The 57,671-nt window shown below is 38.1% G+C and carries 45 protein-coding genes and 1 tRNA gene (1 of these 46 running past the window's edge); 33 read left to right on the top strand and 13 right to left on the bottom strand.

Annotated features, from left to right (window positions below):
• The 3 genes in view from ATS74_RS03515 to tldD are tightly spaced (each overlapping or abutting the next) and all read left to right on the top strand, a layout consistent with a single transcriptional unit that may run on beyond the window.
• Positions 1 to 1,486, top strand: the 3' portion of a protein-coding gene (locus ATS74_RS03515) for a YhdP family protein (protein WP_058547572.1). Its footprint begins 2,372 nt before the window's first position; the window shows 1,486 of its 3,858 coding nt (coding positions 2,373–3,858); its start codon lies off the left edge, out of view; the stop codon is at positions 1,484 to 1,486.
• On the top strand, positions 1,483 to 2,310 hold the full coding sequence (locus ATS74_RS03510; RefSeq protein WP_058547571.1) for a carbon-nitrogen hydrolase family protein: 828 nt from the start codon (positions 1,483 to 1,485) through the stop codon (positions 2,308 to 2,310). Before ATS74_RS03515 ends, ATS74_RS03510 begins: the two co-directional genes overlap by 4 nt.
• Positions 2,307 to 3,746 carry a metalloprotease TldD gene (tldD, locus tag ATS74_RS03505; RefSeq protein ID WP_058547570.1) on the top strand — a complete coding sequence of 480 codons (1,440 nt, stop codon included), beginning with the start codon at positions 2,307 to 2,309 and terminating at the stop codon, positions 3,744 to 3,746. The genes ATS74_RS03510 and tldD overlap by 4 nt, the downstream gene beginning before the upstream one ends.
• A gap of 50 nt (positions 3,747 to 3,796) precedes the next feature.
• Here the strand turns inward: tldD and ATS74_RS03500 are convergent, their stop codons facing one another.
• From ATS74_RS03500 to gorA, 3 genes are all read right to left on the bottom strand, one after another.
• Positions 3,797 to 4,633: a mechanosensitive ion channel family protein gene (locus ATS74_RS03500; protein WP_058547569.1), complete on the bottom strand. Its 837-nt coding sequence runs from the start codon at positions 4,631 to 4,633 to the stop codon at positions 3,797 to 3,799.
• Positions 4,634 to 4,754: 121 nt separating this feature from the next.
• Positions 4,755 to 5,354, bottom strand: coding sequence for a hypothetical protein (locus ATS74_RS03495; protein WP_058547568.1), 600 nt, complete (start codon positions 5,352 to 5,354; stop codon positions 4,755 to 4,757).
• 264 nt (positions 5,355 to 5,618) lie between these two features.
• On the bottom strand, positions 5,619 to 6,980 hold the full coding sequence (gene gorA, locus ATS74_RS03490; RefSeq protein WP_058547567.1) for a glutathione-disulfide reductase: 1,362 nt from the start codon (positions 6,978 to 6,980) through the stop codon (positions 5,619 to 5,621).
• Between the two features lie 225 nt (positions 6,981 to 7,205).
• Here gorA and prlC point away from each other — a divergent pair, with 225 nt between their 5' ends.
• The 12 genes from prlC (at position 7,206) to ATS74_RS03430 (ending at position 19,765) form a co-directional block, all read left to right on the top strand.
• The gene (prlC, locus tag ATS74_RS03485; RefSeq protein WP_058547566.1) at positions 7,206 to 9,257 is read left to right on the top strand and encodes an oligopeptidase A; all 2,052 of its coding nucleotides are present in this window, start codon (positions 7,206 to 7,208) and stop codon (positions 9,255 to 9,257) included.
• A 136-nt stretch (positions 9,258 to 9,393) separates the two neighbouring features.
• Entirely contained in the window at positions 9,394 to 10,572 is a 1,179-nt protein-coding gene (locus tag ATS74_RS03480; protein ID WP_058547565.1) for a response regulator transcription factor, read from the top strand.
• Positions 10,573 to 10,622: 50 nt separating this feature from the next.
• Positions 10,623 to 11,378 (top strand): class I SAM-dependent methyltransferase, encoded by a 756-nt coding sequence (locus ATS74_RS03475; protein ID WP_058547564.1) that lies wholly within the window; start codon positions 10,623 to 10,625, stop codon positions 11,376 to 11,378.
• Positions 11,379 to 11,481: 103 nt separating this feature from the next.
• Positions 11,482 to 12,207: a tRNA (cytosine(32)/uridine(32)-2'-O)-methyltransferase TrmJ gene (trmJ, locus tag ATS74_RS03470; RefSeq protein ID WP_058547563.1), complete on the top strand. Its 726-nt coding sequence runs from the start codon at positions 11,482 to 11,484 to the stop codon at positions 12,205 to 12,207.
• Positions 12,208 to 12,439: 232 nt separating this feature from the next.
• The gene (gene iscR / locus ATS74_RS03465) at positions 12,440 to 12,931 is read left to right on the top strand and encodes a Fe-S cluster assembly transcriptional regulator IscR (RefSeq protein WP_058547562.1); all 492 of its coding nucleotides are present in this window, start codon (positions 12,440 to 12,442) and stop codon (positions 12,929 to 12,931) included.
• Between the two features lie 24 nt (positions 12,932 to 12,955).
• Complete coding sequence (locus tag ATS74_RS03460) at positions 12,956 to 14,173, top strand: IscS subfamily cysteine desulfurase (RefSeq protein ID WP_058547561.1); 1,218 nt, start codon at positions 12,956 to 12,958, stop codon at positions 14,171 to 14,173.
• A 42-nt stretch (positions 14,174 to 14,215) separates the two neighbouring features.
• A complete protein-coding gene (gene iscU, locus ATS74_RS03455; RefSeq protein WP_058547560.1) occupies positions 14,216 to 14,599 on the top strand; it encodes a Fe-S cluster assembly scaffold IscU in 384 nt (127 codons plus the stop codon).
• A 9-nt stretch (positions 14,600 to 14,608) separates the two neighbouring features.
• Positions 14,609 to 14,932, top strand: a complete 324-nt coding sequence (iscA, locus tag ATS74_RS03450) for an iron-sulfur cluster assembly protein IscA (RefSeq protein WP_006791976.1) — start codon at positions 14,609 to 14,611, stop codon at positions 14,930 to 14,932.
• A gap of 81 nt (positions 14,933 to 15,013) precedes the next feature.
• On the top strand, positions 15,014 to 15,541 hold the full coding sequence (gene hscB / locus ATS74_RS03445; RefSeq protein WP_058547559.1) for a co-chaperone HscB: 528 nt from the start codon (positions 15,014 to 15,016) through the stop codon (positions 15,539 to 15,541).
• A gap of 41 nt (positions 15,542 to 15,582) precedes the next feature.
• The gene (gene hscA, locus ATS74_RS03440; RefSeq protein WP_058547558.1) at positions 15,583 to 17,445 is read left to right on the top strand and encodes a Fe-S protein assembly chaperone HscA; all 1,863 of its coding nucleotides are present in this window, start codon (positions 15,583 to 15,585) and stop codon (positions 17,443 to 17,445) included.
• 11 nt (positions 17,446 to 17,456) lie between these two features.
• The gene (gene fdx, locus ATS74_RS03435; protein WP_058547557.1) at positions 17,457 to 17,795 is read left to right on the top strand and encodes an ISC system 2Fe-2S type ferredoxin; all 339 of its coding nucleotides are present in this window, start codon (positions 17,457 to 17,459) and stop codon (positions 17,793 to 17,795) included.
• Positions 17,796 to 18,337: 542 nt separating this feature from the next.
• Entirely contained in the window at positions 18,338 to 19,765 is a 1,428-nt protein-coding gene (locus tag ATS74_RS03430) for an NAD-dependent succinate-semialdehyde dehydrogenase (RefSeq protein ID WP_058547556.1), read from the top strand.
• 225 nt (positions 19,766 to 19,990) lie between these two features.
• On the opposite strand, the gene ATS74_RS03425 is transcribed toward ATS74_RS03430, so the two are convergent.
• The 7 genes from ATS74_RS03425 to ATS74_RS03395 form a co-directional block, all read right to left on the bottom strand.
• Positions 19,991 to 21,652 (bottom strand): HD-GYP domain-containing protein, encoded by a 1,662-nt coding sequence (locus tag ATS74_RS03425; RefSeq protein WP_058547555.1) that lies wholly within the window; start codon positions 21,650 to 21,652, stop codon positions 19,991 to 19,993.
• Complete coding sequence (locus ATS74_RS03420; protein ID WP_235591990.1) at positions 21,624 to 23,792, bottom strand: CHASE2 domain-containing protein; 2,169 nt, start codon at positions 23,790 to 23,792, stop codon at positions 21,624 to 21,626. The genes ATS74_RS03425 and ATS74_RS03420 overlap by 29 nt, the downstream gene beginning before the upstream one ends.
• A 59-nt stretch (positions 23,793 to 23,851) precedes the next feature.
• Positions 23,852 to 24,697 carry an MBL fold metallo-hydrolase gene (locus tag ATS74_RS03415; protein WP_173827029.1) on the bottom strand — a complete coding sequence of 282 codons (846 nt, stop codon included), beginning with the start codon at positions 24,695 to 24,697 and terminating at the stop codon, positions 23,852 to 23,854.
• 2 nt (positions 24,698 to 24,699) lie between these two features.
• Positions 24,700 to 31,143 (bottom strand): beta strand repeat-containing protein, encoded by a 6,444-nt coding sequence (locus ATS74_RS03410; RefSeq protein WP_058547554.1) that lies wholly within the window; start codon positions 31,141 to 31,143, stop codon positions 24,700 to 24,702.
• 38 nt (positions 31,144 to 31,181) lie between these two features.
• Positions 31,182 to 32,306 (bottom strand): FecR family protein, encoded by a 1,125-nt coding sequence (locus tag ATS74_RS03405; protein ID WP_058547553.1) that lies wholly within the window; start codon positions 32,304 to 32,306, stop codon positions 31,182 to 31,184.
• A 12-nt stretch (positions 32,307 to 32,318) separates the two neighbouring features.
• Positions 32,319 to 33,644: a surface lipoprotein assembly modifier gene (locus ATS74_RS03400; RefSeq protein WP_058547552.1), complete on the bottom strand. Its 1,326-nt coding sequence runs from the start codon at positions 33,642 to 33,644 to the stop codon at positions 32,319 to 32,321.
• Positions 33,645 to 33,868: 224 nt separating this feature from the next.
• Positions 33,869 to 33,944: transfer RNA gene (locus tag ATS74_RS03395), tRNA-His, on the bottom strand.
• A gap of 272 nt (positions 33,945 to 34,216) precedes the next feature.
• On the opposite strand from ATS74_RS03395, the gene ATS74_RS03390 reads away from it, so the two are divergent.
• From ATS74_RS03390 to ATS74_RS03310, 17 genes are all read left to right on the top strand, one after another.
• Positions 34,217 to 35,035 carry a mechanosensitive ion channel family protein gene (locus ATS74_RS03390; protein WP_058547551.1) on the top strand — a complete coding sequence of 273 codons (819 nt, stop codon included), beginning with the start codon at positions 34,217 to 34,219 and terminating at the stop codon, positions 35,033 to 35,035.
• A 27-nt stretch (positions 35,036 to 35,062) separates the two neighbouring features.
• The gene (locus tag ATS74_RS03385) at positions 35,063 to 35,845 is read left to right on the top strand and encodes a DUF481 domain-containing protein (RefSeq protein ID WP_058547550.1); all 783 of its coding nucleotides are present in this window, start codon (positions 35,063 to 35,065) and stop codon (positions 35,843 to 35,845) included.
• Positions 35,846 to 35,967: 122 nt separating this feature from the next.
• Entirely contained in the window at positions 35,968 to 38,646 is a 2,679-nt protein-coding gene (locus ATS74_RS03380; RefSeq protein ID WP_058547549.1) for an SLBB domain-containing protein, read from the top strand.
• A 142-nt stretch (positions 38,647 to 38,788) separates the two neighbouring features.
• Entirely contained in the window at positions 38,789 to 39,727 is a 939-nt protein-coding gene (locus ATS74_RS03375) for a Wzz/FepE/Etk N-terminal domain-containing protein (RefSeq protein WP_058547548.1), read from the top strand.
• Between the two features lie 30 nt (positions 39,728 to 39,757).
• Complete coding sequence (gene rfbB / locus ATS74_RS03370; RefSeq protein ID WP_058547547.1) at positions 39,758 to 40,831, top strand: dTDP-glucose 4,6-dehydratase; 1,074 nt, start codon at positions 39,758 to 39,760, stop codon at positions 40,829 to 40,831.
• Positions 40,832 to 40,843: 12 nt separating this feature from the next.
• Positions 40,844 to 41,716 (top strand): glucose-1-phosphate thymidylyltransferase RfbA, encoded by an 873-nt coding sequence (rfbA, locus tag ATS74_RS03365; protein ID WP_058547546.1) that lies wholly within the window; start codon positions 40,844 to 40,846, stop codon positions 41,714 to 41,716.
• Positions 41,716 to 42,591, top strand: coding sequence for a dTDP-4-dehydrorhamnose reductase (rfbD, locus tag ATS74_RS03360; RefSeq protein WP_058547545.1), 876 nt, complete (start codon positions 41,716 to 41,718; stop codon positions 42,589 to 42,591). Before rfbA ends, rfbD begins: the two co-directional genes overlap by 1 nt.
• A gap of 13 nt (positions 42,592 to 42,604) precedes the next feature.
• Entirely contained in the window at positions 42,605 to 43,135 is a 531-nt protein-coding gene (gene rfbC / locus ATS74_RS03355) for a dTDP-4-dehydrorhamnose 3,5-epimerase (RefSeq protein ID WP_058547544.1), read from the top strand.
• Positions 43,136 to 43,314: 179 nt separating this feature from the next.
• Positions 43,315 to 44,742 carry an oligosaccharide flippase family protein gene (locus ATS74_RS03350; protein ID WP_058547543.1) on the top strand — a complete coding sequence of 476 codons (1,428 nt, stop codon included), beginning with the start codon at positions 43,315 to 43,317 and terminating at the stop codon, positions 44,740 to 44,742.
• 61 nt (positions 44,743 to 44,803) lie between these two features.
• Positions 44,804 to 45,658, top strand: coding sequence for a hypothetical protein (locus ATS74_RS19825; RefSeq protein ID WP_152996103.1), 855 nt, complete (start codon positions 44,804 to 44,806; stop codon positions 45,656 to 45,658).
• A gap of 60 nt (positions 45,659 to 45,718) precedes the next feature.
• Positions 45,719 to 46,873, top strand: coding sequence for a glycosyltransferase family 4 protein (locus ATS74_RS03340; RefSeq protein ID WP_058547542.1), 1,155 nt, complete (start codon positions 45,719 to 45,721; stop codon positions 46,871 to 46,873).
• 129 nt (positions 46,874 to 47,002) lie between these two features.
• Entirely contained in the window at positions 47,003 to 48,220 is a 1,218-nt protein-coding gene (locus ATS74_RS03335; RefSeq protein ID WP_058547541.1) for a hypothetical protein, read from the top strand.
• A gap of 54 nt (positions 48,221 to 48,274) precedes the next feature.
• Positions 48,275 to 49,126, top strand: a complete 852-nt coding sequence (locus ATS74_RS03330; protein WP_058547540.1) for a glycosyltransferase family 2 protein — start codon at positions 48,275 to 48,277, stop codon at positions 49,124 to 49,126.
• A gap of 48 nt (positions 49,127 to 49,174) precedes the next feature.
• On the top strand, positions 49,175 to 49,930 hold the full coding sequence (locus ATS74_RS03325) for a glycosyltransferase family 2 protein (protein WP_058547539.1): 756 nt from the start codon (positions 49,175 to 49,177) through the stop codon (positions 49,928 to 49,930).
• 9 nt (positions 49,931 to 49,939) lie between these two features.
• Positions 49,940 to 50,866: a UDP-glucose 4-epimerase family protein gene (locus ATS74_RS03320; RefSeq protein ID WP_058547538.1), complete on the top strand. Its 927-nt coding sequence runs from the start codon at positions 49,940 to 49,942 to the stop codon at positions 50,864 to 50,866.
• An 8-nt stretch (positions 50,867 to 50,874) separates the two neighbouring features.
• Entirely contained in the window at positions 50,875 to 51,423 is a 549-nt protein-coding gene (locus tag ATS74_RS03315; RefSeq protein WP_058547537.1) for a sugar transferase, read from the top strand.
• A 163-nt stretch (positions 51,424 to 51,586) separates the two neighbouring features.
• Positions 51,587 to 53,521 (top strand): polysaccharide biosynthesis protein, encoded by a 1,935-nt coding sequence (locus ATS74_RS03310; protein WP_058547536.1) that lies wholly within the window; start codon positions 51,587 to 51,589, stop codon positions 53,519 to 53,521.
• 79 nt (positions 53,522 to 53,600) lie between these two features.
• On the opposite strand, the gene ATS74_RS19625 is transcribed toward ATS74_RS03310, so the two are convergent.
• The 3 genes from ATS74_RS19625 to ATS74_RS03295 form a co-directional block, all read right to left on the bottom strand.
• Positions 53,601 to 54,053 carry an REP-associated tyrosine transposase gene (locus tag ATS74_RS19625; RefSeq protein WP_082660554.1) on the bottom strand — a complete coding sequence of 151 codons (453 nt, stop codon included), beginning with the start codon at positions 54,051 to 54,053 and terminating at the stop codon, positions 53,601 to 53,603.
• Positions 54,054 to 54,621: 568 nt separating this feature from the next.
• On the bottom strand, positions 54,622 to 55,074 hold the full coding sequence (locus ATS74_RS19620; protein ID WP_082660557.1) for an REP-associated tyrosine transposase: 453 nt from the start codon (positions 55,072 to 55,074) through the stop codon (positions 54,622 to 54,624).
• 363 nt (positions 55,075 to 55,437) lie between these two features.
• On the bottom strand, positions 55,438 to 56,811 hold the full coding sequence (locus ATS74_RS03295) for an MBL fold metallo-hydrolase RNA specificity domain-containing protein (RefSeq protein ID WP_058547535.1): 1,374 nt from the start codon (positions 56,809 to 56,811) through the stop codon (positions 55,438 to 55,440).
• A gap of 328 nt (positions 56,812 to 57,139) precedes the next feature.
• Here ATS74_RS03295 and rfaH point away from each other — a divergent pair, with 328 nt between their 5' ends.
• Positions 57,140 to 57,622, top strand: coding sequence for a transcription/translation regulatory transformer protein RfaH (rfaH, locus tag ATS74_RS03290; RefSeq protein ID WP_058547534.1), 483 nt, complete (start codon positions 57,140 to 57,142; stop codon positions 57,620 to 57,622).
• Positions 57,623 to 57,671 lie beyond the last annotated feature (49 nt).

Below are 57,671 nucleotides of genomic sequence, written 5' to 3'. Positions count from 1 at the left end.
AACAAGTACCTTACCCGCGCCTTATAACAAAACTAGTCAGCAAGTTTGGCCGCTTGATGGGGTAGTGCAAGGTGATGATATTTCCAACCTGATCACTGCCAATGCTAACCAACAGCTATTTTTTAATGCTATTTTAGAAAGTGGGAAGCCACAGTTTAGCAATGTTAACATTGTACTAGGTAAGCAAGATTTAGGGCTTAACCAAAAAGATTTAAGTGTAAATATAAACCTCGAAAAAACTAAATTATCTCCTTGGATAGAATTAATAGATCAAATTATACATGCCGCACAGTCTAAGCCTGATACGCAATCACAAGGCATTGTGCCGCCACTTAGCGAAGTCGTTGCAAATATAAACACGCTTGATGCAAGTAATATTATTTTTAACGATTTTGAAATGCGTTTAGCGCCGGCGCAAAGCGACTTATTTTTGAAATTAAATGCAAAGGAGTTGCGTGCAGGAGTACACATTCCTACATCACAACCTAGCCAACCAATTAGAATTAACGCTGATTACTTAAGGCTTAACTTTGCTGAAAAAGTAGAGCAAGCGCTTGAAGTCACAGACGTACTCCCAAAAGAAGATTTAAATTGGCTTACTAAAGTGCCCGCAATTGAGTTTGAATGCAGTGATTGTAAAATATCGAGTTACCAGCTTGATAAAGTGAGCGCGTCGCTTGTTGGCGATGGTAAGCGTTTATCAATTTCAGAGCTCGTGGTGGATAAAGGCGATCATATACTTCGTACTAGTGGTCAGTGGCAAAACGGGTTAACACAGCTCAGTGGAGAGCTTAAAAGTGATGATATAGGTGCGCTGTTTGATGAGTTTGATATAACCACAGCCATTAAAGATTCTAAAGCAGATCTTAATTATGATCTTACTTGGCAAGCAGCCCCCTATGATTTTGATGTTAAAAGCCTAAGTGGCGAGGTAGATTGGGATTTAGGAGAAGGGCACTTAACTGAAATTAGTGATGGTGGCGCTCGCGTATTTTCATTGCTTAGCCTTGATTCGTTAGTGCGTAAGCTAAAGCTTGATTTTAGAGATGTATTTTCAAAAGGTTTTTTTTACAATAGCATGCAAGGCACTATGCAATTAGAAGACGGCATTGCTTATACAAAAGATACTAAAATGGATGGTGTACCCGCCGATTTAACTATTAAAGGCTATGCAAATTTAAACACCCTCGATATAGATTATGACCTAGCAGTAGCACCGCAAGTTACCTCAAGTATTCCTGTAATAGTGGCTTGGATGGTAAACCCTGTGACGGGGCTTGCAGCACTGGCTCTTGATAAAGTAATTCATTCAGCCAGAGTGATCTCAGAGATCAATTTTAAGGTGACAGGTAAAATGAACGATCCGGTGGTACAAGAACTTGATAGGAAAAGCCGTGAAGTTACTTTGCCACAAGCGGCCCAAAACCAACCTCAAGCATCTACAGAGCTACGCCTAAAAGACGCAGAACTATCGGCAACGCAATGATTGAGCACTCACCATGTATAGTTGCGCTACAAATGTGCTCTGGTTTAAATGCAGATGATAACATGCGTGATTTGGTCAGTAGTCTTAACACACTGCCCACAGCACGCCCTATGTTGGTGTGTTTACCTGAAGCTTTTTTAGTTTTTAGTAAAAGTGGTCACGATACCTTAGCCGTTGCTAAAAAAGCCGAGCATTACAAACAGCAGCTAAGTGCACTTTGTAAAGAGCATAATATTTGGTTGAGCGCAGGCACAATGCCACAGCTTTATAATGAGCATAAATATTTTGCTGCCTCACATTTATTTAATAGCCTAGGTGAGTGCGTTGCAACGTATAATAAAATTCACTTGTTTGATGTAAACGTTGCAGATCAAACGGGTAGTTACCGCGAATCAGATTTTACTCAAGCAGGTAATGAAGTCGTCGTTGTAGACTCCCCCTTTGGTAAAATTGGCTTAACAGTATGTTATGATCTGCGTTTCAGTGGGTTATTTAATGAACTTGCTCGCCAAGGCGCTGAGATTATTTTAGTACCCAGTGCCTTTACAGTTCCTACAGGGCTGGCACACTGGCAGCCGTTATTAACGGCGCGTGCAATAGAAACACAATGTTATGTAATTGCCGCTGCGCAATACGGAACACATCAAAATGGCCGACAAACCTATGGCCACAGCATTATTATTTCACCGTGGGGCGAGCAACTTTCAGTGCTGCCAAGCGGAGTTGGGTTTATAAGCGGTCACGCAGATTTAAACCAGTTAAATAAAATTAGAAGAGATATGCCTGTGCAATCTCATCAACGATTTAGAGAGCATTTATTATGAATTCGGTTGAACAGCATTTATTACACGACAGCCAGCTAAATCGAGAAGAACTCGAAAAAACGCTTGGCTATATTCATCAGCATAAAGTGGATTACGCCGATTTATACTTCCAATCAAGCCATCACGAATCGTGGGTGCTTGAAGACGGTTTAGTTAAAGAAGGCTCATACAATGTTGAACGTGGTGTAGGTGTACGTGCAGTAAGCGGCGAAAAAACAGGTTTTTCTTACTCTGATGCAATAAACCTAGAAGCGTTAAATAAGGCGGCTACTGCGGCTCGTAGCATCGCAGATGCTGGCGAAGATAAAGCAATAAAAGTATTTAGTGATGTAAAAGCAAAAGAGCAATTTGCGCCGCATCAACCAATTTCAAGCATGAGCGATAACGACAAAGTAAGCTTATTACGTGAGCTTGAAAACTACATTCGTGAACTCGCACCTGATGCAGAGCAAGTAATTAGCTCAATGTCGGCAGTGTACGAAGAGGTATTGATTGCTGCAAGCGACGGTACATTCGCCACCGATATTCGTCCTCTTATTCGTTTAAACTGCTCAGTACTGCTTGAAAAAGACGGCCGTCGTGAACGCGGTGGCGCAGGCGGTGGCGCGCGTTTAGATTACGGTTATTTTAAAGAATTAGTTGATGGTAAACCGCGTTGGATGGAATTTGCAGAAGAAGCGGTACGTCAAGCTAAAGTAAACCTTGAGGCCATTGATGCACCAGCAGGTACTATGGAAGTTGTACTTGGCAATGGGTGGCCTGGCGTGCTTTTACACGAAGCAGTAGGGCATGGCCTTGAAGGCGACTTTAACCGTAAAGGCGCATCAGCATTTAGCGGCAAAGTAGGGCAAAAAGTAGCGTCAGAGTTATGTACCGTTGTTGATGATGGCACAATGGTAGACCGCCGAGGTTCACTAAATGTAGATGATGAAGGTACACCGGCTGCGTACAATGTACTTATCGAAAATGGTATTTTAAAAGGCTACATGCAAGATAAGCTAAACGCACGTTTAATGGGTGTAAACCCAACCGGTAACGCACGTCGTGAGTCTTATGCGCATTTACCAATGCCACGTATGACTAACACCTACATGTTGGGTGGAGAGCACAGCCAAGCCGATATTATAAGCTCAGTTAAAAAAGGCGTTTTTGCACCAAACTTTGGTGGCGGACAGGTAGATATTACCTCTGGTAAGTTTGTGTTTAGCGCATCAGAAGCGTATTTAATCGAAAATGGTAAAATTACCCAGCCAATTAAAGGCGCAACGCTAATTGGTAACGGCCCAGAGGTTATGCAGCAAATCTCTATGGTGGGTAACGACCTTGCGCTTGATAAAGGCGTTGGTGTATGTGGTAAAGATGGCCAAAGCGTACCAGTAGGCGTGGGTCAGCCAAGTCTTAAAATTGATGAGCTTACTGTTGGCGGTACAGCTTAAATATTGCCAAGCGCGAAATGAATTCGCGCTTTTTTTGACGAAGGTAAAGTTTAGGCTTTTCCTTCATCCTCTTTATTCTTTTTAGCCTCTTCGTACCATAATGCAAAAAAACACTCTGTTAATTTGTGCTCTATTTCAAGCGCTTTATCGGTTGGGCAAAATAGCGTAAAGCTTGCTTTAAATTCACCTAATTCAGTGGTGCCAAAATGTATAACAGGCTCTGGTCCTGATATTTTTGCATCTAACTTTCGTTCAATCATTGAGTTATAGCGACTGGCTACTTCTTCAAATTCTTCGCAGTATTGTTTTGCTTTTTCAGTGAGAGTGTCGTGAATAGGGTAGGGATTAAAGCTCTCTCTGCGCACAATAGTAAAGTGATGGGTTGCAAAGCGTTTTACAAAGTTTAAGTTTTTAATAGAGCTGGTAATAAGCTTATTGTTTGGAATATAAATAGTCTTTCTTGAAAACTGATATGTATGTATATCAATTTCATGCATAGTGGTTTTTATCCAATCGGTTTCGGCTACTTCACCAAAATAATCACCTACTTGTATCCAATCTCCCACTCTAAATGGGCGCGTTGTTACAAGATAAAAAAAGCCGATAACACACTGAATAAACTCACGTGTTGCAAGCACAATAGCAACTGCAAAGGCTGCAATTGAAAGAGCAAAATTTTGAATTTCAGTCGACCACACAAATAATAGCGATAGCACCATTACAAAGTTAATAAAGTGCTTAATATTGTGTGATATATACCTGATGTCTTTTTCTTTTTTTTCAGCACGGTTTTTTGCTAGCTTATCTACAAGTACTTTTAAAACAAAAGCAACAACAAGTAAAAGCAGCGAAATAAGAAATGGATGAGACAAAATATCTTTAAGCATAAATTCCAAAACACGAGTAAATCTAAACACTAGTATATTGATTTATTAAATCAATTAGCAAACTTAACTTCAATGAGATGAAGTCGGTTGAGATTACAGCTTCACCAATAGGATGAGGATACTAGTTATTAAGTTGCTTGCGACACAAAAGTACAAGCTCAAAAGCTGAAATTAAAATTAAAGTATAACCAAGTGTTTCTATCCCTTCTTCTACAATGTTTTTAACTACACGTACGTAGCTATCACCCATTATAGAGTGCCAAAATGCCCCTTTGCCCATCATACGAGAAAAAGCTAAAAGCGTAACTAAACCAGATAAGCAAATTCCATAACTTGGAGTTTGCGAATAGGCTTGGATAGAGCTAAAAATAGTCCCTCTTTTTGTTATTAAGTAAACGAATATACAAGCCAGTATTGAATAAACGATAGCTTGCCAAGCGCCATCAAAAACATACATATCAAGGTATGTATCAAATTCTCTCACGAACATCATTGCAGTTAGAGTCGCTAGTAATACGCAAGCTATCTTAAGTTGCGAGTTAATACGTGAGGCATAAAAAAACAGAATAGAACTTAGAAGCGTTAAAATATCTTGCATGTGTTCAGTAAGTGTTTCTTCGCTATAAAGTGCATTTTGCTGTAATTCGAAGCCTTCAAGCTGAATTAATGAAGCCACGCCAGCTAAGCATAATAAGTAAATAAAAGATCGCAGTAAAAACATGATAAAACCAAATTGGTGACAATACGCGAGATTTTAATTACAAAAAGGACTGAAAGCCAAAACATTATGGAAACTTTTTTTATATTTTTCGGTCTAATATTTTTGGTGTTAAATTAATGGGTTAGATGTATATTTAATGTGTTTGTGATGTTTTGTTTGTAATAGTTTTAGTATGATTGTTGTGCATTAAAGTATAAATATACTGAGCATAAAAAAGCCCTTACTAAATAAATAGTAAAGGCTATTGTAGTTTCAAGTCGATGCTTAGCGCATAGTAACAAATTCTTCTGAGCCTGTTGGGTGTAAAGCCACAACAGCATCAAAATCAGCTTTAGTCGCGCCCATTTTCATGGCCACTGCAAAACCTTGAATCATTTCATCAACTGCAAAACCAATTCCGTGCAGGCCAACTACTTTTTCCTCTGGACCAGCACACACTAGTTTCATTTTACAAGGCTGGCGGTGTTTAGTTACTGCAGTGTACATCGCCGTAAAACCAGATTGATAAATTTTAACGTTTTCTTCGCCATACTGAGAAATAGCTTCTTGTTCAGTTAGGCCAATAGTACCAATTGGTGGATGGCTAAATACAACTGTTGGAACTAAGTTGTAATCCATTTTTAAATCATCAGGGAGTTCTTTATTAAATAAACGCTCTGATAAAGTACGCCCCGCTTTAACAGCTACAGGCGTAAGCTCAATACCGTTTTCGATGATATCGCCAACAGCATAAACGTTTTTAGCAGTGGTATTTTGAAACTCATCGACTTTAACAAAACCATCGCTGTTAACTTCAACGCCAGCAGCCGCTACATTAATTGCGTCTGTTGTTGGCTGGCGGCCAATTGCCCAAATTACTTGGTCAACATTTTGGCTTTTACCATTATCTAAATGAAGCGTTACAGAGCCATCATCTTCTTTAACTAATTTATGAGGTACAGATTCAGTATGAAGAGTAGGGCCTTCAGCAGCCATAACATCAACAAGTGTTTCAACTATATAAGGGTCAAAGTTACGAAGTGGAGAGTGCTTACGAACAAACAAGTGAGTCTCTGTACCTAGGCCATGTAAAACCCCAGCAAGCTCAACCGCAATGTAACCAGCACCAATTACAGCAACGCGCTTAGGCTGCTCTTTTAGCTCAAAAAAGCCATTAGAATCAATACCGTGTTCAGCACCTTCAATATTAGGGATACTTGGGCGCCCACCTACAGCAATTAAAATATGATCAGCGGTGTAATGCTCGCCGTTTACTTCAACCGTTTTGTTGTCTACAAATTTAGCAAACCCTTTAATTACAGTAACGCCGTTACTTGCAAGGCCACTATCGTAACCTTTATGAATTCGGCCAATGTAGGCTTCACGGCTTTCTACTAATTTGCTCCAATCAAAGCCTTTAACTTCAACATTAAAACCATAGTCAGGTGCATATAAATTAATTGCTTCAGCAACTTGAGCACCGTGCCACATAACTTTCTTAGGCACACAACCTACATTTACACAGGTGCCGCCCATGTGTTTTGCTTCAATAAGTGCAACTTTAGCGCCACGCATTGCTGCACGGTTTGCTGAGGCTATGCCGCCACTACCGCCACCAATTGCTATGTAATCAAAATGCTGAGCCATGTTTAATCCTCAAAAATATATTTAACTATAATGTGCCGATGATAGCATATGCTAAGTGCAAGTCACCTAAGGCGATGCTGTAAAAAACCGATAAATACAACAAACGAAATAGTTTATTATGGCGATCAGTTTTATCGTAAGCTATAACAGACCCATCAATCGAGGCTTGTATTTCATCGTTTTGCCCCAACTTCAAATTCATAGTCAATTAAATTGAGAGAATTCATGAGCGAACTACAAATTAACCCACTCATTGGCCTTGAAGGCTTACCACCATTTTCAAAAATAAAGCCAGAGTATGTAGTACCAGCACTAAAGCACGGTATTGAACAAAGTCGTAAAGCTATTGATGATGTTTTAGCTAAAGGCTCGTACACGTGGGATGATTTAGTATTACCGCTAGAAGAAGCCGATGATAAGTTATCGCGCATGTTTTCGCCGGTTTCGCATTTAAATTCTGTTATGAATAATGACGAGTTACGTCAAGCATACGAGCAGTGTTTACCGCTTATATCAGAGTATTCAACATTTGTAGGGCAGCACCAAGGTTTATATGAGGCCTATAATGCGCTTTATAATAGCGACGAATTTAAAACGCTAACGACTGCTCAGCAAAAAACAATTACTAATGCACTTCGTGACTTTAAGCTCTCGGGTATTGCACTTGGAGCTGACGATCAAAAGCGCTACGGCGAAATAAGCGTACGCTTATCTGAGCTGGCTTCTAAATTTGGTAATAATGTTATGGATGCAACACTTGCATGGCAAAAACACATTACTGACGAAAGCCAGTTAGCAGGCTTACCAGAGTCAGCTTTAGCGCTTGCAAGCGAAACGGCAAAAAGTAAAGATTTAGACGGTTGGGTATTCACGCTCGACTTTCCATCGTACTTGCCAATAATGACTTACGCAGATGATCGTGAATTACGCAGAGAAACATACACCGCATTTTGTACACGCGCATCAGATCAAGGTCCTAATGCCGGGGAATACGATAACTCAGCAATTATGAGTGAGGAGCTTGCGCTTCGTCACGAGCTTGCACAGTTATTAGGATTTAGCAGTTATGCCAAAAAATCCCTTGCAACTAAAATGGCTGAATCTCCTGAGCAAGTGTTCTCCTTTTTAGAAGACCTAGCAGCTAAATCGAAGCCACAAGCAGAGCAAGAAGTCGCAGAGCTAAAAGCCTATGCTGAGCAAAAGCATGGTATATCTGAGCTTCAAGCATGGGATTTTGGCTACTATAGTGAAAAATTAAAGCAAGAAAAATACGCTATTTCAGATGAAGTACTACGTCCGTATTTCCCTGCAAATAAAGTACTTAGCGGGTTATTTGAAACCGTTAACCGCTTATTTGGAATTACCGTAAAAGAAGTTAACGACTTTGATAGTTACCACAGCGACGTTCGTTTTTTCGAAATTTATGATAGTAGTAACGAATTACGTGGTCGTTTTTACTTAGATTTATATGCACGAGACCGCAAACGTGGTGGGGCGTGGATGGACGACTGCATGGGGCGTAAAGTACGCGCTAATGGCGAGCTACAAACACCTGTTGCATATTTAGTGTGTAACTTTAATAAAGCCGTAGGTGACAAACCTGCGCTATTTACACATGATGAAGTAACTACTTTGTTCCATGAATTTGGTCATGGTATTCACCATATGTTGACCCAAGTTGATGCTGCGCCTGTAGCCGGTATTAATGGTGTTGCATGGGATGCGGTAGAGCTGCCAAGCCAATTTTTAGAAAACTGGTGTTATGACGAAGAAGCACTTAGCTTTATTTCAGGGCATTACGAGACGGGCGAGGCGCTACCTAAAGAGTTACTAGATAAGCTATTAGCAGCTAAAAATTATAACTCAGGCATGCAAATGCTACGTCAAATTGAGTTTTCGTTATTCGACTTTAAAATCCATAACGATTACAAAGCGGGTGAGCAGTGCCAAATTCAAGCGGTATTAGATGATGTGCGTAGCCGTACCTCAGTAGTTAAACCGCCAGAGTTTAATCGTTTTCAGCATGGTTTTAGCCACATATTCGCAGGTGGTTACAGCGCGGGTTACTACTCATATAAATGGGCAGAAGTACTTTCAGCGGATGCATTTTCTAAATTTGAAGAAGAGGGCATTTTTAACGCTGAAACAGGTCAAGCCTTTATGCAAAACATTTTAGAAAAAGGCGGTAGTGAAGAACCTATGGAACTGTTCAAAAAGTTTCGTGGTCGTGAGCCAAGTGTTGACGCATTACTTCGTCACAGTGGTATAGCTGCTTAAGGCAACTTTATACCCTATTATTACTAAAGCGCCTTATGGCGCTTTTTTATTGTTTTTAGGTTTTTAACTAATAATTTTTAGTAATTTTACCTTCTCGTACTATGCTTTTAACACACCTTTTAAAATGGACTAAGGCATGGCAAAGTTGGTACTAGCAATTGATGATGATAAGTATGTTCATCATATAATTGAAGAATCTTTAGCGGGGTTTTGTAAAATAATTCATGCTAAAGATGGCGATGAAGGATTACGGCTAACTAATAAGTACAACCCTGACATTATATTACTCGATATAGAAATGCCGGGCCTTTCTGGCTACGATGTGTGTAAAACACTCAAACAAAATGAGAATACTAAAGATATTCCCGTCATGTTTCTTTCTTCAAAAGTTGAGCTAAGTGACCGCGTTAAAGGTTACAGTGTGGGTGCATCAGACTACATCATTAAACCCTTTAATGCCGAAGAACTAATAGCGCGTATTAAAGTGTTATACGAATACCGGCAGCAATGTGTAAGGCTAAAGCTCGATATTGAAAAAGCCAATAAAACTGCCGAAATGGCAATGACTGAATCTGGCGATATGGGGCGTATAATGCGTTACGTTGGGCAAAGTTATCATGCTAATAACTTTCAAACGTTGAGTGAGTATTTTTTAGCATTTTTCACGCCATTAAACTTAGATGTAGTTGTCGTTTTTTGGTACAAAAGCAAAGGTATTTTTTACAGTCAACAAAGTGGTGTATGTCCGCTTGAGCAGGAATTACTCGAGCAGCACCGACACTCAAAGCGATTTGTAGATATTGGCAGCAGTACAATAATTAATTATCCAAAAGTCTCTTTACTTATAAAAAATATGCCAATAGAAAACAGCGCGTTATATGGACGATTCAAAGATTTATTTCCGCATATTTTAGAGGTTACAAACGAAAAGGTCGTTACTATGGAAAGAAGCGAAAGTAGCTATGAGCAGGCAGCTCAAATAAGCACAGCACTGCAAGACATTGTTAAACAGCTCAATAGTCAAAATATAGCGCAAAACTCTACAACTAAAGTGTTTATAGAGCAGCTGCATGAACTTGACTGTGCTGTAAAACACCAAAAAGAGCTGGCTAATCATGCCGACTTAACCCTTTATATTTCTCAGCTTGACGAAACGATGCAATTATTCGCTTCAGCAAATAGTGACTTAGCATTTATTAAGTATCAGCTAAAACAGGTTACAGAGAGCCGTAACGAGCTGCTTGCAAATTTACGTAGCAAAGCCGAAGCCGCGCAGCAAAATATTAATCATCATAATGATATAGAGCTATTTTAGGGCGTTAACGCTTGTTATACTGAAGGCGTATTTTATCGTCGGAGTGTGAAGTGGTTATTCAGTGTGCTTTTAAAGAGTTGCGCCCATATTTAAATGAGCTAGAAACGCGTTTTAACTTAGCCCAATGGGCACAAAGTTGCAGCGGCTTTAGCTTACATTATGACGATAAAGGGTTGAGCCTTTTAAAAACGGATGAGCCAAAATTAGGCGCCATTAATGTAGACTTTGTAACAGGCGCAGTTGCTCACAGGCGTAAATTTGGTGGTGGTAAAGGCCAATCGATAGCTAAAGCGGTTGGGCTAAATAAAGGGGCAACTCCCGTTGTACTCGATGCCACCGCAGGCCTTGGGCGAGATGGCTTTGTACTTGCCTCCCTAGGCTGTAAAGTAATATTACACGAGCGCCACCCGGTAGTAGCCGCTTTATTGTATGATGGTTTAAAGCGTGCCTATGACGACATTGAAATAGGCCCTTGGATGCAACAAAATATGAGCCTTATATTTGGCTCAAGCCATACATTACTTGAGCAGTGCGAGAGTATGCCTGATGTAGTGTATTTAGATCCTATGTTCCCAAACCGTGAAAAATCAGCCTTAGTAAAAAAGGAAATGCGTGTATTTCAAGAGCTTGTTGGCGCAGATACCGACGCGGATGGTTTACTCGATTTTGCCTATCCACTTGCCAGTAAGCGCGTTGTAGTAAAACGCCCTGATTACGCACCGTTTTTAAATAACAAAACCCCAAGCATGCAAATTAAAACCAAAAAGAATCGGTTTGACGTTTATGTAAAAGCGGCCATGGTTTAAAGGCTGCTATTACGTTAGCTGATCGGCCTTAAGGATCTAGGATCTTATGTGGGTTTCATGTTAGAATTCGCGCAATTTTTTGGCATAGTTAAGTAGCACAGCAATGATCTTAGATGATATTCGCATCGTTTTAGTAAATACCTCACACTCAGGCAATATTGGTTCTGCGGCTCGCGCCATGAAAACCATGGGGTTATCAAAACTTTATTTAGTTGATCCTGCCTGTGAAGTAGACAGCCATGCAAGCGCACTTGCAGCAGGTGCTACAGATGTTTTAGGTAACGCGGTTATTGTTGATACAGTAGCAGATGCTATTGCTGATTGTGCGTTAACAATTGGTACAAGTGCACGTTCGCGAACGCTATCTTGGCCTATGGTTGAACCTCGTGAATGTGGTGAAAAACTAGTTGCTGAGGCTGTAAATGGCCCAGTAGCGCTTGTATTTGGCCGTGAAAATAGTGGCTTAACTAACGAAGAGCTACAACTTTGTAATTACCATGTATGTATTCCTGCAAACCCACAATACAGTTCGCTTAATTTAGCAATGGCAGTACAAACACTGAGCTACGAAACGCGTATGGCATTTTTAAATCAACAGCCTGCAAAGGTTGAAGAAGACGATGCTGTTTACCCAAGCTCAAAACAAACAGAGCTTTTTTACGACCACCTTGAAGACACGCTTTTCAAAACAGGCTTCATTATTAAACAACATCCAGGCTTAGTGATGACTAAGTTACGCCGTTTGTTTAACCGTGCTCGTCCTGAAGATGCCGAAATGAATATTTTACGCGGTATTCTTACATCAATTAATAAGTCTATTCCTAAGTAAGGTATAGCTATTGGTTATAAAAACCACGGTTAAATAGCTAGCTAATACTTGACTAAAATACTCAGGTAATTACAATGGCTGTAATACCTGACCAAACAGGTCAAGTATTAAAAGTTTGTTAATGTACTTAGCTCAACGCGAGGTACTTTTTAATCAAATTCTTATCAAGTGATAATACTTGACTATTTTACTCTGGTAATTAAAATTTGCACTCTTTTGTGCAGGGGGCGTTATGAAGTTAACATCAAAAGGCAGATACGCCGTTACAGCTATGCTGGATGTTGCACTACATGCAAGTGTAGGTCCTGTAGCCCTTGCTGATATTTCACAAAGACAAGAGATTTCTTTGTCTTACCTTGAACAATTATTTGCTCGTTTACGTAAAAATGGCCTAGTAAGTTCTGTTCGTGGACCTGGTGGTGGTTATTTACTAGGACGAGAAGCGAATGCAATTTCGGTTGGCGATGTAATTAGCGCCGTAGACGAATCGGTAGACGCAACACGTTGTCAAGGTGCCGATACCGGCTGTCAGAGTGGTATGCGTTGCTTAACTCATAACTTATGGTCTGATTTAAGTGCGCGTATAGAAGAATTTTTGAATAATATTACCCTTGCTGAATTGGTGGAAAAATCAGATGTGAAAGAAATCGCATCGCGCCAAGATAACAGTATCAACAATGCAATTAAGCAGTTGGAAAACATTCAAGTAAGCTGTCAACTTTAAGGTTGACCCGCAGCGGAGAGAGAAATGAAGTTACCGATTTATTTAGATTACGCAGCTACCACGCCTGTTGATGAGCGTGTTGCAAAAGAAATGATGCAATGCCTTACAATGGACGGTAATTTTGGTAATCCTGCGTCACGTTCGCACCGTTTTGGTTGGCAAGCTGAAGAAGTTGTTGATCAAGCGCGTACAGATATTGCTGATCTAATCAATGCAGACCCACGTGAAATTGTTTTCACATCGGGTGCAACAGAATCAAACAACCTTGCAATTAAAGGTGCTGCACAGTTTTACAAAAAGAAAGGTAAGCACGTTATTACCGCTAAAACTGAGCATAAAGCAGTAATCGATACATGCCGTGAATTAGAACGCCAAGGTTTTGATGTTACGTATATGGACGTTGAAGAAAACGGTCTGTTAGATCTTAAAAAGCTTGAAGACACTATGCGTGAAGACACCGTGCTTGTAAGCATCATGCATGTAAATAACGAGCTAGGTGTAATTCAAGACATCAACACAATTGGCGAAATGTGTCGTGAACGTAAAATTATGTTCCACGTAGATGCAGCGCAAAGTGCAGGTAAAGTATTAATCGACGTACAACAACTTAAAGTTGATTTTATGTCGTTCTCTGGTCATAAAGTATATGGCCCTAAAGGTGTTGGTGCACTTTACGTTCGTCGTAAGCCACGTGCTCGCCTTGAAGCTCAAATGCACGGTGGCGGCCATGAACGTGGTATGCGCTCTGGCACATTAGCTACTCACCAATTAGTGGGTATGGGTGCAGCATTTAGAATTGCTAAGCAAGATTTTGAAAAAGATCACGCACATATCAGTGCATTACGTAAGCGTCTAATTGACGGCATTATGGCTGATATGGACGAGGTTTACTTTAACGGCGCACAAGATCAGTCAGTACCAGGTATTGTAAACATCAGCTTTAACTTTGTTGAAGGTGAGTCGTTACTTATGGCAGTAAAAGACATTGCAGTATCGTCAGGTTCTGCGTGTACATCTGCAAGTTTAGAGCCTTCTTACGTACTGCGTGCGCTTGGCCGTAACGACGAATTAGCACACAGCTCAATTCGTTTTAGTATTGGTCGCTTCACAACAGAAGAAGAGATTGATTACACCGTTGAATTAATGAAAAACTCTATCGGTCGCCTACGTGAAATGTCTCCTTTATGGGAAATGCATCAAGAAGGTATTGATTTAGATTCAGTTGAATGGGCTCACCACTAATACGTGTGAGCACGTACCGTAGCAGGTAATGAGGATAGAATTATGGCTTATAGTGATAAAGTAATCGACCACGTAGAAAACCCACGTAACGTAGGTGTTCTAGATAAAAACGATCCGTCAGTGGCAACGGGTATGGTTGGCGCACCAGCATGTGGTGACGTAATGAAATTGCAAATTAAAGTATCTGCCGAAGGCGTTATTGAAGATGCAAAATTTAAAACATACGGTTGTGGTAGCGCAATAGCTTCATCTTCACTTGTAACAGAGTGGGTTAAAGGTAAAACGTTAGACGAAGCTGCAACAATTAAAAACACTGATATCAGTGCTGAGCTAGAATTACCACCAGTGAAGATTCACTGCTCAATTTTAGCCGAAGACGCAATTCAAGCAGCAATTGCAGATTACAAAAGCAAACAAGCGAACTAAGAGAAATTCATGGCAGTGACATTGACAGATGCGGCAGCAAACCGCGTACAATCATTTTTAGCAAACCGCGGTAAAGGTTTAGGCCTGCGCGTTGGCATTAAAACGACGGGCTGTTCAGGTCTTGCTTATGTACTTGAGTTTGTTGACGAGCTAAACGAAGACGATGAAACATTTGCAGCTAAAGGTGTTACCTTAATTGTTGACGCTAAAAGCCTTGTTTACATTGATGGCACAGAGCTTGACTACACTAAAGAAGGCTTAAATGAAGGGTTTAAATTTAATAACCCTAATCAAGCCGACGAGTGTGGTTGTGGCGAAAGCTTTACCGTTTAAGCTCAACTACCTTTGTAGTATTTATAAGCCCTGCCAGTAATTGTAGGGCTTTATTATTTGTGAATTATATTGGTTGAAGTTATGCGTTATTTTGAGTTATTTGCAGTTCCCGTTGATTACAATATAGATTTAGCAACGATTAATAAGCACTACTTAGAGCTACAACGTACGGTGCATCCTGATCGCCACGCAAATGCAAGCGCCCGCGATAAGTTAATGGCTGTACAAAGTGCTGCTGAAATTAACGATGCGCTACAAACTTTAAAGCACCCAGTAAAACGTGCTGAGTATATGCTCAGTGAGTTAGGTGTTGATATTCGTGCAGAGCAGCAAACGCTTCAAGATCCTATGTTCTTAATGCAACAAATGGAGTTACGAGAAGAGCTTGAAGAGCTCTCATCTGCAAGCGACCCTGATACCGCGATTGCCAATTTTGAAAAGCAAATAAAACAGTTAAATGAGCAATACAGCGCACAATTGGCCGAGCAGCTGGCGAGTAACAATGAGCAGCAGTATCAACTTGCGGCAGATAATATTCGTAAACTAAAGTTTGTTTATAAATTACGTGACGAACTTGAGCGCATTGAAGACAGTTTATTCGACGATTAATTACTTGCTAAACAGCAAGCAACACGAGTTTAAAGAGTATTATGGCATTATTGCAAATTGCTGAGCCGGGGCAGAGCGCGGCACCACATGAGCACAAACTAGCAGTAGGTATTGACCTAGGTACCACTAACTCACTAGTGGCTACAGTACAAAGCGGTGAAGCCCGTACATTAACTGACGAGTTAGGCGCAGCGATGTTACCATCTGTTGTGCGTTATCAGGCTGGCGGTATTACAGTGGGTGCAGATGCAGTACAAGCTGCAACACAAGACCCCTCTAATACGCTTATTTCAGTTAAACGTTTTTTAGGTAAAACCCAAGCTGAAATTGAACAAAGTTATGGCCAGTTGCCTTATGACTTTTGCGAAGACAATGGCACTTTAGCGATTCAAACAGAGGCTGGAAAAATCAGCCCAGTTAAGGCGTCTAGCCATATTTTAGGGGCATTAAAAGCCCGCGCTGAAAAAAGCTTTGGTAACCAAGAAATTTTAGGTGCTGTTATTACAGTTCCTGCATACTTTGATGACGCTCAGCGCCAAAGTACTAAAGATGCGGCAGAACTTGCCGGTATTAACGTATTACGTTTATTAAATGAACCTACAGCAGCAGCGGTAGCTTACGGCTTAGATTCTGGTCAAGAAGGTATTATTGCTGTTTACGATTTAGGTGGCGGTACATTTGATATATCGATACTTCGTTTACACCAAGGTGTATTTGAAGTTATGGCCACTGGTGGTGACTCAAGCCTAGGTGGTGACGATTTTGATTCACTACTCGTTGACTACTTTAAGCAGCAAACAGGTGTATCGGTGTTATCTCCTTCGGTATTGCGTTTATTTATTAATAAAGCAAAGGCCTGTAAAGAAGCGCTTAGCCAGTACGCAAAAGTAAATGTAGTACTTGAGTTTGATGAGCAAAAATACACAGTAGAAGTAACGCGCGAAAAGTTTGATGAACTCGCAATACCTCTTGTGAAAAAAACGCTTCGTTCATGTCGTCGTGCTGTAAAAGATGCAGGCATTGAAAACGAAGAAGTACTGCAAGTTATTATGGTTGGCGGCTCTACACGTATGCCACTTGTACGCAGCCAAGTAGAAAGCTTTTTTGATAAAGAGCCTCTTACTTCAATTGATCCGGATCGGGTTGTTGCTCTTGGTGCTGCACTTCAAGCTGACGTATTAATTGGCAATAAGCCTGATTCTGACATGTTATTGCTTGATGTATTACCGTTATCGCTAGGTCTTGAAACGATGGGCGGCTTAGTTGAGAAAATTATTCCGCGAAATACCACAATTCCTGTAGCGCGTGCTCAAGAATTTACTACGTTTAAAGATGGCCAAACAGCCATGTCTTTACATGTACTGCAAGGTGAGCGTGAGCTCGTTGACGATTGCCGCTCGCTTGCTAAATTTAGCTTAAAAGGCATTCCACCAATGGCAGCCGGAGCTGCGCATATTCGGGTTACCTTTAAAGTAGACGCAGATGGCTTATTAAGTGTTTCGGCAATGGAAAAATCAACAGGTGTTCAAGCCGATATTCAAGTTAAGCCTTCATTTGGTTTATCTGACGACCAAGTAGCAAATATGCTAAAAGAGTCGATGAGTAATGCTAAAGACGACATGCAAGCGCGTATGCTTAAAGAGCAACAAGTAGAAGCACTGCGAGTTATTGAAGCACTAGAAGCGTCGCTTGCTGTAGATGCAAACTTATTAGATGATGTGCAATTAGCTAATCTAAAAGCCGAAATTGCAGAGCTTGCTAAAGTGCGCGAAAATGCACAGCAGCCAAGTGATATTAAAGCAGCGATTGAAAAAGTTGATAATGCGAGCAGTGAATTTGCATCACGCAGAATGGACGCATCAATTAAAAAGGCCCTTACAGGGCAGTCAGTAGACAACATTTAAGAGAGATTAGAATGCCACAAGTTATTTTTCTTCCACATCCGGAGTTGTGTCCTGACGGTGCAGCAATTGAAGCACCTGCTGGCCAAACGGTACTTGATGCAGCACTAAAAAATGGCATTAGTATTCCACATGCATGTGAAAAATCGTGTGCATGTACAACATGTCATTTAGTAATACGTGAAGGCTTTGACTCACTTGAAGAAAGTGATGAACTAGAAGACGACATGCTAGATAAAGCCTGGGGCTTAGAGTCTGAATCGCGCCTAGGTTGCCAAGCAATTATTAGAGATGAAGACTTAGTGGTTGAAATACCAAAGTACAATCTCAATATCGTTAATGAAGAGCACTAGTTTTTAATTAACGTCTAATCTATTAAAAGCCGCTGTTTGATACAGCGGCTTTTTTGTTTTTAAGAGGTGTGTGCACGTAGCAGCGACTTTACGTCGCGTTTTTAAAGCAAAGCTCGTAAGTTATTTTGTAGACACGAAGCTTGCTTGCGTTGTGTGTTTTAACTCTAGGTTATAAATATAGAAGCTGCGCTTATCACGTGAGCAACTCAACGACTACAGTATATTAAAACGCTTACACCAAACTTGTAGACGCACAGCTTGCTGGCGTGTCGAGCAAAGCTCGTAAGTTATTTTGTAGACACGAAGCTTGCTTGCGTTGTGTATTTTAACTCTAGGTTATAAATATAGAAGCTGCGTTTCTCACGTGAGCACGCTCAACGTCTACAGTATATTAAAACATTTACACCAAACTTGTAGACGCACAGCTTGCTGGTGTGACGAGCAAAGCTCGTATGTTATTTTGTAAACGTAAAAAAGTTAGCCTTGGCACTATGCCACGCATTAAAAGCTAACACCTTAAAACGTAATTTTGGAGGTTTATTTTGAGTAATCTAATTTTTTGTGACTCGTTTATTAATGGTGAATTTTATAGAACAAATCAGCGCTTTAGCGTTGAGGATCCTGCTACCGAAAAAAGTATTGTAGAAGTAAGTGATATAGACGAGCAGGGTGTAAATAACGCTATAACTGCCGCACAGGGCGCTTTTGTAAAGTTAAAGTCAACAAATGCTACCGAGCGTAGTGAAACGCTGATGCGCTGGTATGAACTAGTTATAAAGCACAAGCAAACACTTGCAGAGCTTATGACACAAGAGCAAGGTAAACCACTTAAAGAATCTCTTGGTGAAATAGACTACGGTGCAGGGTTTATTAAATGGTTTGCTGAAGAAGCAAAGCGTAGTTACGGTGATGTGATCCCACCTACCGACAATAACCACCGTTTAACCAGCTTTAAACAGCCTGTAGGTGTTGTTGCAGGCATTACGCCATGGAACTTTCCTGTTGCTATGGTGACTCGTAAAGTGGCCCCTGCTTATGCCGCAGGCTGTAGCTTTATATTAAAGCCTTCTGAACATACACCTCTTTGTGCCATCGCATTAGCATACCTTGCAGATCAAGCGGGCTTTGTAAAAGGTGCCTTTAACGTACTTGTATCACAAGATGCAAAAACAGTAGGCAAGATGCTTACTGACTCAGATGTTGTTCGCAAATTTACATTTACAGGCTCAACAGGGGTAGGTAAGCAATTACTTTCGCAATGTGCCGGTACAATTAAGCGTACATCTATGGAACTTGGCGGCAACGCACCGTTTATTATTTTTGACAATGCCGATATAGATGAAGCAATTGAAGGCCTCATGGCGGCTAAATTTAGAAACAGTGGGCAAGCGTGTGTTGCTGCAAATCGTATTTTTATACAGCGCGGAATTTTGGACGAAGTGCTTAATAAAATTACACCTAAAGTGGCAACACTTAAAGTGGCGAATGGCTTTGAAGACGATGTTGATATTGGCCCGCTGATTTACCCAAAAGCCAAAGATAAAGTACAACAGCTTGTTCAAGACGCACTTGATAAAGGTGCCAATTTAATTGGCGATAATAGTGATTTGGGCGGTAGTTTTCAAAATCCACTTATTGTTACTAACGTAACCACCGAGATGGATATTTATCACGAGGAAGTATTTGGCCCGGTATTAACGGTTATTCCTTTTGATGAGGAAAGCGAAGTGCTCGCATTAGCTAATGACGTGCCTTACGGGTTAGCAGCGTATTTTTATAGCCAAAACATTAAGCAAATTTATCGTGTAAGCGAAGGGCTTGAGTTTGGTATGGTAGGTGTTAATGAAGGGGTTATATCAAACCCTGTAGCACCGTTTGGCGGCGTTAAGCAATCAGGACTTGGTCGCGAAGGTGGGCATCAGGGGCTAAATGAATACCTTGAAGAAAAATACGTATGTATAAAAATATAGTGTTTTTAAAAGCGTAACTTAATTACGTTTAGGTTTATTTCATAAATATGTCAGAACGATGAACTTTCTTTTTTACGGTTGCTACATAAAGCGCTTAGTGCTACCTTTATGACCATATTTTTTGTTAAAAAATAACATTAAAATTGTAATAAAAAATGAAAGTATTTCTATAAGTAGAAATAACCCCGTGTGTAAATGCCACCGCAAGGTGGCATTTTTTTAGTTTTAAACTATTGGACTGTAACCAGGCAGGTTATTAAGATCTACTTCATCTAGTTGCTCTGGATTAGCAAATTCTATTATATATTTTTTATATACTTCTGATTCTATAAAAACTGCAAAAATGTCGGCATCAAGGTGGTTATTATTAACCATTACCCCCAGTATATTTAAGCATTCGCTTACCGGTTTTGCTTTTTTATAAGGTCGATCTACGGCAGATAGCGCTTCAAAAATGTCAGTTATTGCCATAAGCCTAGCGGGAACCGACATTTGATCTTTAGTAAGGCCTCTAGGGTAACCTGTACCGTCTAGTTTTTCATGATGTCCAAGCGCATACTCTTTAACATTACTCAAATGCTTAGGAAACGGTAGGGCATCTAAAATATTCTTAGTTACATCCATATGACGCTTCATAATATCACGCTCACCTTGAGTTAATGTGCCTCTGCGTATGGATAGGTTTTCTACTTCATCATCATTAAGTAATGGCATTGTTTTACCATTAATTTCTAATGTGTATTTATTAGCAATTCTTTGAATTTCGTTAAGCTCATTACCACCTAAAAATTCACCACCTACATTAATACGCTTTAATAGCGCTCTATCTAAAGATAGCTGCTTGAGTTCTGTATCAAGTAGGCGTTCTAGCTGTTTTACTTCAATAGGTTTATTTTGCTTAAGTGCAGAGATAATTTCTTGCTGGTAAGAAATGTTTAAATCTCGCTTAATAACTTCAAACTTTGCATCTATATATTTTATACGATCAAATATGGTTTCAAGCTTTGTCGATTTTTCCATAATGTGATCAGGTGTAGCGATTTTACCACAGTCGTGAAGCCAACCAGCTACATCAAGTTCATGCCTATCGGCCTCAGACATAGTAAATGATGCCAAAGGCCCTTTATTGCTATCGTGTACAGCATCGGCAAGCATTAAAGTGAGCGCTGGTACCCTTTTACAATGGCCGCCAGTGTGTGGTGATTTTTCATCAATTGCCATTGCAATTGTTTCTGCAAAGGTGGTGAATAACTCTTCCATTCCTTTAATAAGCGTAGAGTTAGTTAATGAAATTGCACCTAATGATGCAAAAGATCGCGTGAGTGTGACAAGCTCTTCGCTAAAGGGAATAATTTCGTCGTTTTCACCTTTAACATTTATAAGCTGTATAACACCGATAATGTCATCAACATGATCTTTTAAAGGGATCGTTAACATAGACTTAGTGCGATAGCCTGTTAGCGAATCCATATTACGAGCTGCGCTCATATCAAAAGGAAGCGCAGCATAAACATCAGGAATATTTATATACTTACCTGAGTTGACAGCATGCGCTACGATTGCAGTTTCGTTTTCTTTACCGTTTATAAAAAGGTCTATATTAGGAAAATCGATCGGGCTATCTTCATCGCCTCTTAGGTGCAAGCCTAGTGTTTTGTTAATTACCGTTTCAAACTTAAGCTGTTTATTGTCAGTTATAGAGTAAATGCTGCCAGCATCAGCGTTAGCAACAGACATCAGTACTTGCAAAATTTCGTTAAGTAATTTACTTGAATCTTTCTCTGTCGTTAACCTAATGCTTATATCAACTAGGTGGCGCAGATTTGTTTTATCTTTTATGTGTTGTGGCATATTTATATTACTTTGTTTGATGTCTGAAGGCGCCATTCCAGTCCTTTGATAATGTTTTCAAATTGGTTTCGTTAATTCGCTTAATAAAAATGGTGTAAATATGAGAACTAAATACTGATGTGCTCTCAAGCTCAGTAAGTAGTGAAAGTGATTGCTGCCAATTTTTATTATAATAATGTGTCATAGCCACTTCAGACTTACTTAGCTCGGCTAGTTGGGTGGTATTTAAACTATCTGTAAAGTCGATAGGCTCAAATAACTCTGTAGCTGTGGTTTTTCCTACAACTTGCACTTTATCAATTAATCTAAAGGAAATATGTGGGCACGCTCTCATTGTTTCTTTAGTAACCAGAATAGCTACCTCATAAAACTTGGTCAAGCTTTCTACTCGCGAACCTAAATTTACAGCATCACCTAACACAGTATAAGCTTTACGGTATTTAGACCCCATATCTCCAACATTCATATCTGCGGTATTTAAACCAATGCCAATGTTTATGGCGGGTAGATTTTTTTCTAAAAATGTTTGGTTAATTGAGCTTAAGCCTTTTAGCATTGCCATAGCCGCTTCTACGCCATGCTTTGCATGGTCATCGTCTTGTAGGGGGGCATTCCAAAAAGCCATTATCATATCGCCAACATACTTATCTATTGTGCCACTGTGTTTAAAAATAATTTCGGTCGTCGCCGATAGATATTCATTTAAGTATTCACTTAATTGGTGAGCAGACATGTTTTCAGATAATGAGGTAAAACCACGAATATCTGCAAATAATACAGTCATGTTTCTTTTAACACTTTGCTGAGGAAGATCGCTAGATTGGTTAATAAGCTGATTAATATGATCTGGAGGAACGTATTGATCAAACATAGACTTTATTTTACGGCTGTGTTTCATTTCTGCTATTGAACCGACAAAAATATAGTAGCCAGATAAAAGTGTGATCAGTAAAAGAGGCATAAACAGTGGCAAACTAATTTTCTCTATTGCCCAAAAGTAAAAGTTAAACAAGATGGCTAGAACTGCTATGCCTAATGTAACGACCACTATGCGTCTTGCGCTCTTTTGGTAACTTAAAATAGTTAATAGACCACCTATAACTACGATCATAAATAACGTTGCGCCAGATGACCAACTAGGCTGTGCGGGAAGCAGCTCAGGATGAATTAGCCCTCGAAATATATTGGCATGCACTTCAACCCCCGGATACTGTAACCCTACAGGCGTAGCCCTTAAATCAGCTAAGCCAATGGCTGATGTACCAATGAAAACAACTGAGCCCTCCAGCTCACTTTTCCCAATCTTATTTTTTAGGATATCGGTTGCTGAATAATACGTAAAACTACCTGCCGGGCCTTTGTATGGAATAAGTATTTTTCCGTATTCATCAGTTTGAATCCATTGATCATTGAACTTAATACCATCAAATAATGTAATGTTATTTAAAATATGAGAGCGCGTCTGTATTTTATCAGCAAGCGTATAAAGCCTGGCTGCTTCAAGAGCTAAAGAGGGGTAAAGTGTATTACCTACTTTGTGCACAAGGGATGCTTTTCGAATAAAACCATCATTCTCACTATGTGCATTAATAAAACCATTGCCAGAGGCTTTGTTTTGTAAAGTTGGTATATTAACAGCGGCGCCTGAGAACTCGATAAACTGTGAGTTGTTTTGATCATCAAGCATCCAATCAACACTACTGCTAGGTAGTGGGTTAATTTGCTGATGAGTCTCGTTATTTAACAAAAAACCGAGTACGGTGTCGTTATTGGACAGTACATTGGCAAACTTGGAATCAGCATCAATTTTTTTCTTAACCTCGTTAATTGTTAATTTGTTGCTGTTTATAAAGTTAGGGAACTCAGACTCTATTTGGCTAACAGGGTTTATTTCAGGTTCAGAAAAAAATATATCAAAAGCAATAACTATAACGCCTGCTTCAGTTAGTTTACTAACTAGCTCGGCCATTTTTGAGCGGCTCCAAGGAAAGCGACCTTGCTCTGCCATGCTTTTATCATCTATATCAATAATAACCACCGATTCATCAAATTGCTGCGGGGTGGCAGGGAGAGTTAAAACTAATCTTGAGTCGTAAAGTATGCCTTCTACTCTATTTAGTAATTGAGCAATAGCTCCAGTAGAAAAAAGCTCAATACCAGCAACTAAAAGCGTAATGGTTACGCCAATAAAAAAATGTCTATAAATTTTTGGAATAAGGGAGCTATTAATTGGTGCTAATCCTTAACTGGGGCAAATTTGAAAACTCGACCTTCACGAGCGCACTCGATTGATAAGCTCTTATAGTTAGCTTGTAAGTACTGTTCTATTTCTAATAATTCGGTATCAGAACGCGCGGGGTCGTGACTAATTACAGCTATATTTTTAACGTCAGCTTTTACTGCAAGTTCAGCAACTTGGTTTATTGTGCTGTGCCCCCAACCATGCTTTATTGGCATGTCATCGTTAGTAAACTGGGCATCATGTATTAATAAGTCAGCACCTTTTATAAACTGTGCCCACTCATTAACACTTGTTTTAACTTGCCCTGGAGGGTTGAGTTCATTATCGGTAACGTAAGCTATTTTTACTCCATTTGCATTTACGCAATATGCAGTACCGCCGCCAGGGTGGTTTAGTGGTGCTGTGGTTACAAAAAAATCGTTAACTGTGAAGCTTTTTTGTGAAGAGCGCTGTGTATTCAGCGTAATATTTGCAGGCAAATCTTGATGCTTAACTGGAAAGTAAGAACCTTCCATTTGTTTTAAAATTGCATTTTTACTAGCTGCGTCGTCAACATCACCTACTGTAATAGTAATTTTACGATCCGCTTGATAAATAGGCTTAAAAAAGGGAAAGCCTTGAATGTGATCCCAATGATTGTGCGTTAGTAGAATATTTATAGGGTTTGTATTTTTTAATAAACGCTCACCTAGCTCTACAATGCCGGTACCTGAGTCTAAAACTAAACTTTGCCCATTACTTTGCTCTACATACACACAAGAAGTATTTCCACCAAACATATGTGTTTTTTTGCCGGGCGAGGGCATAGACCCTCTAACTCCAAAAAATTCAACTCTCATATTTAAGGCTTAACTCCATCTGCGTAGAAATCAAACTTAGACACACTTACATCGTTAGATGTGCCGTCCAAACACGTACTGTTAAGCACAACTTGAGCATCAGTTTGTAAAAGCATAGATGTAAATTGATGGGTGCTATCACATTGTTCAGCTTGATAATAACCAAGGGCATTTGGGCCAAATAAAGTGTCTAGTGTGCCGTCAGCTAAAATACGTGCAATCATGCCTTTTGATTCACTCATACCAGATAGAACTATATTGCCTGAAGTATCTAACGCTGCGTCGGTAACTTTAGTATTAAAGCTTGGTGCTAATTGGTATTGGCCCACACCACTCGCGGCAAAGCTTGAATCTTCGTTACCCTCAGGAGTTAATTTTATAATAACTGCTTGATTAGGCGTTGTGCCCTCGTTTGCAATTAAGTAAAGGTTTCCTGCGCTATCGGCCAATACTTTTGTAGCGCTATCAGTTATATCTGCAGTGATACGGGTGTCAGTATAAGTAAATATTTCATTAGCATCATCGTCTATTTTTAGCATTATTAATTGTGAATCACTCCCTGATACTTGTTTGCCCGCTATAAATATTTCTTTATTTATATCTATATAGAGTGTTTCAAAAAACTCATCTATATTGCCGTAATAAGCCCCGCTTGTGCCAAAGCTATTCTCTAATGTGCCATTACTTTTTAACATGGTCGCAAATGAGCGGGTAACACTTGATGCATTAGTCGAAGTGCCCACAGCAACAATATAGCCACCGCTATCTATAGCTACATCAACAAAGTTTATATCGGTATTTAAAATATCTACCGTAGTATAAATCCCCTCTGTAGCAAAGCTGTCATCTAAGTAACCATCTTGGTCTACTTTTGCTATAAAGCCTTCTTCAGTTAAACCATTTATTTGCGTACCAGCAATGATGATACTGCCATCACTAAGCTCTTTTAATGTAACGGCTTTAAACGCCACATTTATGTTGAGTGCTTTAATCCCATCAATGCTAAAGCTTGTATCAATAATTCCAGTGCTCGTATAACGGGTTAAAACCAGCTTATTAGTAGTATTAAATTGTGCAACAGAGGCACTTAAATATTTATTAGCTTGAGCACCATTTTTGAGTTGCAGCATGTTCATTGATAAATCATCTGAACTCACAGTCAAATTATTCAAGCTCGTATAGCCATTTGTTGAAAAGTTAGTAAACAGGCTTGCATTACTGGTTACTGAAGTTATAAAAGGTTCATTAGTTGAGTCGTTAAATTTACCAGAGAGCCATACGCTATCATTTTCATCAATAGTAATAGCGTTAGCTGATTGATTGCTAATTACGTTTGAAATTATATTAATGCCCGAAGCACCATAACTCGTATCAAGCTCTCCGTTACTCACTGATACGCGCGCAGTAAACAACTGCTCTTTTTGAGCTGTATCACTGCCATCAACTCCTGTAGTGCCCGAAAGAATTATTTGATTACTCATAGAAGCATATTTTACGCCGGTAATTATTGCACCGCCATCATCTTTACCTGAGTTTCCATCGATATTATATATAGTAATTTCTTCGTCAATATCATCATCGTCAATATCGCCCGATCGGTTGAACGAAATCATAGCGGCTTCTTTTTCACCTGATGAACGAGTAATATAACCCCCTAAATAAGCAGTGAAATTAACTGCGTCTATGCCGCCAATAGCAAGTAGCTCATCGTCACCTTCTTCATCAGATAAGTCTAATATAAGCGCATCGCCAGAGTTAAAACTTCCGCTATTGTTGCCATCAGGAATAAGGTATCTAACTGTTGCATCTAAATCGTTTTCCTCTCCTATTACGCTACCTACAACCAAAAGTTCAGAGTTACCAAAGTTTCTAATAGCATGCGACACGTCATCACGGTTATTACCGCTTACATCAACAATACCAGGGCTGCCCGCTTCAAAATCGAGGGTTGATACATCGTATTTAAGAAATAAACTGTCTTTATCTAGGCCGTTTACTGAATAGCCTACGCCTTGCACTTTGTTATCTGTGAATTCAAGGTCGTGTATTACAGATTCACTCGCAAGCGTTGTACATTTAGTACCTGAGTTGCCGTCACCTGAATTTGTACTAACAATACCTGTCGCACTCATTTTTAATAGACACGCTTCGGTTTCCGTTCCATTAAAGCTTGTGTAGCCAATAAATAGCTCACCATTACCAGAGATGATAGCAGAGCCTTTTTCATCTTCACCTAGGTCAATGGCTTTAAAACCGGTGCCATTAAATGCAGTGTTTACATCGCCGGTATTTGTGTAAGAGGTAACAATAATATCTGCGTCTTCATTGTTATTGTAACCGACAAAATAAAGGTTGGTATTAAGCTCAATACTGTCGTTAAATTCACCATCAGAAAAAACACGAGAAAGGTCTATTTGTCCACTAAGAGGGCGTCCAAATGTATCATCTTCCACTGGAATTAGCGGATCGACGTCATCAATAACATTTACAGTAACAGTGATTGTTGTAGTTTCATTTGGCGAACCATCATCTGTAATATCAATATTTACAGAGTGTTGTGTAGCGGTTTCATAATTGAAAGGGCGTGTACCATTTACGCTTAATAAGCCACTGGTGCTGTTTATATTAAATAGCCCTGTTTCACTACCACTTAAGCTAAAACTAAGAGTGTTATTTTCAATGTCGGACGCAGCAATAGTACCAATTGTTTCATCGTCAATTGCATTTTCTCCAATTGAAAATGTTTGGTTTATCGCAATGGGTGCATCATTCACAGGCGTTACTGTGATAGTCAATATGCCTGCTGCTGACTCTGTACCATCAGTGATAGTGTAATTAATTATAGCTTGGCCGTTAAAGTTTGCCTCTGGAGTATAAGCTAAGTTACTACCCGCGACAGACACTGAGCCTGTATTTGCAGCTGCGGTACTAATAGATAATGAATCATTGTCTTCATCGGTATCGTTACTTAATACGTTAACATTTGTTGTTACGGAATCTTCTATAATGGTTGCAGTATCAGGATTAGCAACGGGTACATCGTTCACAGGCGTTACTGTGATAGTCAATATGCCTGCTGCTGACTCTGTCCCATCGGTGATAGTGTAATTAACGATGACTTGACCGTTGTAGTTTGCATCTGGGGTGTAAGCGATATTATTTCCCACAACAGACACCGAGCCTGTATTTGCAGTTGCGGCACTAATTGATAAAGCATCATTGTCTTCATTGTCTTCATTGGTATCATTGATCAAAACGTTTATATTAGTCGTAGAGGCATCTTCTAAAATGGTTGCAGTATCAGGATTAGCAACGGGTGCATCGTTCACAGGCGTTACAGTGATAGTTAATATGCCTGCAGCTGACTCTGTCCCATCGGTGATAGTGTAATTAACGATGACTTGACCGTTGAAGTTTGCATCTGGGGTGTAGGCTAAGTTGCTACCGGCGACAGCTACCGATCCCGACGTTGTACTTGCTGAGCTAATAGAAAGCGTATCATTGTCTATATCTGTATCATTGCTCAAAACGTTTATATTAGTCGTAGAGGCATCTTCTAAAATGGTTGCAGTATCAGGATTAGCAACGGGTGCGTCATTAACGGGTGTAATTGTAACTGTTAATGTACCAGTAGTACTCGCTATGCCATCTGTTAAACTATAAGTAATTGTTGCGGTGCCATTTTCATCAGCGCTAGGCGTATATTGAATTAGGTTGTTTTGGATTGCTGCATTACCAATATCACTCACAACTGAGCTAATATTTAAGCTGTCACCATCTATATCTGTATCGTTGCTTAGCACATTTATTAGCGTTCCCTGGGCATCTTCAGCAATTGTAATACTATCTGGATTGGCCACTGGTGCATCGTTAGTTGGGGATATAGTTATTTGTAAATTGGCACTCGCACTAGCTCCGTTACCATCTGATATTGTATAAGAAACAATTGCTACTCCGTTACTGTTAGGCGTTGGCGTATATTCTATTTTATTTTCAACAATAGAAGCCATGCCTAGTTCAGTAACAACACGTGTAATTGTTAAGTTATCATCATCTACATCGCTATCGTTAGCGAGTACATCAATTAATATAGGTGATGCATCTTCTATCATTGAGGCGCTATCTGAAGTGGCTATAGGCGCGTCATTTATAGGTATAATTGTAAGTCTTACAGTTGCAGTACTTGATTGCGGCGCATCATCTGCAATGCCATCAGAAATTGTATAGCTTAGAGTGACTTCACCAAAGAAATTAGGCTCGGGTGTATATTCAATACTATTATTTACAATCTGCGCTGTGCCAACAGTATTTGTAATGTTTATAAGTGTGATTGTATCGCCATTAGCATCAGTATCATTCTCTAACACATTTAATATTATGCTAGGGCTGTCTTCAGCTAACGTATACTGATCATCATTAGCTTTTGCTGGAGAGTTTGAGCCTGTTTTAGTGAGTACCACTTGTGCGGTGGCTGCTAAGCCTTGCTCATTAGTAACTGAATAAGTAAAACTATCTACATCCAATGCATCTAAATTTGGCTCATAAGTAAATGAGCCATCATTACTCAACGTTAGCGTACCACTTTGCACATTTACAACTGGGGTCGTGTTAATAGTTAGTCCGCCAGACTCTATATTTACATCATTTTTCAGTAAGCCATTTTCAGCAGTAATACTGAGAGTTTGATTATATTGAAATTGATACTCGTCATTCTGCGCAATCGGGTTATCTGGTGTGCTATTAATTGTAAGTGTTGCTGTTGCCGTTGCCGTGGCGCCTAATGTATCAATTACTTGGTATTGAAATTCATCAATTCCATAATAATTAGGATCAGGGATGTATGAAAAACTCCCATCTGTGGCTAAAAATAATTGGCCATGAGCGGGTGAAACTAAATAAGTATCATCAATAATAAAGGTGTCGTTATTAGGATCCGTATCGTTCGCTAGTAACCCTAGCGCAGCCTCAACAACAAGTGTGTTGTCTTCATTAACACTATAGCTATCGTTAGACGCAGATGGCGGACTATTTTGATCTAAAGGATTGATTGTTACATCTGCAACTGCCTGAGCACCTTGATCATCAAAAATACGGTATTGAAAACTATCAGTGCCTTGCATGTTGGCGCTTCCTGTATATTCAAAGCTACCATCTGTATTGAGTGTTAAGTTACCTTTAAGAGGAGAGGTTACAGGTGTTGTATCAACGGTAAGTGTATCAAGATCGATGTCGCTATCATTGGCTAATAAACCAGGAGCTGTGACAAATAAAGTACCGTCGGCGTTTATGTTATAGGTGTTATCAAGTGCACTTGGTACATCATTTACAGCATTTATAGTTATTTCTACAATACCTGTATCTGTCATACCAAGCTCGTTAATTACAAGGTAACTAAAAGCATCAATACCATTAAAATTAGCGCGTGGAGTGTAAGTAAATTCGCCGCTTGAATTTATTATAACACTGCCATGTTGTGGGCTGACTAATGCAGTAGTATTTACTGTAAGATCGCCTTGGTATTCATCTGTATCATTAGTTAATACATTATTTAGCAGCGCTTGGTCTTCATTAACTTCAAATTGATCGTTAAATGCTTTTGGAGCAAAGTTTAAGGTACCACCTAAAGGAGCGATATTTATTACTTCAGCAAAGCCACTTTCGCCACTTCCATCAATTCCGGTGATTAAAATTTGATAGCTTTTATCAGTTAAAGTATCGCTAATACTAAATGTTGTTCCAGATAAACCTAAAAATTGTTGGCCGTTTTCTAAATCATTTATATTGGTTGTTGTAACGCCGGCTTCAGTCGCTAAGTAAATGTTATAACGGTTTAAGTTTTCATTTGCCTGCCATGAGAGGTTTATACTTTGTTCATCTCGCTGTGCAGTAGTACCTTCAATTTTATAAGGTTGCCAACTTACAGTAATAGCATCGGCCAGTACTTGGTTATTAAGGCTATCAGTGATCCATATTTCTAGGCGTAAATCGCCTGCATCAATGCCATAAAAATAAGGACTAAGTCCTATTACTGATTGCTCAAGATTAGTACCACACTCTTGCGTACATATAGGCAAGCTTTTATTAACGCTTGGAAGCACTAAATTTACTGCGTTTATACCATCAGGGTCCGATACGCCAAGTAAAAAGGTAATATTACCTTGTATTACTTCATTTATTTGAGAAAGGGTAATAGTAGCCTGAGAATTAGCTACGTTTGAACCTACAACACCTCTATTTGTAGAAACAGCACCAGAAACCAGCACTTTAGTTGTGATAGTTTCACCAGTAACACCCGTTAGGTTAATTGTGTTAGTTGAGGGGGGGGGGGACTCTTGACCCTCAGGTGTTGGTACAGATTCTTGTTGAGCTGCCTCTTCAGAGGAGCCGCCACAAGCACTTAGCAAAAAAACCATTAAACCGAGCAAAAAAGGGTTTTTTGCTGTCATTCTACGTACTCCAATAAAAAGCTTTATATTCTATTCTGTTAAGGCTCTAATCTAAAAGAGCCTGAGGAATTTACTGCGGGGTTACTTATTTCATTAAGGTTAAAATCACCAGTGATAGTATCTATATCATTTAAAAAAATAGCATCAATGTCGCCCACTGCTTTATTGTTATTATGTGAGGCAAAAGTAACGGCCAAATCTAATTTGGTTAAATCAATAAAGCCACTATAAGCAGCGTACCAATTTCCGCCAGCATCATTAAAACTTATTTCTCCGTCAGGAACAGTACCGTTGTCAAAATCGACTGACATAGACATAGAAAAATCACTTACTTCACCTAAACTTGATGAAACGTCGAAACTAGTTGCTTGATAGTTAAAAATGCCTTGTCGCTGAGCTATTTGATCAATTAAAGCAGCATTACTAACCGCTTGAAACTGTTGCTCTGCGTATACATCTGCAAGTAAAGTATCGGCATCTTCATTATTTTCTGAAGCGCTATTTTCTGCTATTTGATCCTGTTCAGCTTCTGATTCATCATTACTGTTAATAGAGGCTATACTTTGAGTAAAAATAGCGGGTGCTTGAGTGGTCTTAATTACATCCCCTACAGAAGTTACTTGTGCAAAAGAAAACGCCTCATTACTACCAAGTGATAAAATACTGTTGTCTTGTAAAGTAAGGTCGATAGCGCCATCCCATACTGCAACATACATATCACCATCTACTAGCTGTAGTTCAAAGTGTGTACCACGTATACCAATAGAGCCTACTGGCGTTTTAACATTATAAGAACCACCGTTCTTTTTTATAACGCCCGAAATAGAACGTAACCCGCCTTTAATTAACTCTATTGACGCAGAGCCTTGTTGCGTAGCCGCATCAAATTCATAGTTGGCAATATTTAGTACTGAATTTTCTTTTAAAGCAATTAAGCCCCCATCAGACATCGAAAACTGAGCCTTACTCTTTTCACCAGTCGTTATTTTGTCTACACCATATACAGTGTCGCGGCGCTTTAAGGATCTTTGCTGCTCGGAGGTCGCATCGGTTGCTACTACAGCACCTCTAGCCAAAATAGTTTTGCCAGCAGCTGTGGTATTAGCTTGCGAGTAGAAACTCACACAAAGTAAGGTGGTTAATACTGGGGTTAAATGTTTCATAATTACCTTAAATTAAAATGAGTAACTAGCGCTTAAATTTGCATCAAAGCGGTCGTATTCAAACAGCGAAATATCACTTGTTTTATCTTGATAGTTTAATGCTAACTGCAGCGCTAAGCTTTTATTAATCAGGTATCGTAATGAGCTTGAAAGTATTAATAAGTTATCATCGCGATTTTGCATAAATAATGGGTGCTCATCTTGATATTCAATCCACTGATAGCCAGTTTGAGCTGATAATTGCCATTGCTGAGCAAGTAATGCGGTTACCTGGTAGTAAATCCCATTAATATTTCTCGCATTAAAGTCACCACTCTCAATACTAGCAATTTCGCTTTTATGACTCGCACTAACACTCTGAAGCCACCTACTAGACATGTAACTAGCGCCAATATTGAGCGCATAAAAAGAGTTGTCTAACTTTTCATCAAACGAATTGTTCATATCACCCAGAGTTAATGCACCAAACAGGCTCAGCTGTTTATCTATTTGGTAGCTAGCTCCGCCAGTTAATGTTGTTTCAGTTCTGTATAGATCGCCGTCTAATAATAAAGGGGTAACACCGGCCTGCACATACCAGCGAGTATTGTTTAGCTGGTGCTGATAGCGAGCAGATAAATTAGTATTTATACGATCGTATTGTGATAGCTCATTAAATTTATACCAGTCAGTATTTATACCTATAGATAATGAACTTTGTTGATCAATCGGATGTGAGTAACGCCCTTTGTAATTTAGCTTTACATAGTTGTCGTCGGTACTTTTACTATCAGAAGAAAGTAAAAACTCACCTAAATTAGGAATTAAAATAGTATCTTCTGATGTACCCGCATTAACGTTATCATCAACACCATAAGCAAGCTCAATACTTTGATTAAACGAGCGCGCTGTAGTGCGTTGTTTACGTTGAGATATATCTAATAAAGTTTGCGCAGCCGTTTTCACTCTATCTGACGAAGTCTTAGTATTTATTATAACTAAGGCTTGAGAATTCGCTGCCGGTAAATTATTTGCCGCAATATACGATTTAATTAAATATAAACGTGCCTCATACCAATGAGGTTTGTCTTCAACGACTCTTTCAAATGCAAATACAGCGGGGGCTGATTCACCTGAATTAAGAGCTGAAATTCCCAACAAATAATCGAAATCAGGTTCACCTAAATATTTATAATTTTTTTGGCTGTTTTTATATGCTTCCGCATACTGTTTATTAGAAATTAAATACTGTAATTCACCTAATAATTTTACATAAGAAACGTTGTCTTCAGCTTTAGCGTTTAAACTATGTAAAGCAAGGTAACTAAGTAATAAACTAAAAATAAGGTGCTTGATCATGCCGGTGTGAAAATCCTATAAAGGTGACTAGTACTAAAAGCTATGAAACTATAACTAAGGTAGCACTTTCCATTTATATGTAAAGCAGATTGGGTGATTATTAAATAAATGTAAACAGTGAGTTTTGTTTTAACAACTTAAAAACAGCTTAACGATTTGCTAAAAATATTTGTAGAGTAAGATTTTTAGTTTTTATTTTATAGAAATACAAAGGAGGGAAAAAATGGGGCGATTGACGGGGCTTGAACCCGCGACAACCGGAATCACAATCCGGGGCTCTACCAACTGAGCTACAACCGCCACTACAACACCTTGTTTGGTGTGGCGCGCATAATACATAAAATAATAAACCTTGGGAAGCCCTAAAAGCTAAAATTAATAAAAAAACTAAAAAAAGAACAACAAACATCTTAAGTTCATAAATAATAAGTAGTATGCGCGGCGAATATGTTGGCTAAAAAATCAAAAAACATCATGTTTTTAGTATTAATTTACTATTTTATGAGAACGAATTGTAAATTAATGTATAATCATGTCTGGAAAAAACGCTTAAAAAATAATTTGGAGTAAATATGGATTCAGTACTTAATTGGCTAAATGAAAACTCAGGCCTAATTTTACATTATGGTATTCAAGCAGTTGTAGCGCTTGTTATATTTTTAATTGGTAGTCGTGTTGCTAAGTTTTGTTCTAACTTAACTGAAAAAGGCTTTGCTAAAAAGAAAGTAGATAAAGCTGTAGGGTCATTTGTTGCAAGTATAGTGTTTGCACTCGTGTTTGCTGTAACAATTTTAATGGCGCTTTCGCAGATTGGTATAGAAACAACTTCATTTATAGCTATTTTGGGTGCTGCAGGTTTAGCTGTTGGTTTAGCACTACAAGGTTCATTATCTAACTTCGCCTCTGGTGTATTAATTATTTTGCTTCGTCCTTTCAAGTCTGGCGACTTTGTTGAAGCAGGCGGAAAAATGGGTACTGTTAAAAAAATAGAAATTTTCTCAACTGAGTTACGCACTCCAGATAATAAAGTAATCATTGTTCCTAACTCTCAAATTATGTCTGGTGCTATTACTAACTTTTCACGTGAATCTACACGTCGTATCGATTTAGTTATTGGTGTTGGTTACGATGCTGATTTACGCCAAGCAAAAGAAGTATTAAAATCAGTGCTTGACGCAGAAACTCGTTTACTTAAAGATCCTGCTTACACAGTTGCTGTAAATGAGCTGGGTGATTCTAGCGTAAACTTTGTTGTTCGCCCTTGGGTTAACTCTGCTGATTACTGGCCAACATACTGGTCATTAATGGAAAATATTAAAATAGCACTAGATGATGCAGATATTAATATTCCATTTCCACAAATGGATGTTCATTTACACAAGCAAGACTAATTTTTAGAATCAAATAGGTTATTTTTAATGAAATTGAAGCTTTTAACACTTTTAGTTGCAGCATCTGCTGCAACTAACGCATTCGCTGAAGACGCAGACAGAAAAACGTGGGAAGTAACTAGTGAAGTAGGTGCAATCATTACTAGTGGTAATACAGAAACAACTACCTTAAAAGGCGGTCTTAAAGTATTACATAACCTAGAAAATTGGAATAACGAGTACAAAATCGACGGCATCTATAAAGAAGATGAAGTAGAAGATGACAACGGCGATAAAGACAAGCAACGTACTAACGAAAAGTACTCTGCATCAGCGCAAGGTAATTACAAATTAAATGAAAAGAATTCTCATTTATTCATTTATGGTTCACACGTTTCAGACTACTTTGGCGCGTATAGAACAGAATCTGTAATTTCTGCTGGTTACGGCTTACGCTTACTTGACCAACAAAATATGTGGTTAAATGCGGAGTTTGGTCCGGGTTACAAGTTTTTTGAATACTCAGACGATAGTACTCAAGTAGACGACAACGGCAACCTACTTGCTGGCGAAAGCGACAGTGAAATAATTGCTTTAGGTAAGCTTGATTACAATTGGCAGATTTCTGAAAGCGCACGTTTTACTCAATTAGTGGCTGTAGAATACGGTGACTCGAATACTAAAACACGCTCAGAAACTGCACTGCTTGCTAAAATCAACGGTTCATTACAAATGAAAGTTGCTTTTAATCTAACCAACAACTCAGACGTTGCTGATGATGAAGAAAGCACAGACACTGAAACTTCATTAACCCTGGTTTACAGTTTTTAACCAAACCAGCAAGTTTAATGACATTTAAGTGACAAAAGGGACGAAAGTCCCTTTTTTATTTGTGCAAATTTAATGTATTATAGCCACCAATTTTGGTTGTAGACCTAGGGATATACCTACTCGTGAAAGTTTTTACACAATTTATTAGTGCTTTTATTCTACTTTGTAGCTTTAGTACGCTGGCTTTTACGCCGACGGCTTCACAAATTGAGCAATTTAAAAAATTGCCAAAAGCCCAACAAGAAGCCCTAGCAAAGCAGTACGGTGTGGACATTTCTACAATCACAGGTGCTAATCAATCAAACGAAGAAACCAACAACCAGCAACAATCAACTATTGGTGAACGTCCTGAAAAAGAAAAAGAAGATTTAACGGACGAAGAACGCTTTAAGCCAAAAACTGATGAATTAAAACCATACGGTTATGAGTTATTCGCAGGCGAGCCTACAACCTTCATGCCAAGTGAGAATGCGGCAGTGCCTGATACCTATATAGTAGGTGCAGGCGATCAATTAAAAATTAACTTTTACGGTAAAGAAAGTGACAGTTTTGATGTAACTGTTGACCGTGAAGGACGTATAAATATTCCAGATTTAAGCCCTGTAGAAGTTGCTGGCTTAACCTTTGCCGAAATCAAAGAATTAATTAAAGTAAAGGTAGAACAAGAGGTTATAGGCGTAAAAGCTTTTGTATCGCTTGGCCAACTTCGTAGCATGCGTATTTTAGTACTTGGTGAAGCTTATAAGCCAGGAAGCTATAGCGTATCGTCTTTAACAACAGTATCCCATGCTTTATTTGTAAGCGGTGGTGTGTCAGATATTGCTTCTCTTCGTAATATACAGGTTAAACGTGCAGGTAAAGTTATTACTAACTTCGACCTTTATGATTTACTGATCAAAGGTGATAGCAGTAACGATATAGTTTTAAAATCTGGCGATGTTGTTTTTGTACCTCCTGTAGGAGCTCAAGTTAGAGTTGAAGGCTTAGTTAAGCGCCCTGCAATATTTGAGCTGAAAAAAGGTGAGACTGCAAAGCAACTATTAACTATGGCCGGTGGCCTCAAGCCTGGTGCTTATGCTAAAAATGCAGTAGTAGAGCGCTTTAATTTTGACCGCAAAGAAGTGCTCTCTGTCGATTTTTCAAAATCTCAAATAAACTACATTCCTCAAGATGGCGACCGAATTCGTTTTAACTCTATTAGTGCACAATATCAAAACTCAATTAGCCTAATTGGCGCTGTAGCGCGCCCGGGTAACTACCAGTGGTATCAAGGTAAACGTATTTCTGATGTTTTAAAATCAGTTCGAGGCGACTTACTGCCACAAGCAGATCTAAGTTATGGCTTAGTGATTCGCGAAATTAACATTAATGGTGATATAGAAGCGCACCAATTTGATGTAGCCCAAGCGATAATAAAGAATCCAGAAAATAACTTAACGTTAAAAGCGAATGACAAAATAATTGTATTCAGCCGCTTTGAAGAAAAAGAAGCTGAAAAATTAGCACTTGCTAATATGGCTTTAAGCCAAGAACAGCAAGAGCAACTACAAAAAGCAGAGCAATGGCATAAGTTTGAGCAAAAAGAGTTCGAAAAATACATTGGTGTAAACCAAGAAGATGAAGAACTTGTTCTTGAAGATAATAAAATACTTACTATTGCTGAAATATCTAAACGAAAAGCTAAAGAAGAAGCAGAGCAAGAACTCAAGCCTGAAGACTATGCTTTATTTAGTCGTCATAACTTACTAGATCCAATTATAGCTAAGTTCAAGCAACAAGCATCTGTAAGCCAAGCCATGCAACTTGTTGAAATTAGCGGTAACGTTACATTTCCAGGCATATACCCATTAATGGTAGGTGGAGAAGTGCGTGATTTAGTTACAGCGGCAGGCGGGTTGTTAGAGTCTGCTTACGTAAAACAAGCAGAAATCACTCGAATTGTTGAAAGCGATGGTTCAAAAATAGAACACTTACGCTTAGATTTAGAAAGCGCTATGCGCGGCGACCTACAAAGTAATATCACTCTACAAAGTAAAGACAGCATTAACGTGTTTGCTATCCCAAACTGGCAAGAAAACGTAAAAGTAGAGCTTAAAGGTGAACTAAGATTCCCAGGTACTTACACTATTCGTCGCGGCGAAACATTAACTGAGCTGCTAGAACGCGCAGGCGGCTTCTCTGAGTTTGCAGAAGAAAAGGCAGCCGTGTTTACTCGAGCTTCTATTAAAGAGCAAGAGCAAGAACAGTTAGCGCGTTTATCAACAGAGCTACGCCGCGATATTGCATCAAAAAGCTTTCAAAACTCGGTAAGCAGTAACACACTTTCGTATGATGAAATGAATAAGTTATTAAATGACTTAGCAAGTGTGGAAGCTGTAGGGCGCTTAGTTATTGATTTACCATTAATTGTAGATAATAAACAAAATCTAGTCTTACAAGACGGCGATGTATTATATGTGCCAAGTAAGCGTGACTCTATCAGCGTTATTGGTGAGGTTAATTACTCAACATCACACTTATATAAATCAGGCGTAAGTGTTGATGATTATATTGCCCTAAGTGGTGGTCTTAAAGAACGTGCCAATGAAGATAGCATTTATATTATTAAAGCTAATGGCTCAGTGAAAATTCCAAATACAGGTGGCTGGTTTGCGGCTAATAATGCTGAACAGTTAGAGCCTGGCGATACAATTGTAATCCCGATGGATGCAAGTCATATGGATAAGCTGACATTGTGGAGTACAGCTACGCAGATCCTTTATCAACTAGGTGTAGCGGTAGCTGCAATTGGTAGTTTGTAATACTCCAAATAAGATTTTTATTTGAAGTCACTAATCTAGGCTATTTGTAGCATTAGCTTAACAAGTTCTTGTAAATTATGTTATTGCTGAAGCGCTATTGATTGTAATTCTATTAGCTAAATAAATTATAGTAAGAAAAAATATGAAAAAGAATGAAACCTTAGATAGTTCAGATGATGAAATAAGTTTAACAGAGCTTCTTAGTGTTCTATGGCATGGTAAACGCGTCATTATCACTGGAATGTTTTTATTTTCAGCGTTATCCATCGTGTATGCTTTGAAGCAACCTAATCTATATATGTCGGAAGTATTATTGTCTCCCGCGGATGAATCTAACAGCGATGCGTTAGGAGGGTTAGCTGGGCAGTTTGGTGGATTAGCAAGTTTGGCTGGTGTAAATTTGAGTTCTGGTTCTAATAATCAAGCTCAGTTAGCAATTGAGATACTAAAGTCGCGAAAGTTCATCGGCAGCTTCATTCAAAAACATAAATTACTCCCCAATTTAATGGCGGCAGAGTCTTGGAATGCTTTGGAAAATAAAGTTATTTATGATCCAAAACTTTATAGTATTGATTCTCAGGAATGGGTTAGAGCTGCATCATTTCCATATGAATCTAAGCCTTCTTTACAGGAAGCCTTTAAAGAGTTCAGGGAAATTTTAAATATCGAAACGGATAAAGAAAGCGGAATGGTAAAGATTTCAATTGAGTTCATTTCACCATATATCGCACAGCAGTGGGTAAACTGGCTAGTTGAAGATATAAACCAAGTGATGAAAGAAAGAGATGTTTCAGAAGCCAATCTCAGTACTGACTTTTTAACTAGTCAACTTCAAAAAACAAAAATTGCTGATATTCGTACCATTCTTTATAAATTGATTGAGGAACAAGCAAAAACTATTATGCTTGCAAACGTTCGAGATGAGTACGTGTTTAAAACTATAGATCCTGCTTTAGTACCCGAAGAAAAATCAGGCCCTAAGCGTGCATTACTATGCATTGTCGGCGCTCTTTTAGGAGCTATCATTGGTGTGGTATTCGTAACTATTAGATATTTAAAAAAAGAAAATGCACACAGATAAATATTATTTATAAAATTGAAGGAAGAATAAATGAAAATACTTGTAACAGGTGGTGCAGGCTTTATAGGTTCAGCAGTTGTTCGCCATATTATTGAAAATACAACAGACTCAGTTGTTAACCTAGATAAGCTCACCTATGCAGGTAATTTGGAGTCATTAAAGTCAGTAGACTGTAATGACAGGTATGCATTCGAGCACGTCGACATTTGTAACCGTGAAGCGCTTGATAGGGTTTTTAAATCGCATAAACCAGATGCAGTGATGCACTTGGCTGCAGAAAGTCATGTTGACCGTTCAATCACAGGGCCAGCCGAATTTATACAAACGAATATTGTAGGCACTTACAATTTATTAGAAGCGGCTCGTGAATACTGGAATACATTAAATGATGATGATAAAAAATCGTTTAGGTTTCACCATATTTCAACTGATGAGGTATATGGCGATCTTCCACACCCTGATGAGCAAGAAGGCGAACTTCCATTATTTACTGAGGAAACGTCTTACGCACCAAGCAGCCCTTACTCGGCAAGTAAAGCGTCGAGTGATCATTTAGTTCGAGCATGGCTGCGCACGTATGGCTTTCCTACAATTGTCACTAATTGTTCAAATAACTATGGGCCTTACCACTTTCCTGAAAAGTTAATTCCTTTAGTGATACTTAATGCCCTTGAAGGAAAAGACCTGCCTATTTATGGTAAAGGCGATCAAATACGTGACTGGTTATACGTAGAAGACCATGCGCGCGCTTTATATAAAGTAGTGACAGAAGGTATTGTTGGAGAAACCTACAATATAGGCGGTCACAATGAAAAGCAAAACTTAGAAGTAGTGCAAACTATTTGTGAAATTTTAGACACCTTAGTACCAAAAGAAGCTAAGTATGCAGAGCAAATTACGTATGTAACAGATCGCCCAGGACATGACAGACGCTATGCCATTGACTCAACAAAAATGAGTGAAGAGCTTAACTGGACGCCAGTGGAAACGTTTGAAACAGGTTTGCGCAAAACAATCCAGTGGTACTTAACAAACCAGCAGTGGTGTAAAAATGTTCAAGATGGCTCATATCAACGCGAACGACTTGGCGAAATTAACTCGTAAGAGGAGAGTATTATGAAAGGAATTATTTTAGCGGGTGGCTCAGGAACTCGTCTTTACCCACTGACACGTGGAGTATCGAAACAGTTATTACCAGTATACGATAAGCCAATGGTGTATTACCCAATATCTACACTAATGCTAGCAGGTATACGCGATATATTAATAATCACTACTCCAGAAGATAATGATAGTTTCAAACGTTTATTAGGCGATGGTAGTGATTACGGTATTAACTTAACTTATGCAGTTCAACCGTCTCCAGATGGACTTGCACAGGCCTTTATTATTGGCGAAGACTTTATTGGCGATGATAGCGTGTGCTTAGTGCTTGGCGATAATATTTACTACGGTCAATCGTTTAGTAAAACACTTAAAAGCGCAGCAAGCAGAGCATCGGGTGCTACAGTATTTGGCTACCAGGTTAAAGACCCAGAGCGATTTGGCGTAGTTGAATTTGACGAGAATATGAAAGCTATTTCCATAGAAGAAAAGCCTGAAAAACCAAAGTCGAATTATGCTGTTACAGGTTTGTACTTTTATGACAATCGTGTAGTTGAGCTCGCAAAGCAGGTAAAGCCTTCTCATCGTGGGGAGCTTGAAATAACCACCTTAAACGAAATGTATTTAAACGATGGAAGTTTAAATGTTGAACTATTAGGACGTGGTTTTGCTTGGCTTGATACGGGAACACATGAAAGTCTTCATGAAGCATCATCGTTTGTACAAACGATTGAAAACGTACAAGGTTTGAAGGTGGCATGTTTAGAAGAAATAGCATGGCGTAATGGCTGGTTAAGTACAGATGAGTTACTTACAATAGCTAAACCAATGATGAAGAATGAATATGGTCAATATTTAACTCGTTTGGCGTCTGAGGCAAAGTAATGAAAGTACTTATTACTGGTAAAAATGGTCAAGTTGGAAGCTGTTTGGTATCGCAATTGACTGATATCCCTTCCATTGATTTTTTGGCGTTAGGACGTGAAGAGCTTGATATAACTAATGCTGATCAAGTTAATGAAGTGGTAAATAAGTATCAGCCGACAGTTATAATTAATGCAGCAGCATATACTGCAGTTGATAAAGCTGAGTCTGAAGTTGAGCTGGCTAATGCTATAAATAATATTGGTCCAAAAAACTTAGCTAAAGCAGCTTCGAGTGTAAATGCGGTAATTCTTCATATATCAACTGACTATGTTTTTGCCGGTAATAAACACGGTTTATATACTGAGACTGACGAGGTAAATCCACAAGGCGTTTACGGTCAAACAAAGCTAGCAGGTGAGCAAAGCGTTGCACAAGAGTGCGCTGAGCATATTATTTTACGCACCGCATGGGTGTTTAGTGAATACGGAAATAACTTTGTAAAAACGATGCTTCGTTTAGCACAAACACGTGATACGCTTGGTGTTGTAGGTGACCAATATGGCGGCCCGACATACGCAGGCGATATAGCTAAAGCGTTAATTAACATAGCGCAACAGCTTCAGCAAGGTGCTACTAAGTTTGGTGTGTACAACTACTCAGGCTACCCTCACGTTAGCTGGCAAGAATTTGCAACAGAAATTTTTGCTAAAGCATTATCGCAACAAGTGATTGAAACACCTGTTACGGTTAATGCAATCTCAACCTCAGAGTATCCGACTCCCGCGAAGCGCCCAGCAAATTCAAAATTAGATTGTAGTAAAATAACAACAAATTTTTCTGTACAGCCGAGTGACTGGAAAACCGCATTAAACCCTATTCAACAGTATAAATAAGTAGGTTGAAAATATGAAAGTAATCGATACAAGCATCCCAGATGTAAAAATTATAGAGCCTGCAGTATTCGGTGATGAGCGTGGGTTTTTTATGGAAACTTGGAGCCAGCAAAAGTTTGAAGAGCTAGTTACAGGCAAGCCCACTTCTTTTGTGCAAGATAATCACTCTAAATCTAAGCAAGGTATTCTACGAGGCTTACATTTTCAAACTGAAAATACACAAGGTAAGTTAGTACGTGTAACATCTGGTGAGGTATTTGATGTTGCAGTAGATATACGTAAAGACTCAGCTACTTTCGGGCAATGGGTCGGTGTGTACTTATCGGCAGAGAATAAACGTCAATTGTGGGTGCCAGAAGGCTTCGCACATGGATTCTATGTAACGAGCGATGAAGCTGAATTTGTTTATAAGTGTACAGATTACTATAACCCAAATGCAGAAGTAAGCATTCGCTGGGATGATAAAGATTTAGCGATAGAGTGGCCGCTTAAATCTGAACCAATGTTGTCTGAAAAAGATAAAAACGGCATTCCATTTAAATAGTTGTTCGCACTTATAGATGCAGCAAAAAGGCATGCTAACCCTAAAACTCTATTTAGGGTTAAATATAAAACCATCATTTTTATGTTGTTCTTTAGTGAGCTTTAAATAAATTATTAACCTTAGCTAAGCCCATACAAACTAGAGAGTATGACATTGATAGCGTTTATATTGGACCCTAAATGATTAAATCACCACTTTATTCTGCAATTTTCAAGAGTGTTACGGGCAGGCTATTAACCTATGTATTTCAGTTTGCTGCTCTAGCTTTATATGCACGCTTATTCTCACCAGAAGAATTTGGGGTTATTGCGTCGATTCAAGTATTTCTAATATTCTTTCAGATGCTGGCTGATATTGGTGTTGGACCGGCAATAATTAATGAAGATAAGTTTGGAAAGAAAAAACGCGACGGTATTTTTTCTGTTACAGCTATTTCAGGGCTTTTATTAGCAATCGTTTTTTACTTTTTTTCTTATCTACTAAACAGTTTTTACAATGGCTATGAGTACCAACAAATAGCAGTATTTGTATCTATTACTATATTTTTTAGTACGTTAAATATTGTGCCGATAACCGCAATGAATAAAGATGCTAAATTTCTGCATTTAGCTATGGTTGATGTATTTGTTGAGCTATTTACCATTATTGCAGTTTATATTCTGTATACACAAGAGTTTGGCGTTTTAGCTTTAGCTGCGAGGTCAACGGTACAAAGCATAATGCGCTTTTTACTCACTTGGCATCTATCTAAAAATACTAGTATTGGGAACCCATTCGTTGGTGCTGAGTTGTTTCATATTAAATCTATTATGACATTTTCATCTTACCAGTTCGGTTTTAATTTTATAAACTACTTTTCAAGAAACCTCGATAATATACTCATCGCAAAATATTTTGGCATGGCTTCTGTTGGTATTTATGAAAAAGCATATCAATTAATGCGTTACCCTTTAATGGTCACGACCTTTGCGATGACACCAGCAATACAGCCTATTTTAACTAAAGTACGTAGTGATCTGAGTTTAATTATTAAGGAGCATAACCTATTATCCTCAAGACTTTTTGCCATATCTATATTAATTAGCGCCTTTATTTTTATAAATAGCCGTGATGTTGTATTACTTTTATTTGGTGAAACTTGGATACAAGTTGAGCCATTAATAAAGATTTTATCAGTTATGATCCCCATACAAGCGGTAATGTCGATTAGCGGATCTTTCTTCCAAGTAATGAATAAGCCTAAATTGTTATTCATATCAGGCGCGTTAGCGGCTATTGTTAACGTTTTCGGAATCGTTATAGGGATTAATATAGGTTCAATGGAGGCTGTAGCTACTGCATTAGTTATTTCATTTACGATTAATTTTGTATGTACTTACATTATGTTATTCAAATTTGTATTTAAGCACAGTCAAAAAGAGTTTTATATAAAGTTACTTAAAGTATTTCTAGCTAGTATGCCATCGATTATTTTGTACTACATGACTAATTATTATGTATTGAGTGACTATCAATTATCAGCATTTTTAAATTTATTAGTTAATAGCGTAGTAGGCTGTTTATTATTAGCATTGTTTTACGTACCAATAAAAAAAACCATTACATAACTAATAAATAAAGCAATATTGACTTGCATTACCTAATGATGAATTTACTAAGAGGCACGCCATGTTCGACACTGCAATGTTAGTTTTGTTGTACAATAAAGAAATTAACCAAAGTAGTACTATTAGCTCTATAGTCGATTCTAGCGCTAGGTATACAAATACAAAAATCGTTATCTGGAATAACGGCCCAGAACCGTTAAAAGAACGAAATACTTCCTCACTATCTGCTTTAGGCTATAAAGTTGAAATAATGGAAACGCTTAATAATGAATCTTTGGCGGTTATTTATAATAGATTCATAGACGTTGTTAAAGCTGATAAATATATATTATTGGATGATGACTCTAAATTAAATGACGATTACATTAATGCATCAAGGAGCAATGGTAAAAACAATGTTGCTATGCCATTAATTAGTTCAAATGGTGTTATTGAGGCTCCTTTTATTAATTATGTTCCTTACAGATTGACCTTAGAAATAGCTCCAACCGATAAAATTATAACAATAGGTAGTGGCCTTGTAATTGGGTCTCAAATTGCGGCACAAATAAAAGATAAACATGGTGATATTTTTGATGAGCGCTTTTATTTATATGGTGTGGACTCAACTTTTTGCCTAAGATTATTTGCACTCAAGTTAACTGACAAAATTAGACTGATTGATGGTTTCGACCATTCACTATCACGTTTAGAAAGAGAAGATAAAGGTATTACTGAATTTAGACTTAAAGAACGAAGTTATGATACCGGCTTAACTTTAAGATATTACTACCCACCATTAAAGGCTGTATACAGCCTGTTTAGGATTACCATCACTAATTTAAAAAAAACTTTATTGAAGGAAGCTCCCTGCGATAACTTAGTCTACTTATATAAAAGTTTTTTTTCAGGTAAGCATTACAGAGACAAGTTTTAAAGTGTATTGACTACACTAACGGGTTTTAAAGTTTTAATTAAGTTAAGAATGAGATATTAAGTGACAAAAAAAATATTATTTGTTTTTCATGATTCAAATCCACTGAGTGGTGCAACAACCTCTATGCTAGAGATTGTTGCACAATTGAATAAAAGTGAACTATACGAAATAACTGCCTTGATACCAGATGCTAAAGGCGGAATTCATTCTAGGTTAAGTCAGTTAGACATCAATTATCTTGAAGAAAAAATTTATAATGTACGCTATATAAAAAAGCCAAAAAACAATTACATTAATGAGTTTAAATCGTTTATTAAAGTGGCTTTAAATTACTTGTTAGCCATCAAGCTCAAGCTCAAAGAAGCTAAATTTGACTTAATCTATACCAATACATCCGATACTTATGTGGGGGCTTATTTAGCGAGAAAATTAAAGATTCCACATATCTGGCACATTAGAGAGTTTGGTTTAGAAGATCAAAGTAGAGAGCACTTTTTAGGTGAAAAGAGCTTTTACCGGCTTGTTAGTACTTCTTCTAAGGTTATTGTAATTTCAAACGCTTTAAAAGCGAAGTTGATATCATTTAAAGTTCCACAAGATAAAATAGTTATGATTTATAATGATGTTGCTAATTCTATTGGTTGTTTCAATAAAAATTTTAATGTAAATGAACCACTATCTCTTTTAATAGTGGGGACAATCACGAAAGAAAAAGGCCACAGCTTTTTATTCGAATGTATTAAATATATGAATAAAAAAGGGTTTAAAGTTAAATTAAGTATAGTGGGTGATGATAGTACACTCTATGCTAAAAAATTAAAAAGCAAAATTAAAGATGAAGGGTTCTCTGATTCGATTCGTTTTCTAGGCTACTCCAGCGATGTTAACCGTATTCGCAAAGACTACGATGTAGCGGTCATTGCTTCTAAGGCAGAGGCATTCGGCCGGGTAACTATTGAAGCTATGCATGCAAAAATGACCGTTATTGCAAGTGATTGTGGAGCCAATCCTGAGTTAATAAAGCATAGTGATAATGGCTTTTTATTTGAAGAAGGGAATGTTGAGCAGTTTTCAGAGATCGTCGCACATATAAATGATAATAGAGATATTTTACATGAAGTAGGCAGCCGGGCTCATAAGTTCGCAGAACAGTTTTCAAGGAAACGAGCTGCAACGGAAGTAGATAAAATATTACTTGAGTCTTTAGATTTATAAAGCCCACTTTATATCTAATAAAGTGATAGTGATGAAACAATTCAGTTCAGAATTTATTTGAATAATTTAAAAAGTATAAATTTACATTATCACTGCCTGGCTTGGAAGATATTATTTAATGGAATTAAGATGCAAAATGCAAACTCTATAAAACTTGCGAAACTCTTAACTGGCATAATTTTTAGTATGCTGGCTATTGATCTGTTCTTATTTGGTGGGGGACGAGTTGTAGAGTTTGGAGGAGTAACATTTAGAATGCTTATTTTTGCATTCTGCTTATTGTTGTCGCTTATTTTGATACTGATAGCGGGTAAAATGAGTAAAGTTATGCTTACATACAGTAGTGCTGCTATGTTGCTGCTAATTATATCCTCGTACATTAGCTTATTAAAAGGTGAGTTCACTTTTGCTAGCCTAAGCCCGTATCTATTTTTTTTATTAGCAATTACTTTCTCTATTTATCCAATTTATCTAGAAAAGATCTTTAGGAGATTGCTGCCTCCTTGTAGTGTTTTTATGTCTATCGTATATATTCTTTTTATAGTGATGTTGTTACTCGGTAGAGTAAGTATTTTAGATGTTTACAAATTTATACCAGAGAGTGAGGTGTTTCTTCGAGGAGCAGAAGGCTTAGTGTACAAAGGCTTTGTTTTTATAATGATAGGGGCTCTTTACTTTATTATCTGTAAAAATAAAAGTTTTATAAACCTAGCTTTTACGTTTATCTGTATAACCGCGATTATTTTTACTTTAACAAGAGGGTTTGTACTCTCGTTATTGGTTGCTATCTTATTGTATTACTTTAATAATAAAAGAACGCACGTTTCTATAAAACTCGTGATGTTGTGTATAGGTATTGCAATCCCTATTTACTTATTAGCCGTTCAGCCCGCTTTTTTATTCAGGGCAGGGAGTGATAGTACTAGAATTAATGATATGCTCATTTTTCTAGATTATTTAGACCAAAACCCGCAAAATTTTATTTTTGGGAGCGGTATATCTGGATTTCTAGGAGAGCGCCCTAGCGTAGAAAATGTTTATATGGACGTTATTTTACATTTTGGTCTTCTTGGCCTGTCCATGTTGTTAGCGATATATGTAAAAATACACTTAGATTATAAGTATATTGTCAAAAGTATAGCGCCTTCTTATCGTAAAAGAATCGACTGGTTATACTACTCTATATTTTTACTTTACCTACAAAGTACTTTTAACCCCTATATCAATAACTATATAGGTGGTGTTTTTGTCGTAATGGTGCTGTTTTACTTTAATGCTACACGTATCAGTCTAGCCAACTTTAAAACAAAAATTGAGAATAACCCTGAGCAATTAAAATTAATATAACAGTCATTAGTAGGATTTTATGTCTTATTTAAGTTTGAAGGTCAAAATTAATCGATGATATATGCAGTAATAGTCACATTTAACCCCGAGCCAGGTAATTTACTTTGCTTGGTCAATGCCCTTATTAATAATCAAGTTACCCCGGTGATTGTGGATAATGGGAGCGATATGCCTGTAAGTGCAAATTGCAAAGTAATTGCACTTGATAAAAATGAGGGGATAGCCAAGGCGCAAAATATAGGTGTTGAATTTGCTTTAAGTGATGCTGCAAAGGCAATCATATTTTTTGACCAAGATTCAACGCTCACTAACGATGATTTCATATCAAACTTATATGAACCTATCGCGAGCGGGCGAGCTGTAGTTACAGCACCAATTTTTATTGATAACGCACGCGGTTTTACTTATCCCATCGTCGAGTTTTCAAGAAGTGGAGGGAGAGTTAAGCACTATCCGAACTTTGACACTCCTGAGTTTTATGTCAATCATGCTATTTCTTCTGGTACGATGGTTGAAGCTGGAGCATTAAAAAAAATTGGTATGATGGCTGAGTCACTTTTTATTGATTATGTAGATACCGAATGGTGCCTACGAGCTGACAGCTTAGGGATTAAGGTACTCATTGTACCTAGAGCGAATATGATTCACTCAATTGGAGACAAAACATTAAAAATAGGTCGTTTTTATATACCAAAGCACAGTCCTTTTAGACGTTACTATAGAATTAGAAATTCATTTTATTTAATAAGGCAATCCCATATTCCCAAAGTAATGGCAATAAGAGAAATCCTATTTTCAATTATCCATCAATGCATACTAATTACCTTTTCTAAAGGTGAGCGATTAGCATACTTAAAAAGTCTATTTAGAGCGTTAAAAGATGGCTTACTTGGTCGCTTTTACTAACGTCAAATATTTAAATGTGTCCCGTAGTAAATGAATAGGTTTTAATTAATGTCAAATGTTTACATCGCTATTGTGTCCCATGGGCACTATGACTATATAGAAAAAAATAAAGAGCTACTAAAAATTGCAGAGCTCAACAATGTACAAGTTATTATTAAGGACAACATCAAAGATAGTAAGCTTGAAAAATATATTAAAGCTCATAACCTTGGGTATATTACAACTGATGAACCACTAGGGTTTGGTGAAAATAATAACTTTATCTTTAATTACTCAAAGCAAAAATTAAATGCAAAGAATGAAGACTGGTTCATCATATTTAACCCTGATGTAGTTATTACACTTGATGAGTTTAAAAAGCTTATAGTTAGTTTAACTACTCAGGACGGAACTTTTTTTGCCCCTAACCTTTTTAAAAATGATGAGATGATAGAAAGTGAAAATTCAGTACGTTATTTTCCAAAGCTAATTAACCTATTTAATCCATTTTTAATGAAGCCAATAAATTTACCTTATAATAAAAATATATTAAATGAGGGAGATATTGTTGAATGGGCATCTGGCGCTTTTTTATGTATTAAATACTCTGCATTTGAGTTAGTGAATGGCTTTAATGAAAAGTACTTTATGTATTATGAAGATGTAGACCTTTGTTATCGGTTAAACAAGGCAAATATCTCGCTTAGGTTTTTAAAAGAGGTAAATGCCGTACATAAAGGTGAATACAAAAATAGAAGTATATTTTCAAAGCATTTTTTATGGTATCTGAATAGTTTAATTCGTTTTTTGTTTACTAAAAGGTAAGTAAAGCTAGTGTATAATGTATTATTAACTGGTAGCACAGGTTTTGTTGGTCAGCACCTAATCCCTCACTTAAAAGGTGATTACGTACTAAACTATATTAATCGCTCAGGAAATGAGGGTCCTAATCAGCATATTGCGAAAATTGATGCCGATTCTAATTACACTAAGGCGCTTAAAGAAATTAATGTGATTATTCACTGCGCCGCACGCGTTCATATAATGGACGAGAATTCTGCAAACCCAATAGATGAATTTAGAGCTGTAAATACAAAAGGGACTTTAAATTTAGCTACCCAAGCTGCCCAAGCTGGTGTTAAGCGATTTATATTTATAAGTACAATTAAGGTAAATGGCGAGAGTACAACTGGTCGTACTCCTTTTAATGAGCAAGAAAATGCCCCAGAAGATCCATACGGAATTTCTAAAGCAGAAGCAGAGCAAAAACTGCTAGCTTTAGGGCAAAAAACAGGTATGGAAATAGTAATAATAAGGCCCCCGTTAGTATATGGCGAAGGCGTAAAGGCTAACTTTGCATCTTTAATGAGGTTAGTAAATAAAGGTTTTCCTCTGCCTTTTAGAGCAATAAATAAAAATAAGAGAAGCTTAGTATCTGTATATAACTTAGTTGATTTAATTAAGGTATGTGTTGAGCACCCAAATGCGGCTAATCAAGTGTTTTTAGCAAGTGATGATCATGACCTTTCTACTGCCGAAATGGTACAATTGATGGCTAAGGTACAGGGTAAGTCAAACTTGGCGCTCCCAGTACCGCCAGCGTTGTTTTCACTTGTTGGTGCAATGTTAGGAAAAAAACAGGTAGTCGATAGGTTAATAGGGTCGCTACAAGTAGATATCACTTACACAAAAAATACACTTAATTGGGCGCCACCATATTCAGTTGAAGATGGTTTTAAGTTATCAGCAAAAATTAAATAGGTTAGTTAATGATTCGTATACTCGACATTTTGTTTTCATTGGTAGGTTTAATATTTGCCATGCCATTTTTAATTATTTTATACATCATAGGCTTATTTGATACTGGCTCACCGCTTTTTATGCAAGAGCGTGTTGGCCGTAATAAAAAACCATTTACTTTAGTCAAGTTTAGAACAATGAGTGTAGATACAGCCTCGGTCGCTAGCCACCTAGCAAGCACTGCATCTATCACTCGCTTTGGTGGTTTTTTACGTAAAACTAAATTAGATGAACTACCGCAGCTTTGGAATGTACTTAAAGGCGAAATGAGTTTAGTTGGGCCTCGCCCAGGCTTATTTAATCAAGAAGAACTTACTCAGGCTCGTGAGGCTAAAAATATATACAATGTGCGCCCTGGTATTACTGGTTTAGCCCAAGTAAATGAGATTGATATGTCTACCCCAACGTTACTTGCTGAGACGGATGAAAAAATGATCGCCACTCTTAACTTAAAGCACTACTTCACTTACATACTGCAAACAGTGACAGGAAGTGGCAGTGGGGATAGAGTTAAATAGCTTTACTTTCATACACAAATTTACAAAAAATAACCAAATACATAAAGACTATATAATATTTTGAATATAGTCTTTAACTATTAAGTGCAATAGTTGTTCATCTTGTAGTAAAATTGTAATCAATAGAATAGTAGTCTCACTGCTAGCTTCAGGGAAATGTATTGTGTTTTTAAAATATTTAGTTAATTTACCTCGCCCCCAAAAAAGAGTTGTATCACTTGTTGTAGATAGTATTTTTATTGTTGTAGCTTTTTGGCTCTCTTTTTTACTCAGGTTAGACAGCACCGCAGTTTTAAAAAATACACATACTTGGATATTATTAGCTACTGTTCTTCCGCTTAGCTTATTTAGCTTTGTAAAGCTTGGGCTTTACCGAGCTGTACTTCGTTACATGAACACACAAGCAATGTGGGCTATTATTGCTGGCGTTGTACTCTCTACTGTATATTTAACCGTTTTGTCATTCTTTTTAAGTGCCCCTGTACCACGTACAGTGCCATTTATTTATGCTAGCTTTTGTATTTTATTTGTTGGCGGAGCAAGGCTAACCGTTCGCGCTGTAGTTGGGCAAATAACTATGCGCCGTAAAGAGGGCGTAATAATATATGGCGCAGGTTCTGCTGGGCGCCAGTTAGCAACTGCGCTTGCTAATGGCCCTGAGTATTCACCAGTCGCTTTTATAGACGACGACCCTAAAAAGCACTTATCGTTAATTCAAGGTGTTTGTGTGCATGCGCCTTCTCAAATTGCAGAAATAGCAAAGCAAAAATGTGCGAACAAAATTTTGCTCGCATTGCCTAGTGTCTCAAGAAGCCGCCGAAAAGAAGTACTCAATGCAATAGAAAAGTTTAAATTACAAGTAATGACTATTCCGGGCATGGCCGATATTGTATCGGGTACTACTAACCTCGACGAAGTTAAAGATGTAGAAATTGATGACCTACTAGGACGAGATTCAGTTCAGCCTCGTCAAGATCTTATGTCGGCAAATATAGCTAATAAAGTGGTAATGGTAACAGGTGCAGGTGGATCTATAGGCTCAGAGTTATGTAGGCAAATAGTTAAAAATAATCCAGTTAAAATAGTACTTTTTGAGCTGTCTGAGTTTGCCTTATATGCAATAGAAAAAGAACTGTCGGAATACTGTTCTTCTAATAATTTAAGTGTAGAAGTACTGCCTATTTTAGGCTCGATACAAAATAAAAAACTAGTTGAATCAACATTCTCTACTTTTAGCGTTCAAACCGTTTATCATGCCGCAGCATATAAGCATGTACCACTAGTAGAGCACAATGTAGTTGAAGGTGTACGTAATAATATATATGGCACTTACAATGTTGCTACTGCAGCAATAAATGCGAAAGTAGACACTTTTGTATTAATTTCAACAGATAAAGCAGTGCGCCCTACAAATATAATGGGTACAACTAAACGCATGGCTGAACTTGTACTTCAAGGGTTATCGGGAGTTCAAAATACTACCCGCTTTACCATGGTCCGCTTTGGTAATGTATTGGGATCGTCGGGTTCTGTTGTTCCATTATTTAGAAAGCAAATAAAAGCGGGTGGGCCAATTACCTTAACCCACCAAGACATTACACGCTATTTTATGACCATACCTGAAGCCGCACAGCTTGTTATTCAAGCAGGTGCAATGGGAGTTGGCAGCGATGTATTTGTACTTGATATGGGTGAACCCGTTAAAATTAAAGATTTAGCGACCAAAATGGTACATTTATCAGGCCTTGAGGTTAAACACGAAAAAAGACCAAATGGCGATATAGAAATAAAATGTACAGGCTTGCGCCCAGGTGAAAAGCTTTTTGAAGAATTACTCATTGGCGACAATGTTATTGGAACCGACCACCCAAGAATTTTAAGCGCTCAAGAAATAAAAATGCCTTGGAATGAGCTCGAACCATTTTTAGGTAAACTTAAATCAGCATGTGATGAGTCAGATCATATTAAAATACGCAAGTTATTGCTACAAGCGCCTACAGCATTTTCGCCAACTGATGGTATATGTGACCTCAACTGGCGAGAGAAGCAAAATAGCCAAACAAATGTTACCGCTTTACCTAACATAAGTGGCTCTTAAATAGCTAGGCAGCAATAGTTTGATAATTTACAGCTAATTTTTTTGAGCGAGCTTTACGACTACAATAAAAGCCTAAATCCTATAAATATATACAATTCCAATATGGGTATTTTTGTATATTATCTACTAAACCCGCACGCAAAGGGTTTGCTACTATATATCTTGCTTGGCATATTAAATCATCGTTACTTCTTATTTTGTGATCGTAATAATTCGACTGCCAAATTTTACCTTTGGTTCCATAAAGCTTATTTAGTTTATAAGTTGTAATATTTTTAAATTTTCGAATCAGATTCGATAAGTTAGAGTCACTGTTTAATTGCAAAAGCCAATGTATATGATCAGGCATAATTACGTAGCAAATAGTATTAAGTGAATTACTTTTAGAGAACAAAGCAAGCTCTCTGGCTATTAAACGCGCATTTAGGTAATTGGCGAATAATGGCTTACGAAAATCACAACATAAAGTTATGGAGTAAAAAGTATTAATGATAGGGCACCTACCTTTTAATCGCTTATGTGTGTTAGCCATGTAATTTTATTCCTTTTTGTATCCTTTCGCGTGAGCAAGCTTCACGCCTACAATAAAATCCTAAACCGCCTCTAACCTCACGGTTTACCACCCGTAGGCGTCTTGCTTGCTGGTGCACTAAAGCACAGCTTTTACATATTTACGAAATTGCGTGAGCAAGCTTCACGCCTACAATAAAATCCTAAACCCACCACTAACCTCAAGGTTTAATCACCCGTAGGCGTCTTGCTTGCTGGCGCATTAAAAGCGTAGCTTTTACATATTTACGAAATTGCGCGAGTAAACTTCACGCCTACAACAAAACCTTAAACCCACCTTTAATGTTAAGGTTTAACTCACACGTAGGCGTCTTACTTGCTGGCGCATTAAAAGCGTAGCTTTTACATATTTACCCAATTGCGCGAGCAAGCTTCACGCCTACAATAAAAGCCTAAACCCACGTTTATTTCTAATGGTTACCACCCGTAGGCGTCTTGCTTGCTGGCGCACTAAAAGCGTAGCTTTTACATATTTACGTATTTACGAAATTGCGTGAGTAAACTTCACGCCTACAATAAAAGCCTAAACCCTATAAATATATACAATTCCAATATGGGTATTTTTGTATATTATCTACTAAACCCGCACGTAAAGGATTTGCTACTATATATCTTGCTTGGCATATTAAATCATCGTTACTTCTTATTTTGTGATCGTAATAATTCGATTGCCAAATTTTACCTTTGGCTCCATAAAGCTTATTTAGTTTATAAGTTGTAATGTTCTTAAACTTTCTAACTAGGTTTGATAGTTCTGGGCTACGATTTAATTGCAAAAGCCAATGTATATGATCAGGCATAATTACGTAGCAAATAGTATTAAGTGAATTACTTTTGGAAAACACAGTAAGCTCTCTAGCTATCAACCGTGCATTTAGATAATTGGCGAATAATGGCTTACGAAAATCACAACATAAAGTTACGGTGTAAAAGGTATTAATGGTTGGGCATCGTCCTTTTAAACGCTTATGTGTGTTAGCCATGTAATTAACTTCCATTTTAATAAATCAATTTGTGAGGGTAAGCCCTTTAACCTCAAGGTTTAACTCCACGTAGGCGTCTTGCTTGCTGGCGCATTAAAAGCGCAGCTTTTACGTATTTACCCAATTGCGCGAGTAAACTTCACGCCTACAATAAAATCCTAAATCGCCTCTAAGATTAAGGTTTAATCACCCGTAGGCGTCTTGCTTGCTGGCGCAATAAAAGCGTAGCTTTTACGTATTTACCCAATTGCGCGAGTAAACTTCACGCCTACAATAAAATCCTAAACCCACCTTTAATATTAAGGTTTAACTCCACGTCGGCGTCTTGCTTGCTGGCGCAATAAAAGCGAAGCTTTTACATATTTACCCCTTACCTATTTCAATTTTAACTTCACTACCTAAAACCTCTTTGTACTTTTTGGCCAATGCACTTTTTGCCTCGTCATCACCATGCACAATTTTTATATGGCTTGGCTTTTTGCGCATACCGGTTACAAATTTAATTAACCCTTTTTGATCGGCATGAGCGCTGTAACCACTAATGGTATGTATTTTGGCATGTATGTTTATGCGGGTATCATTTATAAAAACATAACCATTACGCGGGCCATATTTTTGAATGTCGCGCCCTAAAGTGCCCCTACCTTGGTAGCCAACAAACAATACATCGGTAGTTGCATCACTTAAAAATCGCTCTAGGTAATTTACTATTCTGCCACCGCTGCACATACCGCTGGCTGCTAAAATAATGGCCGGCGTTTGTCGAGAGTCTAAATAATTAATAATAGCCATATGTTCTGCGTGTGAATCAACCGTTGTCAGGTTTTTAAAGTCCAACGGATGTCGGCCTTTGGCTACTTTGCGCTTTGCCTCGCTATCCCACATCTGTTTAAAATTTTTATATTGCTCGGTAAAAGTAGCAGCCATGGGGGAGTCGAGTATTATGTGCAAATCACGCCATTTTGAGTTTTTGGCAGATTTATAAATTAATTGCTCAAGTTCATACAGTAACTCTTGTGTACGGCCAATACTAAAAGCGGGCACTAATACTACGCCATTATCTGCAATAGCTCCTTCAATAACCTTTTTTAAAGTGTGTGTGCGTTCTTTTCGCCCTTGATGGTTTTTATCACCATAGGTTGATTCAATAACTAAAGTATCGGCTTTATAAGGTGCTTTAGGAGAGGGAAGTAAAGGCGTATAAGGTGCGCCTAAATCACCAGAAAAAACAACTCGATGTTTATTTTTACTCTTATTAGTAATATCAATTTCTACATAGGCAGAGCCCAAAATATGCCCTGCGCGTTGAAATTTAGCTTTAGCTGTATGGTTCCCCTTAACAGGCAAGTTAAACCATGTTTTAAAATCAACAGGTGTAATGCGTTTGTTTAGCAAACTTAAGCACGCGTTTATAATTTTGGGGTTACGTGTAACGCCAACTTTTAAAGCATCCTCTATTACAAGTGGCAGTAAACTAGCAGAGGCAAGTGTTGTAAAAATAGGGCCTTTAAAACCTGCCGCCAATAAATAAGGTATACGCCCTACATGGTCAATATGGCAGTGAGTAACAATAAGTGCAGTAACGCGCGTAATATTAAACTCTATCGACAAATCATCTTTAGAGCCCTCACCCTGAAAAAGCCCGCAATCTATAAGCACGCTTGTTTCATTATTTATTACTAGCTCGTGACAAGAGCCAGTAACACCATTTACAGCTCCGTGATGAAGTATTTGCATTGCACGTCCTTATTGCTACTAATTTGTGACAGTAACAAATTAAGTTAGGAGTAAAGCGGTAAATATTCAAGGATATAACTTATACACTAATGTAAATTGGCATACTTAAAAGCCCAAAATACTATGAGCATTAGTAAACATAATTATGCTGTAAGCTTTTTATAACCCTTTTAGCCAATTTATATAAACACAATAAAAACTATTCAAAAGTGAGCGTGCATTCACCTTAAAGCGTGTTTACAATTTAGGTTGTTTGAGAGTATAATCGCGCGCTCATTTAGTTTAATGTTGTGTTATTTGCAATGTGAGATAGGCCATAGGGATTGCCATGGAAAGTTGGTATTTAGTTTTATGTAAACCTCGTCAAGAAGAACGAGCGCAAACCAACTTGCATAACCAAGGGATTAAAGCATTTTACCCCAAGTTAACCACCGAAAAATTGATTAAAGGTCGTCGCACCCTTAAACAATCTGCGTTATTCCCAAATTATTTATTTGTATGCCTTGAATCACAAAATGGTAACTTTTCTGCTGTAAAAAATACGCGCGGGATTAATGGGTTTGTATCGTATGGTGCAAATTATCAAATAGTTCCTAATAAACTAATAGAACAACTGCAATGTGAGCGCTCACAAACTTTAGAGTCAACACTACCAAAATCGGGCGATGTAGTTAACGTAAGTAGCGCTTCATTTAAAAACATTCAGGCCATATATAAAGAGCCGGATGGCGATGTACGCAGCATTTTATTAATTAACTTACTTAATAAACCAATACAAATGAGCGTAGACAATAAAGATATTGAGTTTTAGTTATGCTGGCTAAGGGCTAAGGGCTAAGGGCTAAGGGCTAAGGGCTAAG

Source organism: Pseudoalteromonas sp. H103 (genome assembly GCF_001469205.1).
Classification (GTDB): domain Bacteria; phylum Pseudomonadota; class Gammaproteobacteria; order Enterobacterales; family Alteromonadaceae; genus Pseudoalteromonas; species Pseudoalteromonas carrageenovora.
The sequence above is the reverse complement of the archived record's forward strand: the minus strand, read 5'-3'. Positions and strand labels throughout refer to the sequence as shown.

Excerpts from the sequence above, each read along its gene's own strand:
- ATS74_RS03510 (WP_058547571.1), top strand. The coding sequence starts at position 1,483 with ATGATTGAGCACTCACCATGTATAGTTGCGCTACAAATGTGCTCTGGT.
- tldD (WP_058547570.1), top strand. The coding sequence starts at position 2,307 with ATGAATTCGGTTGAACAGCATTTATTACACGACAGCCAGCTAAATCGA.
- ATS74_RS03500 (WP_058547569.1), bottom strand. The coding sequence starts at position 4,633 with ATGCTTAAAGATATTTTGTCTCATCCATTTCTTATTTCGCTGCTTTTA.
- ATS74_RS03495 (WP_058547568.1), bottom strand. The coding sequence starts at position 5,354 with ATGTTTTTACTGCGATCTTTTATTTACTTATTATGCTTAGCTGGCGTG.
- gorA (WP_058547567.1), bottom strand. The coding sequence starts at position 6,980 with ATGGCTCAGCATTTTGATTACATAGCAATTGGTGGCGGTAGTGGCGGC.
- prlC (WP_058547566.1), top strand. The coding sequence starts at position 7,206 with ATGAGCGAACTACAAATTAACCCACTCATTGGCCTTGAAGGCTTACCA.
- ATS74_RS03480 (WP_058547565.1), top strand. The coding sequence starts at position 9,394 with ATGGCAAAGTTGGTACTAGCAATTGATGATGATAAGTATGTTCATCAT.
- trmJ (WP_058547563.1), top strand. The coding sequence starts at position 11,482 with ATGATCTTAGATGATATTCGCATCGTTTTAGTAAATACCTCACACTCA.
- iscR (WP_058547562.1), top strand. The coding sequence starts at position 12,440 with ATGAAGTTAACATCAAAAGGCAGATACGCCGTTACAGCTATGCTGGAT.
- ATS74_RS03460 (WP_058547561.1), top strand. The coding sequence starts at position 12,956 with ATGAAGTTACCGATTTATTTAGATTACGCAGCTACCACGCCTGTTGAT.
- iscU (WP_058547560.1), top strand. The coding sequence starts at position 14,216 with ATGGCTTATAGTGATAAAGTAATCGACCACGTAGAAAACCCACGTAAC.
- iscA (WP_006791976.1), top strand. The coding sequence starts at position 14,609 with ATGGCAGTGACATTGACAGATGCGGCAGCAAACCGCGTACAATCATTT.
- hscB (WP_058547559.1), top strand. The coding sequence starts at position 15,014 with ATGCGTTATTTTGAGTTATTTGCAGTTCCCGTTGATTACAATATAGAT.
- hscA (WP_058547558.1), top strand. The coding sequence starts at position 15,583 with ATGGCATTATTGCAAATTGCTGAGCCGGGGCAGAGCGCGGCACCACAT.
- fdx (WP_058547557.1), top strand. The coding sequence starts at position 17,457 with ATGCCACAAGTTATTTTTCTTCCACATCCGGAGTTGTGTCCTGACGGT.
- ATS74_RS03425 (WP_058547555.1), bottom strand. The coding sequence starts at position 21,652 with ATGGCGCCTTCAGACATCAAACAAAGTAATATAAATATGCCACAACAC.
- ATS74_RS03415 (WP_173827029.1), bottom strand. The coding sequence starts at position 24,697 with ATGAGAGTTGAATTTTTTGGAGTTAGAGGGTCTATGCCCTCGCCCGGC.
- ATS74_RS03410 (WP_058547554.1), bottom strand. The coding sequence starts at position 31,143 with ATGACAGCAAAAAACCCTTTTTTGCTCGGTTTAATGGTTTTTTTGCTA.
- ATS74_RS03405 (WP_058547553.1), bottom strand. The coding sequence starts at position 32,306 with ATGAAACATTTAACCCCAGTATTAACCACCTTACTTTGTGTGAGTTTC.
- ATS74_RS03400 (WP_058547552.1), bottom strand. The coding sequence starts at position 33,644 with ATGATCAAGCACCTTATTTTTAGTTTATTACTTAGTTACCTTGCTTTA.
- ATS74_RS03390 (WP_058547551.1), top strand. The coding sequence starts at position 34,217 with ATGGATTCAGTACTTAATTGGCTAAATGAAAACTCAGGCCTAATTTTA.
- ATS74_RS03385 (WP_058547550.1), top strand. The coding sequence starts at position 35,063 with ATGAAATTGAAGCTTTTAACACTTTTAGTTGCAGCATCTGCTGCAACT.
- ATS74_RS03375 (WP_058547548.1), top strand. The coding sequence starts at position 38,789 with ATGAAAAAGAATGAAACCTTAGATAGTTCAGATGATGAAATAAGTTTA.
- rfbB (WP_058547547.1), top strand. The coding sequence starts at position 39,758 with ATGAAAATACTTGTAACAGGTGGTGCAGGCTTTATAGGTTCAGCAGTT.
- rfbA (WP_058547546.1), top strand. The coding sequence starts at position 40,844 with ATGAAAGGAATTATTTTAGCGGGTGGCTCAGGAACTCGTCTTTACCCA.
- rfbD (WP_058547545.1), top strand. The coding sequence starts at position 41,716 with ATGAAAGTACTTATTACTGGTAAAAATGGTCAAGTTGGAAGCTGTTTG.
- rfbC (WP_058547544.1), top strand. The coding sequence starts at position 42,605 with ATGAAAGTAATCGATACAAGCATCCCAGATGTAAAAATTATAGAGCCT.
- ATS74_RS03350 (WP_058547543.1), top strand. The coding sequence starts at position 43,315 with ATGATTAAATCACCACTTTATTCTGCAATTTTCAAGAGTGTTACGGGC.
- ATS74_RS19825 (WP_152996103.1), top strand. The coding sequence starts at position 44,804 with ATGTTCGACACTGCAATGTTAGTTTTGTTGTACAATAAAGAAATTAAC.
- ATS74_RS03335 (WP_058547541.1), top strand. The coding sequence starts at position 47,003 with ATGCAAAATGCAAACTCTATAAAACTTGCGAAACTCTTAACTGGCATA.
- ATS74_RS03330 (WP_058547540.1), top strand. The coding sequence starts at position 48,275 with ATGATATATGCAGTAATAGTCACATTTAACCCCGAGCCAGGTAATTTA.
- ATS74_RS03325 (WP_058547539.1), top strand. The coding sequence starts at position 49,175 with ATGTCAAATGTTTACATCGCTATTGTGTCCCATGGGCACTATGACTAT.
- ATS74_RS03315 (WP_058547537.1), top strand. The coding sequence starts at position 50,875 with ATGATTCGTATACTCGACATTTTGTTTTCATTGGTAGGTTTAATATTT.
- ATS74_RS19625 (WP_082660554.1), bottom strand. The coding sequence starts at position 54,053 with ATGGCTAACACACATAAGCGATTAAAAGGTAGGTGCCCTATCATTAAT.
- ATS74_RS19620 (WP_082660557.1), bottom strand. The coding sequence starts at position 55,074 with ATGGCTAACACACATAAGCGTTTAAAAGGACGATGCCCAACCATTAAT.
- ATS74_RS03295 (WP_058547535.1), bottom strand. The coding sequence starts at position 56,811 with ATGCAAATACTTCATCACGGAGCTGTAAATGGTGTTACTGGCTCTTGT.
- rfaH (WP_058547534.1), top strand. The coding sequence starts at position 57,140 with ATGGAAAGTTGGTATTTAGTTTTATGTAAACCTCGTCAAGAAGAACGA.